The sequence below is a fragment of the Actinotignum sp. usb-actsch-213 genome (genome assembly GCF_059085665.1).
In genome coordinates this window covers 1-57,671 of sequence record NZ_JBHNSQ010000019.1, presented here as the reverse complement: position 1 = coordinate 57,671, position 57,671 = coordinate 1, and the positions used below count along the sequence as shown (strand labels likewise).

50 protein-coding genes, 1 tRNA gene, 1 pseudogene and 1 riboswitch (1 of these 53 running past the window's edge) are annotated in these 57,671 nt (G+C 62.1%); of the genes and pseudogenes, 22 read left to right on the top strand and 30 right to left on the bottom strand.

All coding sequences use genetic code 11. The features are described 5' to 3' along the window. On the bottom strand, positions 1 to 1,554 hold the 5' portion of the coding sequence (clpB, locus tag AC5RK6_RS01470; RefSeq protein ID WP_320758049.1) for an ATP-dependent chaperone ClpB. Its footprint begins 1,074 nt before the window's first position; 1,554 of the gene's 2,628 nt are visible here — the first part of the coding sequence; its start codon is at positions 1,552 to 1,554; the stop codon falls past the left edge of the window. Positions 1,555 to 1,753: 199 nt separating this feature from the next. Here clpB and AC5RK6_RS01465 point away from each other — a divergent pair, with 199 nt between their 5' ends. Next, positions 1,754 to 2,773 (top strand): Fpg/Nei family DNA glycosylase, encoded by a 1,020-nt coding sequence (locus AC5RK6_RS01465; RefSeq protein ID WP_435730991.1) that lies wholly within the window; start codon positions 1,754 to 1,756, stop codon positions 2,771 to 2,773. On the opposite strand, the gene AC5RK6_RS01460 is transcribed toward AC5RK6_RS01465, so the two are convergent. Next, on the bottom strand, positions 2,727 to 6,503 hold the full coding sequence (locus AC5RK6_RS01460) for an FtsK/SpoIIIE domain-containing protein (protein WP_394532497.1): 3,777 nt from the start codon (positions 6,501 to 6,503) through the stop codon (positions 2,727 to 2,729). The genes AC5RK6_RS01465 and AC5RK6_RS01460 overlap by 47 nt on opposite strands. A gap of 308 nt (positions 6,504 to 6,811) precedes the next feature. On the opposite strand from AC5RK6_RS01460, the gene AC5RK6_RS01455 reads away from it, so the two are divergent. Continuing rightward, positions 6,812 to 8,251 (top strand): hypothetical protein, encoded by a 1,440-nt coding sequence (locus tag AC5RK6_RS01455; RefSeq protein ID WP_435730990.1) that lies wholly within the window; start codon positions 6,812 to 6,814, stop codon positions 8,249 to 8,251. Then, positions 8,245 to 9,630, top strand: coding sequence for a type VII secretion protein EccB (locus AC5RK6_RS01450; protein ID WP_394532494.1), 1,386 nt, complete (start codon positions 8,245 to 8,247; stop codon positions 9,628 to 9,630). The genes AC5RK6_RS01455 and AC5RK6_RS01450 overlap by 7 nt, the downstream gene beginning before the upstream one ends. Before the next feature lie 120 nt (positions 9,631 to 9,750). On the opposite strand, the gene AC5RK6_RS01445 is transcribed toward AC5RK6_RS01450, so the two are convergent. The 4 genes from AC5RK6_RS01445 to AC5RK6_RS01430 form a co-directional block, all read right to left on the bottom strand. Further along, positions 9,751 to 12,969 (bottom strand): VaFE repeat-containing surface-anchored protein, encoded by a 3,219-nt coding sequence (locus AC5RK6_RS01445; RefSeq protein WP_435730989.1) that lies wholly within the window; start codon positions 12,967 to 12,969, stop codon positions 9,751 to 9,753. Positions 12,970 to 13,127: 158 nt separating this feature from the next. After that, on the bottom strand, positions 13,128 to 13,415 hold the full coding sequence (locus tag AC5RK6_RS01440) for a WXG100 family type VII secretion target (RefSeq protein WP_016441838.1): 288 nt from the start codon (positions 13,413 to 13,415) through the stop codon (positions 13,128 to 13,130). 45 nt (positions 13,416 to 13,460) lie between these two features. After that, positions 13,461 to 13,796 carry a WXG100 family type VII secretion target gene (locus AC5RK6_RS01435; RefSeq protein ID WP_016441839.1) on the bottom strand — a complete coding sequence of 112 codons (336 nt, stop codon included), beginning with the start codon at positions 13,794 to 13,796 and terminating at the stop codon, positions 13,461 to 13,463. A gap of 281 nt (positions 13,797 to 14,077) precedes the next feature. Next, on the bottom strand, positions 14,078 to 14,308 hold the full coding sequence (locus tag AC5RK6_RS01430; RefSeq protein ID WP_016441840.1) for a hypothetical protein: 231 nt from the start codon (positions 14,306 to 14,308) through the stop codon (positions 14,078 to 14,080). 85 nt (positions 14,309 to 14,393) lie between these two features. On the opposite strand from AC5RK6_RS01430, the gene ybaK reads away from it, so the two are divergent. Next, a complete protein-coding gene (gene ybaK / locus AC5RK6_RS01425; RefSeq protein WP_284898639.1) occupies positions 14,394 to 14,903 on the top strand; it encodes a Cys-tRNA(Pro) deacylase in 510 nt (169 codons plus the stop codon). Positions 14,904 to 14,949: 46 nt separating this feature from the next. Here the strand turns inward: ybaK and gluQRS are convergent, their stop codons facing one another. Then, on the bottom strand, positions 14,950 to 15,873 hold the full coding sequence (gluQRS, locus tag AC5RK6_RS01420) for a tRNA glutamyl-Q(34) synthetase GluQRS (protein ID WP_394532490.1): 924 nt from the start codon (positions 15,871 to 15,873) through the stop codon (positions 14,950 to 14,952). Positions 15,874 to 15,876: 3 nt separating this feature from the next. Continuing rightward, positions 15,877 to 17,187, bottom strand: coding sequence for a C1 family peptidase (locus AC5RK6_RS01415; protein ID WP_284898641.1), 1,311 nt, complete (start codon positions 17,185 to 17,187; stop codon positions 15,877 to 15,879). A 97-nt stretch (positions 17,188 to 17,284) separates the two neighbouring features. On the opposite strand from AC5RK6_RS01415, the gene AC5RK6_RS01410 reads away from it, so the two are divergent. Further along, positions 17,285 to 18,106 (top strand): HNH endonuclease family protein, encoded by an 822-nt coding sequence (locus AC5RK6_RS01410; RefSeq protein ID WP_284898643.1) that lies wholly within the window; start codon positions 17,285 to 17,287, stop codon positions 18,104 to 18,106. Between the two features lie 394 nt (positions 18,107 to 18,500). On the opposite strand, the gene AC5RK6_RS01405 is transcribed toward AC5RK6_RS01410, so the two are convergent. The 3 genes from AC5RK6_RS01405 to AC5RK6_RS01395 form a co-directional block, all read right to left on the bottom strand. Continuing rightward, the gene (locus AC5RK6_RS01405) at positions 18,501 to 21,680 is read right to left on the bottom strand and encodes an ExeM/NucH family extracellular endonuclease (RefSeq protein ID WP_493926314.1); all 3,180 of its coding nucleotides are present in this window, start codon (positions 21,678 to 21,680) and stop codon (positions 18,501 to 18,503) included. Between the two features lie 178 nt (positions 21,681 to 21,858). Beyond that, a complete protein-coding gene (locus AC5RK6_RS01400; RefSeq protein WP_284898886.1) occupies positions 21,859 to 22,548 on the bottom strand; it encodes a response regulator in 690 nt (229 codons plus the stop codon). Between the two features lie 4 nt (positions 22,549 to 22,552). Next, positions 22,553 to 23,911: a sensor histidine kinase gene (locus AC5RK6_RS01395; RefSeq protein WP_394532486.1), complete on the bottom strand. Its 1,359-nt coding sequence runs from the start codon at positions 23,909 to 23,911 to the stop codon at positions 22,553 to 22,555. A 210-nt stretch (positions 23,912 to 24,121) separates the two neighbouring features. Here AC5RK6_RS01395 and AC5RK6_RS01390 point away from each other — a divergent pair, with 210 nt between their 5' ends. From AC5RK6_RS01390 to AC5RK6_RS01365, 6 genes are all read left to right on the top strand, one after another. After that, positions 24,122 to 24,790, top strand: a complete 669-nt coding sequence (locus tag AC5RK6_RS01390) for a DUF4352 domain-containing protein (protein ID WP_284898889.1) — start codon at positions 24,122 to 24,124, stop codon at positions 24,788 to 24,790. Between the two features lie 159 nt (positions 24,791 to 24,949). Next, positions 24,950 to 26,263, top strand: a complete 1,314-nt coding sequence (locus tag AC5RK6_RS01385) for an alpha-amylase family glycosyl hydrolase (protein WP_284898891.1) — start codon at positions 24,950 to 24,952, stop codon at positions 26,261 to 26,263. Between the two features lie 3 nt (positions 26,264 to 26,266). Then, entirely contained in the window at positions 26,267 to 27,064 is a 798-nt protein-coding gene (locus tag AC5RK6_RS01380) for a YaaA family protein (RefSeq protein ID WP_284898893.1), read from the top strand. A gap of 57 nt (positions 27,065 to 27,121) precedes the next feature. Next, positions 27,122 to 28,195 carry a methyltransferase domain-containing protein gene (locus AC5RK6_RS01375; RefSeq protein WP_284898895.1) on the top strand — a complete coding sequence of 358 codons (1,074 nt, stop codon included), beginning with the start codon at positions 27,122 to 27,124 and terminating at the stop codon, positions 28,193 to 28,195. A gap of 126 nt (positions 28,196 to 28,321) precedes the next feature. Then, positions 28,322 to 28,663, top strand: a complete 342-nt coding sequence (locus AC5RK6_RS01370; protein ID WP_284898897.1) for a type II toxin-antitoxin system RelB/DinJ family antitoxin — start codon at positions 28,322 to 28,324, stop codon at positions 28,661 to 28,663. Between the two features lie 124 nt (positions 28,664 to 28,787). Further along, positions 28,788 to 29,396, top strand: coding sequence for a MerR family transcriptional regulator (locus tag AC5RK6_RS01365; protein ID WP_284898928.1), 609 nt, complete (start codon positions 28,788 to 28,790; stop codon positions 29,394 to 29,396). A 108-nt stretch (positions 29,397 to 29,504) separates the two neighbouring features. Here the strand turns inward: AC5RK6_RS01365 and AC5RK6_RS01360 are convergent, their stop codons facing one another. The 7 genes and pseudogenes from AC5RK6_RS01360 to dnaK form a co-directional block, all read right to left on the bottom strand. After that, positions 29,505 to 29,816, bottom strand: coding sequence for a DUF4143 domain-containing protein (locus AC5RK6_RS01360; RefSeq protein ID WP_493926317.1), 312 nt, complete (start codon positions 29,814 to 29,816; stop codon positions 29,505 to 29,507). A gap of 123 nt (positions 29,817 to 29,939) precedes the next feature. Next, positions 29,940 to 30,706, bottom strand: a pseudogene (locus AC5RK6_RS01355) (ATP-binding protein); the annotation flags it as partial. A 198-nt stretch (positions 30,707 to 30,904) separates the two neighbouring features. Next, the gene (locus AC5RK6_RS01350; protein ID WP_284898900.1) at positions 30,905 to 32,794 is read right to left on the bottom strand and encodes an ABC transporter ATP-binding protein; all 1,890 of its coding nucleotides are present in this window, start codon (positions 32,792 to 32,794) and stop codon (positions 30,905 to 30,907) included. 78 nt (positions 32,795 to 32,872) lie between these two features. Beyond that, the gene (locus AC5RK6_RS01345; protein WP_348967316.1) at positions 32,873 to 33,571 is read right to left on the bottom strand and encodes a heat shock protein transcriptional repressor HspR; all 699 of its coding nucleotides are present in this window, start codon (positions 33,569 to 33,571) and stop codon (positions 32,873 to 32,875) included. Between the two features lie 143 nt (positions 33,572 to 33,714). Continuing rightward, positions 33,715 to 34,731, bottom strand: a complete 1,017-nt coding sequence (locus AC5RK6_RS01340; protein WP_016441860.1) for a DnaJ C-terminal domain-containing protein — start codon at positions 34,729 to 34,731, stop codon at positions 33,715 to 33,717. 146 nt (positions 34,732 to 34,877) lie between these two features. Then, on the bottom strand, positions 34,878 to 35,546 hold the full coding sequence (locus AC5RK6_RS01335; protein WP_284898903.1) for a nucleotide exchange factor GrpE: 669 nt from the start codon (positions 35,544 to 35,546) through the stop codon (positions 34,878 to 34,880). After that, positions 35,546 to 37,423, bottom strand: a complete 1,878-nt coding sequence (gene dnaK / locus AC5RK6_RS01330) for a molecular chaperone DnaK (RefSeq protein WP_284898905.1) — start codon at positions 37,421 to 37,423, stop codon at positions 35,546 to 35,548. Before dnaK ends, AC5RK6_RS01335 begins: the two co-directional genes overlap by 1 nt. 277 nt (positions 37,424 to 37,700) lie before the next feature. On the opposite strand from dnaK, the gene AC5RK6_RS01325 reads away from it, so the two are divergent. The 4 genes from AC5RK6_RS01325 (at position 37,701) to AC5RK6_RS01310 (ending at position 41,714) form a co-directional block, all read left to right on the top strand. Then, a complete protein-coding gene (locus tag AC5RK6_RS01325) occupies positions 37,701 to 38,633 on the top strand; it encodes an ROK family glucokinase (RefSeq protein ID WP_284898907.1) in 933 nt (310 codons plus the stop codon). Between the two features lie 183 nt (positions 38,634 to 38,816). After that, positions 38,817 to 39,326, top strand: a complete 510-nt coding sequence (locus tag AC5RK6_RS01320; RefSeq protein WP_087069990.1) for a general stress protein — start codon at positions 38,817 to 38,819, stop codon at positions 39,324 to 39,326. 80 nt (positions 39,327 to 39,406) lie between these two features. After that, positions 39,407 to 40,759 carry a DUF4921 family protein gene (locus AC5RK6_RS01315; RefSeq protein ID WP_284898911.1) on the top strand — a complete coding sequence of 451 codons (1,353 nt, stop codon included), beginning with the start codon at positions 39,407 to 39,409 and terminating at the stop codon, positions 40,757 to 40,759. Between the two features lie 73 nt (positions 40,760 to 40,832). Continuing rightward, positions 40,833 to 41,714, top strand: coding sequence for a patatin-like phospholipase family protein (locus AC5RK6_RS01310; protein ID WP_284898912.1), 882 nt, complete (start codon positions 40,833 to 40,835; stop codon positions 41,712 to 41,714). Between the two features lie 22 nt (positions 41,715 to 41,736). On the opposite strand, the gene AC5RK6_RS01305 is transcribed toward AC5RK6_RS01310, so the two are convergent. The 11 genes from AC5RK6_RS01305 to dcd form a co-directional block, all read right to left on the bottom strand. Next, complete coding sequence (locus AC5RK6_RS01305) at positions 41,737 to 42,378, bottom strand: ABC transporter ATP-binding protein (protein ID WP_284898914.1); 642 nt, start codon at positions 42,376 to 42,378, stop codon at positions 41,737 to 41,739. Continuing rightward, entirely contained in the window at positions 42,362 to 44,047 is a 1,686-nt protein-coding gene (locus AC5RK6_RS01300; protein WP_284898916.1) for an ABC transporter permease, read from the bottom strand. The genes AC5RK6_RS01305 and AC5RK6_RS01300 overlap by 17 nt, the downstream gene beginning before the upstream one ends. Continuing rightward, on the bottom strand, positions 44,044 to 45,090 hold the full coding sequence (locus AC5RK6_RS01295; RefSeq protein ID WP_284898917.1) for a thiamine ABC transporter substrate-binding protein: 1,047 nt from the start codon (positions 45,088 to 45,090) through the stop codon (positions 44,044 to 44,046). Before AC5RK6_RS01295 ends, AC5RK6_RS01300 begins: the two co-directional genes overlap by 4 nt. A gap of 38 nt (positions 45,091 to 45,128) precedes the next feature. After that, positions 45,129 to 45,239, bottom strand: a riboswitch (TPP riboswitch). 118 nt (positions 45,240 to 45,357) lie between these two features. After that, entirely contained in the window at positions 45,358 to 45,627 is a 270-nt protein-coding gene (locus tag AC5RK6_RS01290) for a DUF4235 domain-containing protein (RefSeq protein WP_284890085.1), read from the bottom strand. A 70-nt stretch (positions 45,628 to 45,697) separates the two neighbouring features. Beyond that, positions 45,698 to 46,102: a monovalent cation/H(+) antiporter subunit G gene (gene mnhG, locus AC5RK6_RS01285; protein ID WP_284898918.1), complete on the bottom strand. Its 405-nt coding sequence runs from the start codon at positions 46,100 to 46,102 to the stop codon at positions 45,698 to 45,700. Continuing rightward, positions 46,099 to 46,482, bottom strand: a complete 384-nt coding sequence (locus AC5RK6_RS01280) for an MrpF/PhaF family protein (protein ID WP_016441872.1) — start codon at positions 46,480 to 46,482, stop codon at positions 46,099 to 46,101. The genes mnhG and AC5RK6_RS01280 overlap by 4 nt, the downstream gene beginning before the upstream one ends. Next, positions 46,479 to 47,114 (bottom strand): Na+/H+ antiporter subunit E, encoded by a 636-nt coding sequence (locus tag AC5RK6_RS01275; protein ID WP_087069996.1) that lies wholly within the window; start codon positions 47,112 to 47,114, stop codon positions 46,479 to 46,481. The genes AC5RK6_RS01280 and AC5RK6_RS01275 overlap by 4 nt, the downstream gene beginning before the upstream one ends. Beyond that, entirely contained in the window at positions 47,111 to 48,874 is a 1,764-nt protein-coding gene (locus AC5RK6_RS01270) for a Na+/H+ antiporter subunit D (RefSeq protein WP_320758027.1), read from the bottom strand. Before AC5RK6_RS01270 ends, AC5RK6_RS01275 begins: the two co-directional genes overlap by 4 nt. Continuing rightward, complete coding sequence (locus tag AC5RK6_RS01265; protein WP_320758028.1) at positions 48,871 to 49,500, bottom strand: Na(+)/H(+) antiporter subunit C; 630 nt, start codon at positions 49,498 to 49,500, stop codon at positions 48,871 to 48,873. The genes AC5RK6_RS01270 and AC5RK6_RS01265 overlap by 4 nt, the downstream gene beginning before the upstream one ends. After that, the gene (locus AC5RK6_RS01260; RefSeq protein ID WP_320758029.1) at positions 49,497 to 52,622 is read right to left on the bottom strand and encodes a Na+/H+ antiporter subunit A; all 3,126 of its coding nucleotides are present in this window, start codon (positions 52,620 to 52,622) and stop codon (positions 49,497 to 49,499) included. Before AC5RK6_RS01260 ends, AC5RK6_RS01265 begins: the two co-directional genes overlap by 4 nt. A gap of 252 nt (positions 52,623 to 52,874) precedes the next feature. Then, positions 52,875 to 53,474 carry a dCTP deaminase gene (gene dcd / locus AC5RK6_RS01255; protein WP_320758030.1) on the bottom strand — a complete coding sequence of 200 codons (600 nt, stop codon included), beginning with the start codon at positions 53,472 to 53,474 and terminating at the stop codon, positions 52,875 to 52,877. Between the two features lie 251 nt (positions 53,475 to 53,725). Between dcd and AC5RK6_RS01250 the strand changes: the two genes are divergently transcribed. The 5 genes from AC5RK6_RS01250 to AC5RK6_RS01230 all read left to right on the top strand — a co-directional run bounded on the left by AC5RK6_RS01250 (position 53,726) and on the right by AC5RK6_RS01230 (position 55,674). Then, positions 53,726 to 53,799, top strand: a tRNA-Gly gene (locus tag AC5RK6_RS01250). A gap of 92 nt (positions 53,800 to 53,891) precedes the next feature. After that, entirely contained in the window at positions 53,892 to 54,152 is a 261-nt protein-coding gene (locus AC5RK6_RS01245; RefSeq protein WP_394532471.1) for an AbrB/MazE/SpoVT family DNA-binding domain-containing protein, read from the top strand. A 106-nt stretch (positions 54,153 to 54,258) separates the two neighbouring features. Continuing rightward, the gene (locus AC5RK6_RS01240; protein ID WP_016441879.1) at positions 54,259 to 54,501 is read left to right on the top strand and encodes a type II toxin-antitoxin system Phd/YefM family antitoxin; all 243 of its coding nucleotides are present in this window, start codon (positions 54,259 to 54,261) and stop codon (positions 54,499 to 54,501) included. Further along, positions 54,498 to 54,875 carry a type II toxin-antitoxin system death-on-curing family toxin gene (locus AC5RK6_RS01235; protein WP_320758032.1) on the top strand — a complete coding sequence of 126 codons (378 nt, stop codon included), beginning with the start codon at positions 54,498 to 54,500 and terminating at the stop codon, positions 54,873 to 54,875. The genes AC5RK6_RS01240 and AC5RK6_RS01235 overlap by 4 nt, the downstream gene beginning before the upstream one ends. 199 nt (positions 54,876 to 55,074) lie before the next feature. Beyond that, positions 55,075 to 55,674: a hypothetical protein gene (locus AC5RK6_RS01230; RefSeq protein WP_320758033.1), complete on the top strand. Its 600-nt coding sequence runs from the start codon at positions 55,075 to 55,077 to the stop codon at positions 55,672 to 55,674. Between the two features lie 47 nt (positions 55,675 to 55,721). Here AC5RK6_RS01230 and AC5RK6_RS01225 read toward each other — a convergent pair whose 3' ends face one another. Beyond that, positions 55,722 to 56,087: a hypothetical protein gene (locus AC5RK6_RS01225; protein ID WP_320758034.1), complete on the bottom strand. Its 366-nt coding sequence runs from the start codon at positions 56,085 to 56,087 to the stop codon at positions 55,722 to 55,724. 227 nt (positions 56,088 to 56,314) lie between these two features. On the opposite strand from AC5RK6_RS01225, the gene AC5RK6_RS01220 reads away from it, so the two are divergent. Both AC5RK6_RS01220 and AC5RK6_RS01215 read left to right on the top strand, forming a co-directional pair. Continuing rightward, on the top strand, positions 56,315 to 56,668 hold the full coding sequence (locus tag AC5RK6_RS01220) for a transcriptional regulator (protein WP_320758035.1): 354 nt from the start codon (positions 56,315 to 56,317) through the stop codon (positions 56,666 to 56,668). Between the two features lie 289 nt (positions 56,669 to 56,957). Next, on the top strand, positions 56,958 to 57,671 hold a 714-nt coding region (locus AC5RK6_RS01215; RefSeq protein ID WP_493926303.1), incomplete at its 3' end, for a hypothetical protein.

Here is a 57,671-nt window from a genome sequence, read left to right as displayed (position 1 = left end):
TTCCGCCGCCGCGATCTGGCGCTCCACATCCGGAATATCGCCATTTTGGAGCCGCCCAGCATCCTCGTACCGGCCCTCGCGGACCGCTAACTCAAATTCGGTGCGCAGCTCATCAAGCTTGACACGCAAATCACCCACCCGGTTACGCCCGGCCTTCTCATTTTCCCACCGAGCGGTCAGGGCAGCTAACTCTTCTTTGCGATCCGCCAATTCCCCGCGGATGGTTTCTAGGCGGTCGGCGGTAGCTGCGTCGTCGTCCTGAGTTTCAGAAAGATAGGACTCCTCCATGGTGAGGCGATCCACCTGGCGCTGCAAAACATCGATTTCCTCCGGGGAAGAATCCAATTCCATGCGCAGGCGGGAAGCTGCTTCGTCAATAAGATCAATGGCCTTATCGGGAAGCTGACGGCCGGTAATATAGCGATTCGAGAGCTGCGCCGCGGCAACAAGAGCACCGTCCGTAATTGTTACTTTATGGTGCGCTTCGTATTTCGGGGCGATGCCACGCAAAATTGTGATGGTATCTTCCACCGAGGGCTCGCCCACGAAAATCTGCTGGAAACGGCGCTCCAAAGCAGGATCCTTCTCAATATTTTCGCGGTACTCATCCAGGGTGGTAGCACCAATGAGCCGCAATTCCCCGCGCGCAAGCATCGGCTTGAGCATATTTCCGGCATCCATAGCACCTTCGGAACCGCCACCGGCCCCCACGATAGTGTGGATCTCATCAATGAAGGTGACGATTTCACCCGCGGCCTCCCGAATCTCATTTAGGACAGCCTTGAAGCGTTCCTCGAATTCACCGCGGTATTTTGCACCGGCAACCATGGAGGCAACATCCAGCTGAATGAGCCGCTTGCCGCGCAAAGATTCCGGCACATCGCCATTGACCATGCGCTGCGCCAACCCCTCCACAACAGCGGTTTTCCCAACGCCCGGTTCCCCGATAAGCACCGGATTATTCTTGGTACGCCGAGAAAGAACCTGGATCACGCGGCGAATTTCGCTATCGCGGCCGATCACCGGATCCATTTTCCCTTCCCGGGCCATCGCGGTGAGATCCTGACCGTATTTCTCCAACGCCTGGAAAGTACCTTCCGGATCCGCGCTATCCACCTTCGAGGTGCGTACGCGCGGCAGGGTAGCCCGCAGCGCCTCATGCGAGGCGCCGGCATTCCGGAGGATCTCCCCCGCCTGGGACTGCGAAGCCGCAATCGCCATGAGGAGATGCTCGGTAGAAATATAGGCATCGCCCAGGCTGGTTGCTTCCTTACCGGCTTCCGAAATCACCCGCGAGAGCGGGCGCGACGCCCCGGGATTTTGCACCGAATCCCCCGCCGAACGCGGCAGCGAAGCCAACGCCCCGGATACCCGCTCCGCGATCTCCACGCGATTAGCCCCCACCGCTTCGAGCAGAGCAAGGGCAATTCCACCTTCCTGGGCGAGCAAAGCGCTCAAGAGATCCACCGGCTCTACCTGGGGATTACCCGCATCCGTCGCCGTGCGGATGGCCTGCGCCAAAGCTTCCTGCGACTTCGTTGTTAGTTTATCCATGACAACTCCTTACATCGGCGGCGGCTACCTGTTCACCACTTCGCCGATCCACCCGTATCAACGCAAGCTTTCTTGAGTCTATTCCACTCAAGTTAGAAGATGTGCTAATTGCGTTGTTCTCCTTACCCCTGCAAGCGACGCGCCCGAACCCGCCCGCCTATACTGGATGAATTGCATACCGAATGGAGGAGGAGGAGCGGTGCCGGAAGGTCACGCTATTCATCGTCACGGACGTATTCTCACGGCGCTTTTTGGTGGGGACACCGTGGCGGCCAGTTCCCCGCAGGGGCGTTTCGCTGAAGGCGCGGCGCTGCTGAACGGATTGCGCGCCGGGCGGGCCCACGCCTGGGGCAAGCACCTTTTCTGGCCTTTTCTTTCCGCTTCCGAACAGGCCGCCGTGGCGGGTGACATTCCTGGGGTGGACCTTGGTGACCCGCAGGCCACCTGGCTCCATATTCATTTGGGCCTTTACGGAAAATGGGCTTTTGCGGGGCCGGGGGTGGCCGGTTTGCACGGCGCCGGGATTCGGGTGAGCCCCACCGAAGATTCGGGGATGCGCAAAACCATTGATGGCGGGCAAGATGGCACCACGCGCCTGGTAGAGGTGCCGACGGGTGGTCGCGATGGTCTACCGGAGGACAATATCCAAGTCCTGGGAGAATTGGCGACGACGCCGACAACTCGCTTGCGCCTCGCCGGGCCGGAGGCGGTTGCCCAGCTCACCGGCCCTGCCCGCTGTGAGATTCTCAGCGGGGAGGAAGTCCTGGGGGTGATTGCGCGGCTCGGCCCCGATCCTATTCGCAATGAGCCAGGTGACCGGCAGCGATTCGTGGCCGGGGCGCGCCGCCGGAAAATCCCGGCCGGCCAGGTGGTGATGGACCAGGCTGTTGTGGCGGGCCCGGGCAATATTTATCGGGCTGATTGTTTGTGGCGCACCGGGATTTCCCCGCTGCGGCCGGCTAATAAGGTTTCCGAATCCCGGTATCGCGAGCTGTGGGATGACCTGGTGCTGTGCATGGGCCGCGATGTGGATTCCGGGATTATTGTGACGATCCCGCCCGAATTCCAGCCCGACCCGATTCCCGAAGGGGATCCGGAGCTCTCACGTTTCGCGGTGTATCACCGCACCGGCCGCCCGTGCGTGCGCTGCGGCGCAATTATCCGGGAGGAACTCATGGCGGGGCGGCGCCTCTTCTGGTGCCCGGGCTGCCAACGTTAGCCCGCGGGTTTTTCGGTGCAGGCGGGGTCCACGCAATCTGTACGGTATCTACTGCCGAGCCGATCACGAGCTGGGCTCGGCCCGGAATATCACGGCGGGAACTCACACCGCGATAACGAAAATCTCCGGAAAGCAGGAAGACCGCCGGGGAGGTGGCCAGTAGCCGCCGCCACAGCGGGAGATGGCTGAGGTGCGCCGGTTCCGCGGTGACCAAGATAAGGTGCCACCCGAGTTCCGCAGCATCCACGAATACCTCGGCGAGGGGTGCGAGCGGAAAACTTTGCGGATCGAGAAGCTCGGCATCATCCACCATGACAATAATCGGCACGGGTGACGAAACTGGTGGCGATGCGGACTCGATGCGGCCCGCTGTGCCTGGAGTGTGGGGCCGATCCGCCATGCTGTGCGCTTGGGTGCGACGAGCGGCGAGCACCTGGGCGAGGGCTTCCATATCCGCCCGGGCCTGCGCGGCACTGCGGTAACTTCCCGCGATGAGTTCAGGCGGGAGGCACGTGCGCAAGTGGCCATGCGGGTCGATAAGGAAAAGCCGCGGGAGCGGGGATACGTGCGCGAATTGCCGGGCGAGGAGGCGCAGCACCGCGGTTTTTCCCGAACCTGCCTCACCAATAATAAGAGCGTGCCCGGTAGCGGCAAGATCGAGGAGGGCCGGCCCGCGATGCCGGGCGCTCAATCCCAGCTGCAGCGACTGTAGCGAAGGCTTGTGGCGAGAACCTCCCGCGAGTAATTCCTGGTAGGTGAAGTTGGCGGGTAGTTCCCACAATTGGGGTGCGGGCGGCCCGGACCAAGCCGCGCGGATCTCGGCGAGGAGATCGCCCCTGCCGAGGCCGGGTGAGTCCGGGGGCGGCTGGGTGGTGGCGAGCAAAAAATGTTCCCCGGCGGGAGTTATCCCCCGGCCCGGGCAGCCCACCGGCACCGTGGCGGCCCGCCGGTGCGGGGCATGGGAGTCATAGGGATCAGCCAGGCGCAGCTCCAGCCGGGTAGTGAAGAAATCGCGCAGGTGCGCGGGGATCTCGGTGGGGCGAGCTGCCGTGGTAATAATGTGGATGCGGCTGGCCGGACCGCGCTCGATGAGTTCGGTTAAGGCCTCGTCCACCTCAGGGCGTGCCCGTAGCGCCGACCAACCGCGCAGGAAAATAAATATTTCTCCGAAAGGATCAGAGCTGGGCGCTTCCCCGCTGCGCGCGGCTTCGCGAGCGCGAAGTACGTTCCTCAGCTCGACCAATCCGGCGCGCATTCGCTCCGGCTCGGAATGATCTACCCGGAAACATATATGCGGCACATTAATAAGCGCGGTAAGTTCCGACCCCGAAGCATCGCACAGGGCGTAGTGCGCTTCGGCCGGGGTAAATCCCAGCGCGATGGCCCCGGCAATGGTCCGCAGCGCTTCATCACATCCTGCTCCCGGTGCACCGAGCACCAAAAGATGAGAATCCGCGAGATCAATATGGAGCGCTTCGCGGCGTTGGAGCAGCGGAAGATCGCGTTCGCCGAGCGTGAGCCGGAGCGGGGTGGCGCGCTGGCTCGGCGCATATATCCCAAACCGGGCTGAGGTACGCACCGCGATGAGCTCGGTGAGGTGACGCGGGCGAGTCAGCGGCTCCAACCAAATCGGGTGGGCCCGCGGCCCGATCCCCCGCAGGGGTTCGAGTGCCGCGGCGAGTGCGGATGGTCCGTTCTGAACAGCGCCCAGTCCGGGAACGGCATTAATGGGAGGAGTGGCTGGCGGCCCGGAGCTGCGTCGTCGTACCGCGGGAACCTGAGCCGGGCGGGCCGCGAGCGGCGCAGAAACATAAAACCCGGTGAAGCGTTGCGGCGCGCCGCCGCAGGCAAGGAAACCGCAACCGGGCTGGGGCGGGAGGTGGGCGGCATCCGGGGTGCCGATCACCGCGCGGGATTCGTACTCGGAAAAAGTGCGCAGCGCGATCCGGTAGGACAGGTGCGAATCCAGGCCGCGCAACCGGCCTTCGTCCAGGCGCTGGGTGGCGAGCAGCAGGTGGATGCCGAGCGAGCGGCCCAGGCGCCCAATAGCCACGATGGTGTCGATGAGGTCGGGGTGGTCGCTGAGGAGCTCGGCGAATTCGTCAATAATAATAAGGAGTGGCGCAAGAAGCGGGCCGCTGTGGGCACCGCGAGCGCGCGCCGCCTCGTATTCTCCCAGGTGGGAGTGCTGGCCATGCTCAGCAAGCAGGTGTTGGCGGCGATTCATTTCCCCGCGCAGAGTTTCCTCCATGCGCTCGCTCAGGGAGCTATCGCGTTCCAGGTTGGTGACCAGGGCCGCGGTGTGGGGCAGCTCGGCAAAAGGATGGAAACTCGCCCCGCCCTTGTAATCGATGAGGACCAGGTTGAGCTGTTCGGGTGAATGGGTGAGGCAGAGCCCGAGGAGGAGCGTACGCAACAACTCCGACTTCCCGGAGCCGGTTGCGCCCACGAGCAGACCGTGCGGGCCCATCCCACCGGCCGCGGCCTCGTTGAGATCGAGCCACACCGGGGCGCCCTGCGGGTCGAGCCCGAGCGGCACGCGCAGCGGGGAGTCCGTGCGGTGAGTTGGCGAAGGCGGCGTGAGGGATGACAATCCGAGCAGCTTCGCAAAACCCTGCGCGCTAGTGGAATCCTGCGAAGCCGAGCCGCGAGCCCGGTAGAGCCCCCGGGCACAGTAGGCAGCTCCGTCCAGGTCGAGCAGATCGGGAATGCCCCGGCGCACCCCGGCGCTATCGGCGAGGCTGAGATGTGCTGGCTCGGCGCCGGCCGGATAATCCACAAGCACAACGAGACTGCCGGGTTCGGGGAGCGTACCCGGCTCGCGCTGCACCGGCCAATCGCGTGCGAGCGCGCGGGGTTGATCAGGCAGACCAGCTTCTTCCGGATGCGATTTTTCGCGCTCGGATTTTTCCCGGAAATGCAAAGTGAAGTGGGAAGAGGAACCTGGGCAATCAGGCTCCCCGAAAGACCCCTTAATAATAAGGTATATGACCTTTCCGAGCCCCGGCTCCGAGACGGCGTACGGGGGCAGCCAACTGAGCCAACCCGCCTCGGCCGCGGGCACGTGCTCCCCCGGGGTAATAGCGAGATCACCAGGCGTAATGCTCGCCGCGAGCTGGCAGAGGAGGGCCCGCGCCCAGGCCCAGGCCGCATCCCCCTCCACCGTCACGGTGGAATACGAGGGCAGGTCGAGGAGTGCGGGGCCGGGGATCGGGCGCTGCACCTCCGTGGCACAGCGGTCCCGCGCCCTGCGGGCGGCGTCGTCGCGCTCCCCGGGTGGATCCTCCGCAAGCTTGACGGTATACGGCGGTGCGAGCAACGCCTGCCCCACCCGGATCGGTCCCGGTGGCGCTGGCTTGCTGCGGCCCAGGCGCAGTGGGAGCACAGGCGGGGCAGGATAGCGTTGCGTTTCCTCGCGAACACAAGCCTCCAGTATGCGCTCGGCTTCGGCTTCGCACCTGGCCAGGGCGGCGAGGTAATCGCGCCGCGCTCCGTCGCGTTCCCCGGCGGTGCGCCGCAGCCCCAGGCCCACGTTGAGCAGCGCGAGCGCGAGCATGAGGAACCCCAACGTGACCATGAAGAGAAGCAGGTGGGGAGAGCGCCGGGTAGTGGACGTGAGAATCACGAGCATCACCACGGATAGCAGCGCGGGGAGGAACATGACGGCATTCATTTTCTGCCCACTGCCGTGATAACACGCGGGTGGCGCGGGAATACACAGGGCCTCCATGGATTCCTCCTTTCGCGAGCGCGCTCTCCTTCCGGCACACCCTAGCGGGGCTATGGATTCTTGGCGAGGCGCTATCCACAGCTTCGGTACGACGACGCATTTCTCTCGCAACGGGCCAGCTGGGCTTGTGGATAACTCTCTGGCCTGTGGATGAGCTCTGGTCAGATTGCGGCCTTCTTGATACCGTGCCCTCACCCCGCGCACCTGCGGCCGTCCGAGCAGGCTTCCGGGTGCCGAGGGCGAGGGTGCGAGGTGGCGAGAACGCAGGCGAATAACCGGGATCAGTAACAGCGCAGAAAGGAGAGCATATGGCCGGAGAGCTCGAAGAAATACGCGGCGCGCGACCGGTGGATACCGCGATTCCCGTCTGCGCGCATTGCGCGGGCCGGCGCGGCGAATTCGAGCTGGCCAGTTCGCTCTCATTAACCGCGCTCATTCCCGAGGTGCTGCGCCTCCTCGCCCCGGATTTCGCGGCTCCCAGCTGGACGGTTCGTACCGCCACCGGGAGACGCCTGGATCCGAGCCTGCCGGCGGCCGACCAGCTCTCCCCCGGAATCTGCCTTTTTATTGACGGACCCGCGCCGCCCACGCCCCCGCGCAGCGACCCGGTTCTCAGCTGTATCCGCCATTCCACCCTGACCGAGCGCGGCGAACTTGCTCCGGCTACGATCCGTATCTGCGCTACCGGAACAGCTGCGGTAGCAGGACTGGGCCTGGCCGGATATAGCGCCCTGGCTCCGCTTCCCCACGCGCTCGCACTTCCCGTCCTAGCCAGCCTTGCGCTCGTTTTTCTCGGTCTTGCCCGCATGAATTGGGCGCATGCTCGCCGGCGAGAAGGCCCGAGCGCGAGCGCACGGGCACAGCTGGTGGTGGTAGCACCGCTCGCAGCCAGTGGCTGGGCGGGAGCCGCCTGTGGGTGGCGTGCCGCCCCGCTGGTAGTACCAGAGGCGGGAACTGGCGTGGGACTACGCGGGATAGCAGCTGGAATTGTTCTTCTCCTCATCGCGCTGCTCGCCCGGGTGGTAGTCCCCGTGCCGGGTAGCCGCAGTATGCTGCTGCCCTGGGCACTTGCTTTGCTGGGTTGGGGTGGCAGCGCCCTGCTCGACGCCCGGCTTGCCGAACCGGCCGCCCTCGTGATCGTGGTGGCCCTGGTCTGCACGGCCCGCCTGATTGCGCCGCTTGTCTTGCGGTTGAGCGCGCCCCCGCCGGAAATACCCGCCACCGGTATAGCGGAATCACCCGCGGAGCACAGTACGGAAAACTGGGCCCGCATCCTCGCCCTGCGCGCCCTGGGCTGCGAAGCCGGCGCCGTCTTCGTGATCGCCGCGCTGCTACCGCTGGCCTACCGCCCGGATATTCTCAGCGCGGCCATATGTTGCACGGGAGTAACTGTGCTCGGGCTGCGTGCCATAACTATGCGCGCCGACGCCGCGTTTGTACTTCGGCTTGCTTTCTTCCTTTTTCTTTTTATGGAGCTCTGCGTGTTGGCCATGCGGAATCCGGCAACGTACGCAGCACCGGGTCTTCTTGCGAGCCTGGTAGCTCCAGCGCTGGTGAGTATTCCCGCTCTTTTCCTCGAGTATGGGAGCCACCGGGAAGCCTCGGAGACCCTGGAAGCTACCGAGGATCGGGGCCGCGGCGAGCGTTCCGAGGCTCAGCTTCTTCTCACCCGGCGAGTGGAGATCGCTGAGCAGGCTCTCACCGCGCTGCTCGGAGTCGGGATAGTTATTGCGGTCAGCCCATGGTAAACGCGCGCACTATTGTGAGCTCCCGCCGTTTCCGGCGCCGCGGCATCGCGGGCGCGTTATGGTGGGGGCTGCCGGCTCATGAGGAAGCTCCCCGCCCCGGATTAGCTGGCCTAGCCGGAGCTCTTGGGCTTGCCCTCGTAACCGCGGCTGGTACCGGTGCAGCGCGGGTGCTCTCCCCGCAGCTTCCTGACGGTTGGGAAGATGGCGCGATTGTGATCGCCACGGATAGCGGGGCACGTTATCTCAGTTCCGGTGGAATTCTCCATCCCCTCACCACCCTGGCTGCCGCTTACCTTTTGTACCCCGAAGGGCTGGAAACCCATGCGCTCCCAGCTTCCCGGCTCGCAGATGTACCGCGCGGGGTGCCCGTGGGAATTCCGGGCGCCCCCGATTCTTTACCGAGCGCAGCCGAGCTGCGTGACCCGTGGCTGGTGGCTTGCCCCGCAACTGTTACAGCTTCACGGGAGGACGACAAAGAAAATATGCAGGGCACGGCCACGCCGTTATCCCTGGCGGCCTCAGCTCCGCTCCCGGAATATCGGGGCGCGGTGCTGGTACGAACACCGGGAAGTTTGTGGCTCATTGCTACTGGCCAGCGCTACCGGGTGGACATTCCAGAAGCGGCTTTCCGTAGTGAATTTCCGGGCTTACCTGTGTTTGAGGCGCCGCCTGCGTGGGTGGAACTCTGGGCGGAAGGGCCGCCTCTCACGCCGCTCCAGGTACCCGCCGTTGGTGAGCCGGCCGGGTATCTTCCCGGTATCGGGGAGGCGCGGGTCGGTGACCTGGTTGCTTTTGCTGACAGTGCCGGCACCCGCACCTGGTTCCAGATCAGTTCGGGCGGCGTGCTCGAACCGCTCTCCCCCACCGCGTTCCACCTGTATCGACTCTCCGAGCAAAGTGCCCGGGCGCGAGTGTATGCCCTCGATCCGGCAGCTCGTGCCCATCTCAACTTCCGCGAAACCGGCCCCGGAGCCGGCTGGCCCGCTGATCTCACCGCGCTCACCGACCCGGCTGCCGGCGCGGCTACCGAAACCGCGGATCCCGGCTCCGCCCGGGTATGCGCGGCTTTCCACGCGGGACACTCGTTCTTGGTGCACGTACCTGAATCCCCGCTATCGCACGCTGGTGCTGCGCTCGTGGCCAGCACGGATGCGGGGAGTGCCACCCTGCTACAGGGAAGCACCCCGGTAGCCATCACCGATCTTGACCGGCTGCGCCGAGCCGCGAACTGGGAAAACATCACTCCGCTTGAGCTCCCGCCCGCCTGGCGCATCCTCCTTCCCAATCCGGCCACTCTTCTCTCCGTGGATGCGCTCTGCACCGATCCACAGGGCACTACCCGAACCGATATTGCTGCCTGCACCCGACATCGCCCATGACCCGCCGCATGCTCATTATTCGCGCATGCACAAGCCCGGGCCGGGGAGAAGATTCTTCCTCCCCGGCCCGGACTGTGAGTGACATACGTTGGGAATAGTTGGTAGCTGGTTACCCCGCCTTTAGCGGGTAGCGCTGGAGCGGGAATTGGCCCGGTAGCGCAAGGTCAAGCCTCCGGCGAGCGCGGTGAGCCCAGCCAGGAGCCAGCCCGCGAGCGCGGCACCGGTGCGTTGCAGCTCCGGAGGCGCGGGGGGCGTGGCCGGCGGAGTGGTGGGCGGGGTGGCCGGTGGCGTAGCGGGCGGTGTCGTCGGAGGTACCGGCGGTTCTTCGAAACGAACCGTTTGTTCACTATCGAGCGGATCGGTGTGCTCGGAAATGAGCCGGTCGCCCAGGTACACCCATTCGAATAGAACCACCTCGCGGCCAGCTAAGCCGCTCGCATCAAAGCCGAGCTTAATGCGGGCGCATTCGCTAGGCGAACCGGGAATGAAATCGCTGACTGTGCGTGCCGGGGCACCGTCCTTCCCGAGCACCGGCGTGCCATCGGGGAACATGGCAGCCGTTTCAATCCGGTAGGCCTCCCCGGGGATAAGCGCTCCGCTGAGTTCACATACCTCATCGATAATCACCGCATCCGCGGTGGCGCTCAGAGTCTGATCGCCGCCGGCATGATCAGCAGCACTCGCAGCGCCATCCCGGGCACGGGTGGCCAAGCGTGTGAAGGTCACCGTCTGGTTGGTATCGTTCAGGTCAGCATGGATCGCAATATCCCGGCCGTCCTGGCGCAGAGTTTCCGTGGCCACCACCTTGGTGCCGGCCAGAGTTGCGGCGTCGACCTCAAAAACCACCTCCACGCTACCGTTGGGGTGCTCGGGCACGAAACGGCTGGTGCCGGTGAGCGCGCTCCCGCTGGCATCGCGCAGCGGCTGACCGCTGGTCGGATCCAGGAGTGCCCCGTGGACCTCGTATTCCTTTCCGGGAATCAGGTGCTGGTAGGACACGGTATCCACCAGGGTGACGGTACCGGTATTGGGCGCAATATGGGTGTCTTCATGGTGCATGGTGGTGTGAAGGGACGGTTCGCGGGTCACCGTGAACTGCTCGGTCACATCGGTCACGCTGGTGGCCAGCGGAGCCGCCCGATCATCCCCCGCGAAATCGGAAACCACCACGTAAGTACCCGGCAGGTTCTCCCCGGCCGCATCCTGCTCCATGATCCAGGACGGATCGCCCACACTCGGGTAGAAACCGTTGCGGGCGGGAAGTACCACCGGTTGCCCAATCTGGCGGGCGGCCGCGCGGTTCTCATCGGTTACGGCCTGGCCTTCCGGGAAGAAGAGCAGGGTGTGGGTTAACGTCTGAGTATCAGCCCCAAATCCGACTCCGCCGGTGAAATCGGGATGGTTGGCGGGCAGGCCGCTCACCCAGACGTCATCAACCAGGTAAGTTCCGGACTTCGTTTGGCGAATCGAGAGAGCCGAATCAATCTTCCCGGGATAGCGCACCGATGTTGTTTCATCGGCCAGCCCGAAAGTATCCGACCAGCCGCTCTCAATCCAGGGTGCGAACTCGGCTGGTTGGTCCTCCTCGAGGACTTCCCACACCCAGGTGTACATTCCAGGCTTGCTCACTGGTTCGCTCAATTCTGCGCGGATCGGGCCCGGGCCTTCGGCCACCACTGTCACGGAGCCAATTTTTTCTGAGCTAGCCGGGACCACACCCGGCTCGGGAATGGCCGTGGGAGACACATACCACGCGGTGGCCCGGTACGTAACCGGAATAAAGGGACCGTCTTCAAAAGAACCATTGGTTCCCGGGCGGCGGCTCCACTCCCCATCTCGGAAATTCTCATCCGCGCGGGCCACGAAAGTATCGCTGAGGACCGTGCCGGTATCTACCACTTTCGCATCGGCCACGTGGGATATCCCGAGAGGCCGGAAGGGGAATTCTTCCCGGGAGGTTTCTTCCGGAAGGGCGTAACTATCAGCCCAGTCCGCGTGAATATAGCGGGAGTTCTCCCCCTGCTCGTTTTTACGCACCTCCCACACCCAGGTGACGAAACCGCGTTTGGGGGTGGAAAGTTCCGCGGTGAGCGTCTCCCCCGGGCCCTTAGCTTGGACCGTGACCGATCCCAGAACCTCGGCTCCTTCAGGGACGGTATCGCTGCGTTGCGGGGAGGTGCGCCCTGCCCAATAGGCGGTGGCCCGGTAGGTGACGGGCACATTTTTCCCCTTCACCTGGGTCCATTTTCCGTCCCCGTAATCCTCCTTGACGGCGGTGGTGAGAGTATCGCGAATAACGCCATCGGTATTAATAGGGCGGGTGCTTACCTTCGAGGTTCCCAGCGGCTGGAAATCATAAATAACTTCCCAGGTGCGCCCCGGAACATTGCGGGTGAGGGGATCGCTGACCGGGCGGTGGCCGTAGGTGATGGTGTCTTGAACGGTGCCATCGGCCCCGAAAATAGTCAGGGTGGTGCGAACCGGGGTATCGAAAACAGCCGTATAGCTCACCTGGCCATTCCCGGTGGCCGACCACGCCAGCTCCAGCGGCTTGCTATCGGTCACCCCGCTCCAGGTTGCGCTACCGCTCGCGTCAAAAACTGCCGGGCCGCTGAGGGTAATAGCCACGGGGATCCCGGGCAGCCACGCCTCGGAATTATCCGGGTGCACGCCGATGCCGCGGATCGCACCGCTGCGCTCCCCTTCGCCTTCCACGATTCCGCTCACGTAGCCGACGGCGGCGCTGGCGCGCGCTTCCCGCACGTAGCTTTGGGCCCGCTCCTCAATATCGGGACGCTGGGTACGCACCGCCTGCACCAGCTCGTTCACGGTCTCTTGAGCGCGCCCCGGACGCCCCGGGTATTCCTTTTCGAAATTAACGTGGATGAGGTAGCTCAGCGCAGCTAGGTTGAGGTCGTCCGTGGTATTTCCTTCATAGCGGTTGAGCAGCCAGGCCATTTGCGCGGTGCTCAGCTGCAACTCTCCCGGGCCGAGCGCTCGGGATTCGGTAAGGGTCGTAATATCGATCATCTCCCCGGGACCGGGATCAGCATATTTCGCTTGGATACACCAAATGGGATAACCCTCCACCGCCACCCCGTTAATTGATTGTGTTTCCGCGTAATGCGGCCCGAGGCGAAGATGGCCAACAATATTCACCCCTTTAATTTCGATGCCGCGGCCAACAGAATGATCCCAATCGGCACGCGCTCCGGCACCGCCGAAAAGACCGGCGCCCGCCAAAGCGAACACCATGAGAAAAGCAAGACATACCCGAATCACATATGGGGTCGGTTTCGGGCCCGTGGTTATTGCCATGGTGGATACGAGTCCTTTCACAATATTATTTTTATGCATGCTGAAAGAGAGTCATGCGAATCTGCATACACGGCGAATGTGCATGCGTAACGAACGTGGAGCATGCGGAAAACGCGGGCAGAAAATTACCACCGGCGCACAGCCGCTAGCCGTAGCTAACCGCAACTAACCGCCGCCCCCTATCCGAAGAGGCGCGCCACCGCCCGGTCAGCTGCGCGATAGTTCTGCGAGGCGCATTCCACCTGCTGGCCGATACGCGCGTAAATGTCATTCAGGGAGCGGGCCGCGGCATGCCACCGCATTTGTGCGGCTTCGTAAGCTGCCTGAGATTGCCCGTCCCAATCCGCCATCGCGGCGCGGATACGGGCATCTAGCTGCGCGAGTACCGCCTCGATGCGGGAAGCGTGGGCAGCCATATCAGCTGCCCCCGCGGAAAGTTCCCCAAAATGTGCACGAAGTTCGCTCATGACAATCCTTTCCATAAGTGCGTGGGAACACCGGCGCGGGCGCTGTTACGCCGCCGGCAGATCCCCAACTAGTGCGGCCATACGGGAAAAATCCGCGCGGGTGGCCGTGTCTGTTTCGGTAACGGTGGCATCCGCGCGGCCTAGGCGCACTGCGTAATCAGCCAGGAGCGCGAGCAACTTTTCACTTGCCGCGCGGTATTCTTCCAGCGCGGCGGCGAAGGCCACCGGAGCAGCACCGCGCCAACCGGCATGCCAGCCAGCGATGCGATCCATGGTGGAATGGAGGTGGGCGCGCAGATCCTCCTGGGCCTGGGTGACGAGCGCGCGAACGGTGAGAATGGAATCATTACTGACCCGCAATTGTGCGGTGGATACAGCCATACATCCCCCTGAAATACGTAGGTGGTGGCGCGCGGGTGGTGAGAGTTCCGCGCTTCGGACGCCGGCCGGTGAGGACCGGTGTTCCCATAGTGGCTGATAAAAGTGGTGCTTGTCGAGAGAGAAAAAATGTTATCCACAGGCATCTGCCCGGCCGGCGTGTCCCCCACAGGCAGACCGGCTTTAACCGACCTAGGGCGCCCGTGCCCGGCGGCGCCGTCGTACCTCACTACCCTGTTTCAGGACGACGACGCCGCGCCGCTTCCGCGGCGCCCTATCCGGCGTTACAGGAAATAGGCCACGAGAGCGACCATTGAAATAACAAAAGCGATGCCGATAATGGTGGCACGCTGCCAGAAGAGCCGGCGGCGTGGGTAGTAGCTCTGGCCCGGCTGGTAGCCGCCGAAATCATATCCGCCGCTCAGTTCTTCTTCGGATTCGATAGTGGGATCTTCCCCGGTGGCACTGCCGCGCTGCTGGTCATCATGCCGGCGGCCGAATTGGCGTTTCCTCACGGTTTCCTCCGTCTCCGGGTGGCTGGCTCCCGGTAGGAATATGGTAGTGCATCCATATGAACATGAGGGCTACTATCCTGGACGTATGTCGTCAAAGAAAAACAAGCCGGCCGGAACCCCGGCCCTCCTCGCCCTGGAGAAAACCGGCGTGGAGTTCACGATTCTTGAGTACGAACAAAGTTTGCATCACGAACACGGATTCGCCCTCGATTCCGCCGCGGAGCTGGGGATGGATCCCCGCGTTATTTTCAAAACCCTGCTGGCGCGCGTGGATGGCAAGTCGGTGTGCGCGGTGGTGCCAGCTGCCGCCATGCTCAATCTCAAGTCCCTGGCGAAGGCGGCCGGCGGTAAAAAGGCCGCGATGATGGATCCGCACGATGCCGAGAAACTCACCGGCTACGTGACCGGGGGTATTTCGCCGCTGGGTCAAAAACACCGCAGCCCGATTTTTATTGATTCTTCCGCACGCGAGCTCGAAACGATGGTGGTCTCGGGTGGGAAACGCGGGCTCTCGGTGCGCCTAGCACCGGCTGATTTAGCGGCCGCGGCCCGCGCGGAATTCGCGCCGGTGGCTGATTTTAGCCGGCACACCTAGGCCGGCCCGGCGGCTCGGTACCGCCCGCGCTCTTATACCGGCCCGCTTATTCAGCCGGCCCCGATTCCAGCGCCGCTACGTCCACGTACCACGGCCCGCAGCGGCGCAATGCCCGCATATCCAACTGCTCGGCGAAATCCGCGGCTGTGCGCACCTCCAACCCCAGCGAACGCCCGATGAGCGCCAGCACATCGGCCGGACTCCAGCCGTATTCAGCGAGCGCCCGCATCGTCACGGCCCCGTCGCGTTTGGCCAGCCGCGTGCCCTCCCGGTTGAGAACCATGGGCACATGCCAGTACTCCGGAGTGGGGGCCCCGAGCAAGCGCTGCAAATACACCTGCCGGGGCGTGGACGGCGCCAAATCCGCACCGCGCGTCACCTGGGTAATACGCTCGAGCGCATCATCCACCACGGAGGCAAAATTGTAGGCGTAACGACCATCGCCGCGCCGAATCACAAAATCGTCGACGACGCCGCTCACTTCCCCGCACACCTCATCGTGGATGGTCAATTCTTTCACCTCGGTGCGCAGCCGCAAGGCCGGCTGGCGGCCCACCGCCGCGAGTTTGGCGCGGCCGGCCCGCCGGCCGGCCGCACTCAAATCCCGGCAGGTCCCCGGGTATATCCCGGGCGCCCCGTGGGGCGCCCGGGCGGCGTCGGCTAAATCACGCCGGGTGCAATAACACTCGTAGAGCAGTCCGCGTTCCCACAGGGACGCGAAGGCGGCGTCGTACCCCGCGATGCGGTGGGATTGGACCTGGACCGGGCCGTCCCAGGTGAGCCCCAAGGCCCGCAGGTCCGCGAGCTGGCGCTCTTGGAACTGCGGGCGGGACCGTTCGTCCATATCTTCCACGCGCATGAGGAAGCCGCGCCCGCTGCGCCGGGCTAAAGCCCAGGCGAGGAGCGCGGTGCGGAGATTCCCGAGGTGTAGGTCCCCGCTCGGCGAGGGTGCGTACCGGCCGTACTCCACGGTTTAGGCCAGCGAACCCATCGGATCCCAGGCGGGCAGCACTTCCGGTTCGGTGTCCAGAGCGGCCAGCAGCTCGGCGGAGAGGCGATCCTTGGTGACCGCAACTTCGAAAACGTGCTGGTCGAACCAGGAATCGTTCATGGTCCAGAAGCCCTTATCGGCGTGCTCATCGCCCCAGGAGTTTTCAATGCGCCAGCGGCGCGGGCTGCCGTCTTCACGCAGGTCAACGCCGGTGAATACCATGGCGTGCGTCATCATCGCTTCGCCGTAGTAGAGCTCATCAGCCTTGGACATGGCCAGGTCAATCCCGTAGGTACCTTCGTAATCGTAAAGCTGGCCGTCCCAAATACCGCGTTCGCGATCCGACTGCTTGCCGGTATCGCACCCCATCCACACGGGCTGACCATCCTTCAGGGTGGCGATGGTCGCTTCGCGGATAACCTCGATGGGCACATTCAGGTAGGTGACCGGCTTGGCGCCCACCACATTGCCGAGGCGATCCACGGTGTAGAGCTTGCCGTACTCATTACGCGGATCATTGACGATACACACGTACTGATCCAGATCCGGCAGGTACTTCTGCGCGAATTCCACCGGGGTCATCTTCCCTTCGCGGTGGAAGTTCCCCTCCTCGTCTTCGTACTGCCATACAAAGCTTTCCGGCGGGGTGCCCAGGTGGATAGCCAGCACCCGGTAGACCTGCTCCATGAACTTTTCGCGTACGGCTTCACGCTGACCGGCTTCCGCCTCGCGAATATCGTGGGCGGCGCGGCGCAGCAGCATTTCCAGGGTGCGGTTCATGAGCTGAGTATTGGAGGAAGATTCCGTTTCCGGCATCGCGAACTTCGGGCAGGCCCCGTACTTGTCCACCAGGGCCACGAACATATTCCACTGCCCGCCGTCCCCGATGGGATCGGAAAGCAGGTAGTGCACGGTGCGGTCATCAACCGGGCGGTCCGCCAGCTCAATCATGGAGGTGAGGAAATAATTGGCCTTTTCCAGCTTGTCGTAGAAATGCTGGAAGGACTGGGAGAACTCGAAGTTCTTCAGGCCGGTGGCGCGATTGACGAGCATCTTCAGCGAGCTAAGCCCGGAGAAAAGCCAGCAGCGCCCGGATTTCTTCTGGTTATTCACCTTCCAGGTGTCCACCTTCACCGACATGGACGGATCAATCGCGTTAATAACATCGCGATCCTGGGCGACCTTCGTAATCGAGGTCTGGGTGACGGCGTTCTGGACGATGCGGGCGGTGCGATCCGCCGCGAAATCCGCCGCAAACTTCTTCACCATATCGGTCTCAAGTGCCTGGGCCATTCATAACTCCTTCATTGTCGTAACTGTGCCAAGGTCCCTCACTATGCTACCTTGCAGGCGCAGGCCCGCCACGGGCATGTGTCCCGAAAGGTTATGTATGCGTTTTTCGATTGGTCGTCCCGGCGCTTCTCATCGTTCCGGTGCTTCTGGGAACCGCGGCCGCGCCTCCGGTGCTTCCGAGCGCGCCTCCGGCGCAGCTGCTCCTTCGCCGCACCGGCGCATGTGGAACGTGATCGCCGCGCTGCTGGTGGTCCTCGCGGTGGCGCTGATCCAGTTGTGGCGTGCTGATTCGGATTCCGCGCCGCAGTCGGGCGGGACCGGCAGCGCGAGCCGCGGCAAACTCACCGCTTCCGAGGCGCTTTCTGCCCTGAGCGAGCTCCCCGGGGGCCGCCCTGATTCCGGGCGTGGTTATTCGCGCGCCGAGTTCGGCCTGGGAGATGGCTGGCCCGATACCGATGGGGACGGATGCACGGTGCGTAACGAGGTGCTGCGCCGCGATCTCGCGGGAGTCACCTTCTGGGTGGGGAAGTCTACGCCGCCAGGCTGCGTCGTCGCCACTGGAACCCTCCGCGACCCGTATAGCGGAACGGAGATTTCCTTTGACCGTGCCCACGCGCCCGAAGCGGTGACTATTGATCACGTTGTCGCGCTTTACGATGCGTGGCGGGCCGGGGCGCAGGACTGGGACGCGGATACGCGCGCGCAATTCGCCACCGACCCGCTCAATTTGCTCGCGGTTTCCGGGACGGCGAATAAGGAGAAGGGGCACGCCACCGCCGCGCAGTGGTTGCCGGATAACCCGGCTTTTGTGTGCGAATACGCCGCGCGGCAGGTGGCGGTCAAGCGTGCCTACGGGCTTCGGGTCGACGACGACGAACGTCACGCCCTGCACGAGGTGCTATCCGATTGCGTCCGGTAAGCCGAGGGTGCGGGTGGGTCTAGCTCTGGCTTACTCTGGCAGCGCCTGCTCGAGCCGGGCACAAAACGTGCGTTTTGGACCGTTAATCTCGTGAAATGTACGTCCCTGACATAAATCCGGGCTAAATATGTCACTGGCGTACATTTTGCGGGCGGGCCACAGTCGGGAGGTGGCCACCGGTGGGGTGAGGCTACCGGCATGCCGGCGCTGAGGACGCGTTTGCCCGTTGTAGTGGTACTGGAGAACATCGGGCCTGACAGAGTGGTACTACACGACAGAAAATCGGGGGTTGGTTGTAGCTCCAGTACCACTTTGCGATCCGGCCCGATGAGAGACGGGTGGGTGCTGGAACTCGCGGTCCCGGCACCCACCTGTGTTGGTAGAAATATGGATGTTAGCGGCGCACCGTTGGGGTGTCAGTACCGTTGCCGTCCCAGTCCCCGATGAAGAGATCATCGCTTACCCGCCCATACGGGAGGGCGTAATCAGCGTTTCCGCTCACCAGGGAGTTATTGACGTGGATGGTATTGCCACGGCGAATCGAGAGGGTATCCCGGCCATCGCCGTCGAAATCTCCCGCGAGGGTGGCATCGCCGGCCCGGCCGTAGGAGAAGGAGGTATCTGCTGCGCCGCTGACCAGGGAATTCTTCACATAGAAGACATTCCCACGCCGCACCGCAAACGTATCAACACCATCACCATCCCAATCACCGACCAGGACCTCATCACCAACCCGACCATAAGAGAACACGCTATCCGCTTCGCCACTGGCCAGGGAATTCTTCACATAGAAGACATTCCCACGCCGCACCGCAAACGTATCAACACCATCACCATCCCAATCACCGACCAGGACCTCATCGTCGGCCCGGCCGTAGCTGAAGACGAGGTCGGCCACGGTGGCTTGCCAGGTATTGGATAGGTAGAACATATTGCCGGTTGTCGGCGCAGGCTCCGTCGGTTCCGGCTTCGTGGGCGTCGGCTCTGGCGCAGGAGCCGGGTCTTCCTGCTCCGGAATCACCTTAAGCCCGACTTTGAAGGGGTCGTGATCCGAGGAGCGGAAAGCGCTCTCATCCCACAGGTCCTTGACGTTGTAGTTGTAGCGGGAGTACTCCAAGGCCACCGACTCGGGGGAATTGATATTCCACACCTGCCCGCCGGTGGCGAGCTTCGCGGCGGCGGGATTTGCCAGCACGTGATCGAGCGAGCCCACCAGCCCGGAGAATTGGTAGGTGTAGGAATCAGGCTGGAAATGCCGGTGCAGATTGGTGTAGCCGGCCTTCTCAAAGACCCTGATCGGGTCCTCCTTCGAATAGGAGTTAAGATCCCCCACCACAAACACCGGCTTATCGGCGAACTCCGCCGCGATCCAATCGCGCAGCGTCTCCGCCTGCTTGGTGCGCAAGAGGTTGTTATTGCCCTGGTACACATCCTCGTCATTAGCGATCCTCTTGGATAGCGAACCCTTGGACTTGAAGTGGTTGGTAATCACCACGAACTCCGGGCCCACGCCTTCACCATCCACAACCGCCTGGAAGCTTTGCGCCAACGGCTGGCGCGCGGTCCCGGTATACCACTCGCTATTGAGAATCTGCGAGGGGCCCACCGCCCGGACCTTATCTTTCTGGTAGATAAAGGCAAGGCGAATATAGTCCTCGTTCTCCCCGACCTTCGCCGGAGACGGAACATAAGCCCAGCGCTCCGCCTGCGCGTCCGCATTGAGGGCCGCCACCAGGGCCCGCACCGCAGTATCGCGGTCCCCACCGGATACCCGGGCTGTATTCTCAATTTCCTGCAGCCCCAGCACGCTGGCATCCAGCTCGTTAATAGCCCGCACAATCTTGGTTTGCTGGCGCGCGAAAGACTCGGGGCTATAGGCCCCGCGCACCTTGCACCGATTCGCCGCGATGGGATTACCTTCGCGGTCGGTATAAGCCCGGCAGCCCTTCTCATTTTCGCCGAGGCTGCTGAAGTAGTTGAGCACATTGAAGGAGGCGAGGGAAATATCCCCGCCCAGATTCCCGGGGGCTGCCGCGCGGGTATTCTCAAAAGTGACCACCTCGGTGGAGCGATCCGTGCCATCTTCCAGCGTCACCGGGAACCGCGGTTGCAGCTTCCAGGAATTATTGCGGAAATCCATAATGAGCCCGCCGTGGAGAGTAGCGGCAGCCCCCACGCGCACCGGCGCCGCCTGAGCAGCGGCCCCGGCAGCATTATCCGCGAAAAGGTAGGGCACCGGTACATTCGTTTGGGCATTGCGCCCGAAGTAGGCCCGCGAGCGCCCGTCATCCAACACCAGTACATTCGCCGCGTTATAGGCATCCAGGGCCTGCACTTGCTCGGGATTCTCACTCGGGTTGAAGCGTTCGCTGGGTTGCCACAGCGGCTGGGTGCCGCAGGCCAGGCCCACCTCCCCGTACTGGTTGGTGGCATAGTTATTCGTCACCGTGAGCGGCCCGGTCACGCGCACGAGCATGCCCTCCACCGCTTCGCGCTGCGCCGCCGTGGCATTGCAGGCAATCTCAACCGGCTCAATTGCCGCCGGCTTTTCCTCCAGTGCCGTAATAGCAGCAGCATTAATTTCGGTCAGCCCGTGAAATTCGGTGACCGTGCCGCGCACTTCCACATACGCGCCGGCCGCCAGCTGTGCGGCCGCTGCCCCGTAAACGAAAATACCGTTGGATGCATCGGTATGTTCCACCCCGGGCGTTTGGATATAGGCCCCGTTGAGTCCGCCTTCCGGGTAGGTGGCGGTAACGACGCCGCGCGTGGTTACCTCCTGCCCGGCGAGCGGACTTGCCTGCCCACTCCCCTGGATCTGCGCGATAGTCACGGGCGCGGCCGGATCGCTTGTGCTTCCCGTGCCCGGCTCCGTTGTTGGATCAGTGCCGGGGTCGGTGCTCGGCCCGGGTTGCGGTTGGGTGCCGGGATCCGGGTGGCCCGGGGTTGCGCCGTCGTTCGCACGTCCCGGCGTAGCCGAAACAACACTAAAATCGGCCGCATTATTATTCGTATCCGTGCCGTTAGGAATGCGGGAGGCGGAGTTCGCGGCCATCTGGGAATTGGAGCCCACCCGCGCCGCCTCACCTTCCGCCACGCTCGCGTTCCCGTATCCGACCAGGTCAATCGCGGTGGCGGGATCGGCCAGCGCCGCGTCAATACGGGACGACGGCGCCAGCACCACAATCCCACCCTTGGCCCCAAGGTTCATCGGGGACGTGACCCCCTCCGGGAGCTGGACACCGTTCGAACCATTCGATCCGGCGCTCACCACCAGATAGGCACCTGCCTCCAGGCTGCCGCTCAGGGCCACCTTGGAAGAAATGCTCTTCCCGTGGCTCGCTGAATAGCCCAGCGTCAGATCGCTTAAGTCAATGGCCGCAGAGCTCGGGTTATACAGCTCCACGTATTTATGAGTGTAGGTGGCCCCGGAGGACCCGCCCCGGGTATAAATTTCGTTAATAATAATTCCGGAACCGTCCGGCGCGGCGAACGCCGGGAGGAGGCAGACGCCGGGAACCATCAAAGCCGTGGCCGATAGTACCGCGACGCCCCCGAGGGCACGTTTTTTCACGTTGCGACCTTTCTGTGTGGTCCGCGCGTGGCGGCGCGGAGGGTGCTTCACGCCTCCTCCACGCTAGCCGGGCCGCATCGCCAACTCTTAAACACCGGGTAAACAGGCGGTGACTCAAGGCTCGCGGCCGTGCCAACAGCCGCGCCGGTGCCCCCGCCGAGCTAACGGGCTAGCTGGGCTAGACAGGTTCGTCGTCGAGCAATCCGGCGCGCGTCATATCCACCGCGACCCCGATGCGCCCTTCTACACCCATTTTCGCCACAATAGCGGCCAGGTGTGTTTTCACCGTGGATTCGGACAGGTGCAGTTTCTCCCCGATATCGCGATTCGAGAGCCCCAGGGAAACCTGCCGGGCCACCTCGAGTTCGCGGGCGGTGAGCCGCGCGATTTTTTCCTGGGCGCGCCGGCGCGCACTCACGGTACGGGTCGCTGCCAGATATTCGTACACCTGCTTGGCGGCCCGCGGAGAGAGCGCACCATCCCCGGCCGCCACATTACGGATCGCCTGGAGGAGAACCTGGGGGTCTTCCGATTTGAGAATAAAACCGGAGGCGCCGGCTTCCGCGGCGCGCACCGCTTCATCATCGGCATCCAGGGTGGTCACCACAATAACCTGGGGCGGATGCGGGAAACTCCGCAGCTGGCGCGTGGCTTCGATGCCGTCCGTCCCTCCGGGCATCGCCACGTCCATGAGCACGACGTCGACCTTCATCGCGGTGAGAGTTTCCAAAGCTTCGCGGGCCGTGCCCGCCTGCGCCACCACCTCACTATCCCGCTCCGGACTCAGGTTAATAATTTGTACCAGGAGACGGCGAACCATCGGATCGTCATCCACGACCATAACGCGAATAGGTGAGGAAATCGGCACCGCGCTATTTTACCATTCCAGGATTGCCACCCCGGGCACTCCCGTCCCAGGGAAGGTGCACATCAACTGCGAAAACACCGCCCGCGGTGCTGAAGCTGGCGCGTCCCCCCAGGGCCTGGGCCCGCGCCTGCACCCCGCGTAATCCCGAACCTGCACCGTGGGAGCTTTCGCCCGGCTCACTTTCATGCGCGGCAGGCATGGCATTGCGCACCGCAATATCGAGGCCCTGGTCCGGCCCGCCGCTCACCCGCACCCGGGTGGTTTCCTCCGGTGCATATTTCACCGCGTTAGTGAGCAATTCTTGAACGATGCGGTAGCAGGCCGTGGTGAGCGCGGCCGGGGCACGTTCCGCATCCGTAATAAAAACATTGGCGACGACGGGGTGCCCGGCCGCCAGCACCTTATCAATATGATCGGCTAATTCGGTCAGCGAACGCGGCGGGCGGTAGGCCGACGAACTCGGATCGCGCATGACCCGGACCAGAGAACGCAAATCATCAGTGGCCTGCCGAGAGGACTCCCGCAGCGACCGAGCCGCCTCTTCTAAATCGGCATCCCCGCGCGCGAGCAATTCCAAGGAGCCGGCCTGCAGGCTCATAATGGCCAGCTGGGATCCGATGGAATCGTGAATTTCCCGAGCCAAGGCATCACGTTCCTCTTTGCGGGTGAGCTGGGTTTCTAGCTCTTCGGAGGCAGCGGTCGAAGCTTCGAGTTCCTCGCTGGTGGATTCCAGTCGATCATGGGTTTCTTGGAGTTCCGCGGCGGCACTGCGCCACAGCCCCCAGCCGATAGGGAGAAGCACAGCCACCGCGTAGAGCACCAGGAGCGGCACGATATTATTCGGGAAATCATCGAGTGGATTCTGGTGGTTGAGGAAACCCATCACCCAGGATGAGTTGTAATCTTTCCCGGTCAGTTCGCGGGCGAATTGCCAGGCGGTAATGAGGGCGTACATGGCGCAAACGCCCAGGGCGCGGCGTCGTCGTCCCTGGGCACGGGCCCCCGCAAGATAGCGCGGCAGCAAAAACCCGACCACCGGTCCGATAGCGCCCAACGTGGAACACACGGCCGCAACCGCGAGCGCGCGGCGCGGATAACGTTCCCGGCGGGCCACCCACACGCCCGCCATAATGCAGCAGCACATGGATACGAAGATCCCGACTTCGTCGAGGGTGCCGAGCCAGCCGGGCAGCGCGCGAATCTTTGCGCGTTCAATCTGGTAGCCGACGCCCACCGCCATGACGATATATACGGCGGCCGTTTTGAGGTAGAAGGGAATGGCGGCGAGCCCGCGCCGGCGCGCCGGATTCTGGCCCGCACGCGCCGCCGCACCGCTGCGATTCTTCGGCGCGTGATCTGTCATGCCTGTGATTGTACGGCGCATCCGCACGCTCCAGAACCGCCGTTCGGCCCGCGGATGCCACCCGAAGGGATGAGGAGGGTCTGCCCAGGTGGAGGATGTGCCCGCCATGCGGCCCTTCTACCCTGGAGACGATACGTGAGCGACTCCGGCCGCGGTCTTATTGCTGGGCCGGAGCGGCGCCCACCGCTATAGATACAGAAAGGTTCTCGCATGTCAGCATCCACGCCGCCGGTGTACGGCGCAGTACCCGCTCCGGAACAGAAGAAGAATTGGTTCGCGCGCCATAAGCTTCTCACCGCGCTCCTCGTTATTGTGGTGCTCGCGATTGTCGGCACCGCGATGTCCAAGCAATCCGATGGGAAGCCCGCCACGTCCAGCTCCCAGGCTGCCGATAGCGCGGCATCCGGGAACGCTGCGGAAAGCGTGGATAAGGCGGGTGCCGAGGCTGAGGGCGATAAGGGCGATAAGAAAGATAAGAACGACGACGCAACCGTGGGCATCGGCACCCCGGTCATTCTCGGTGATTTTGAAGTGACCGTGACGAATGTGGAAAAGGGCGTGAGCCATATCGGCAATGATGTGCTGGGCAAGGATGCCACGGGTCAGTACGTCATCGTGGATGTGACCGTGAAGAATACCGGGAAGGAAGCGGCCGGCTTCGCGGAATCGGAGCAGAAGCTCGTGGATACCGAGGGGCGCCAGCATTCGGTTTCCGGGGACTCCTTGTACCTGGGCGATGCGTCGATGATTTACGAGAAGGTCAATCCGGGGAATACCGTGACGGGTAAGCTGCTCTACGATGTGCCGGCCGATGCGGTTCCGGCCAAGCTGGAACTGGCGACCGGGTGGACACATAAGGCCACCATCACCTTGCAGTAAACGCTGCTTACTTCGCTTGGCGTTTATCTTCGCGGCCCTTCGCTCTAGAATCGAGCGAGGGGCCGCGGCGCATTCACCCAGCTGAGTGGGCTCCGCGGCGGCGCTCGTAGCGGCGAACAAGCGAACAAGCAACCAAGCGAAGGAAGGCGGCTCTCAGCTATGGCACAGCTCGACACTATCTGGTGGCAGGTTTTTGCCTTAGGAGCCTGCGGGGCGCCCATTCGCGAGGGACACACACCCCTGACCGCGTCCGGGGAGCTTTCCGCAGCCAATCCACGTGAACACCGCTTACGGGCTTTGGATCCGTGGCTGGATTATCTTATTGAGCTCGGCGCTAATGGCCTGCTCCTCACCCCGATTTTCGCTTCTGTTTCCCACGGCTATGACACCCTCGATCATTTCCGCCTCGATCCGCGCCTGGGCGATAACGCGGATATCACCCACCTTATTGAGGAAGCACACCGCCGCGGCATCCGGGTGCTTTTCGACGGCGTCTTCAACCATATTTCCCGCTCCCATCCGCAGCTCGAAGAGCTTGGCCTACGCACCGAGAGCGGTGATTTCCACACCTGGGAAGGCCACGGGGATCTCATTACCCTCGATCATTCTTCGCCGCGGGTGCGTGAGCTGGTCCGCGAGGTCATGGAATTCTGGCTGGAGCGCGGTATTGACGGCTGGCGCCTGGACGTAGCCTACGCGGTCCCAACCGATTTTTGGGCCGAGGTCCTCGGGAAAGTCCGCGAGCGCTTCCCCGAAGCGCTGTTCCTAGGCGAAGTTATCCACGGCGATTACCCCGATTTTGTGGCGCGGTCCAGCGTGGATACCCTCACCCAGTACGAGCTCTGGGCCTCGATCCGCCAGTCGATTGCCGCGCGTAATTTCTGGGAGTTGGACTGGAATCTGGGGCGGCACGCGCAATTCTGCGAACATTTCATCCCCAATACATTCATCGGCAATCACGACGTGGAACGCATCGCCACGGCGGTGGGCCCGGCCGGGGCGGTGCTGGCCGCCGCGGTGCTTTTCACGGTTCCCGGGATGCCTTCGATTTATTACGGGGATGAACAGGGCTTCACCGGAACCAAACTCGAGGGCTTTTCTGCCGACGACCAATTGCGCCCGCCCCTACCCGAACGCCCCGAACAGCTCTCCAACCTCGGTTCCGGGATGTACGACGCCTACCGCGCCCTCATCGCGCTGCGCCGCACCCACCCGTGGCTCACCCGCGCCCGCCTCGAGGTCACGGGCAAGGATAATACCTGGATCGAGTACCGCGTCTGGGAGCGTGAGCACGACGACGCAGTCCCGGCCAGCGCGGACTCTGCCGCGCAAGGGGACTCTGGCAAGCCCGCTGAGCTGCGGGTGCGCCTCGAACTCGAGCCGCACCCGAGCGCTCGTGTCATTGGCGTTGATCCTACCGGAGGCGACGTTGAACTCTTTTCCTGGCACGCGGGCGCAGAAAGCGGGGAGTAAACAGTGCTTATCCTCCTACCTCCTTCGGAAGGGAAAACCGCGCCGGCCAGCGGCCCCGCACTTGACCTGAGCGCCCTGAGCATCCCGGAATTCACGGCCTTGCGCACCGAGCTGGTGGCGGAGCTGGAAGACGTATCCCGCCACCCGGATGCCCTCGATATCCTCGGGGTGGGTCCGAGTATTGCCGATGAGGTCGCCACGCAGATCACGCTGCGCGAGCAACCCTGTGCTCCGGCCTGGCAGGTGTATACCGGGGTGCTCTACCAGGCCCTCGATATGGGAAGCTTCTCGGCCGCTCAGCTCACCCGCGCCGGGGAGCACACTCTGATTTTCTCGGGACTTTTCGGGGCCACCTCGCCACTTGACCTCATCCCTTCCTACCGATTGGGAATGAACGTGGAGCTGGGTGGCGCGAAAATTTCGGCCCGCTGGGCACCCCTGTGGCCGGTTCTCAATAGCCGGGCCTCCGGATTGGTCATTGACGCGAGATCCGGTGCCTACGCGGGGTGGAAGGTGCCGGCTAGCTGCGACGTCGTAAAAACAACCGCGACCCGCATCACGGGCGCAACCTCCCGCACGATCTCACACGCCGCGAAATATTTCCGCGGGCGGGTGGCGCGCCTGGCGCTCCTGGCCGCTACCCCGCCGCACGAAGCCGAAGAATTAGCGGAATTGTGCCAGCAATTGGTGGGCGAGGAAACCGCGGCCGGGGTGATCACCGGGGTGGAATTAGGGCCGGCGCGGCGCGGAGTGCGCGAGCTCGCGGTGGTGGAGACCGTAGATACGGGGCGCGCCCACTAAGCTGGGACCGTGCGCTGTTCGTATTTTGAGGCGGGGACCTGCCGTTCGTGTACCCGGATGGGTGAGGCCTACCCCGCTCAGGTGGCGGACAAGGAAGAACGCCTCGCCGAATTACTGGCGCCTTTCGCGCCGGCGTGGCTGCCGCCTGTACTCTCCCCGGAATCGCATTTTCGTAATAAAGCAAAGCTCGCCGTGGGTGGAAGCACGCAGGCGCCGACGCTGGGAATTTTAGATCGGGACATGCGCGGGGTGGACCTGCGCGCATGCGGACTCTACGAAAAGCCCATTACCGCGGCGCTCCCGGTTCTAACCGAGTTCATCGGGCGGGCACGGCTCACGCCTTTCGACGTGCCAAGCGGGCGCGGGGAACTCAAAAATATTCTCATCACCGCGGCGCCGAGCGGTGAGCTGCTGCTACGTTTTGTGCTGCGCTCGACCGAGTCGGTGGTACGGATTCGCAAGCATGTGGCCTGGCTGCGCGCGCAGCTCCCGAACGCTCGGGTTATTTCTGTTAATTTGCTGCCGCAGCGTGCCGCCCTCGTGGAGGGTGAGGAGGAGATGGTGCTGACCGGGGAGGATACGCTGCCTTTCCCGCTCGGCGCGGTGACGCTTTACCTCACCCCGCGTTCCTTCTTCCAGACAAATACTACGATTGCCCGGGCGATGTACGCACAGGCGCGCGCGTGGGCCGCCGGTTTGGACGGGGTGCGCACGGTATGGGACTTGTATTGCGGGGTGGGTGGTTTCGCACTGCATGTGGCCGGCCCGGGGCGGCGCGTGACCGGCGTGGAGATTTCCGAGGCCGCGGTGGATTCCGCGCGCCGCGCTGCCGCAAACGCCGGCAGTTCCGCGCAGTTTTTTGCCGGCGACGCCGCACGTGCCGCCGGCAAGCTCGGCGGCACGCCCGATCTGCTCATCGTCAATCCACCGCGACGCGGCCTGACAGATCTCACCGAGTGGATTGCGGCGAATCCCCCGCGCTGGCTCATCTATTCATCGTGCAATCCCACCACGCTGGCCAAGGACTTGCAGCTACTGGATGGCTTTGCCGTGCACGAAGCACGCCTCATGGACATGTTCCCGCAAACTGCGCACATGGAATGCATGGTGCTGGCCGAGCGGGTGGATTAGGCGGCGGCTGCGGCATTTCGGAAGCGGCATGCCACCATATTTATTCTGGGCCTTTCGCGAGGGATAAGTGCTTGCGCATGCCACTACATTGGCGCAGACTGTTCAACAGGAGGCAAGGAGGCACCCGTGGCAAAGACAGCGAATGTATACGTCCGCATCGATCCGGAACTCAAGGAACGGGCAGAACGCATTTTGAGCTTATTAGGCGTCTCCCCATCAACTCTTATCACCCTGCTTTATAAGCAAGTGATCTTGCACCGCGGCATCCCCTTTGAAGTGAAGCTCCCTCATTCCAGGCCGGTTGATATTAGCTCGCTGACCAAAGATGAGTTAATTGCCGAATTGGACAAAGGCCTCCGGTCCATCGAATCAGGCGACACCAAACCCACAGAAGAAGTATTTAAATCACTGAGTTTAGAGTTCGGCGAATGGGATTCCGCGATAGGCACCGATGCCCAGCCGCTTTGATTCATTTAGAGCTCTTGTGACTCTGCGACCGTCTACGTTTGACTGTGGGCGGGCATGATTTCTTCCACTTGACCCTGACGTTACGTCACACTCTACCGTTGTTAACACGGAAGGAGGATGAGTGATGAAAACCGTCAATGAGGTCAGCAAAATAGCCGGCATTAGCGTTCGCACATTGCAGTACTACGACCGAATCGGGCTTCTCAAGCCCACCGATTACTCGGATGCTGGATACAGGCTGTACAGCGACGCGGGCGTGAAACAGCTGCAATATATTTTGCTTTTTCGGGAGTTGGAATTCCCGCTCAAAGAAATCAAATCTTCAGGAGGTACCTATATGGATTTCACAGTTTTTGACACCGGAAAAATCGATGATTACGCCCGCCAGGCCCGAGAGCGCTGGGGCGCAACCTCGGAATATCAGGAGTATGAATCCAAGCAAGCAGGACGGAGCGCTACGGAAAACCAGGCCATCACCCAGAGTCTCATGTTAATTTTCGGGGAATTTGGAAAGATCAAAACTGGTGCTCCCGATTCTCCCGAGGCCCATGCGCTGGTAGAAAAGCTGCAAGGCTTCATCACGGATAATTTCTATACGTGCACGGATGAGATCCTGGCCGGCCTCGGGGAAATGTATGCCGATGGTGGAGAATTCACTCGCAATATTGACGATTTTGCGGGCGAAGGAACCGCGGTATTCGTTCACGAAGCCATCAAGCACTACTGCGTATAGTCCATACCCATCCACTTCCTTATAACTGTGCCCGGTGCCACCTCCCCGACTACGTCATCCGTAGTCGAAGAGTGGCACCGGGCACAATACGGACCGCACCTACGGAGGTTAAGCACCCGGGACAGGTTGCGGATAGGTAGCGAGCAAGTGCGCGGCCGACTGGACTGCAAAGTTCTTCCCTTGGTACGATTCCTCTCCCTGGTAGATAACCGCGCGATTTTCGGCCGGGATTCCCAGGAAGTCACCGATCTGGGAAAGCTGATGACCGAATTTATCGCACATCGTCATCGATGATTTAATCTCGAAAATGCGCGGGTTACTGCGCACAGTGAGATCAAGGAGATCAACCTCGCGCTTGGAGTCATCACGATAAAAATAGAGCTCCGGTTCCGTTCCCGTGTAGAGATATTGTTTCCGCATCTCCGCGATCACAAAATTCTCGAATACCGCCCCGCGTTTCGGATGGGTGAGAAGTTCAGCAGCACTTCGGATCCCCAGAAGATGGCACAGCAAACCCGAATCGTAAAAGTACAGCTTCGGAGCCTTCGTCACTCGTTTCGCACCGCTGGACATATACGGCTGCAGCGTGAACGTGATGTAAGAGGAGTTGAGAATCGATGCCCACTCTTTGACGGTCCGATAGGTGGAGCTGATATCGCGCGCCAAGCCACTGTAGTTAATGAGGCTTCCGCTCGACTCTGCACACAATCGCAGGAAAGCACGGAATGCGTCAATATTTCGGACACCGAGATAATCCGCGACATCTCTTTCAAGGTAAGTCCGCACGTAATTAGGCATAAAAACGTGGGCCGGAATACCAGCGCCATAAATACGCGGATATCCTCCGGCAACTTGCGCTTCACTGAGTGTGGGCACAGGATCAAGTGCTTGAAGTTCTTGCCAGCTCAAGGGGAGCAGCTGAAGCATTCCAACCCTGCCGGCCAAGGATTGGCGAATGCTCCGCAGCAGCGAAAAGTTTTGTGAACCGGTCAAAATGTACTGCCCCGCCTCACCACGCTCGTCTGATCGCACCTGAATGGTAGAAAAAGATCCGGAGCATATTGCGCCTCATCAACGATAAGCGGCGCGGGGTGCGCGGCAAGAAAACCAACTGGATCCTGGGTAGCTGCCGCACGGAGATTCGGATTTTCGAGGTTGACGTATTCATACGTGGGAAAAGCCGTCCGAACCAGGGTTGATTTCCCGCTCTGGCGCGGGCCAGTAACGAAAACCACCGGAAACCATTGCGCCAATTGTGCAATATAACCACTCGCGCTGCGAGGAATCACCGTGCCACCCTCTCCCCTCATTGCGATAGTAGAGCCACCGCATATCTGCACCAGACCTCACCAGATCATTGCAGTAGGACCGACCAGATCATTGCAGTAGAATCGTCCAAATCATTGCAGTAGGAACTCGCAAATCGGCACGATAGCAACGGAAAACCCCAACCGCGCCACTATCGGAGACCGGCGCGGTTACACATGGCTCACCCCCGGCTTACCCCCCTACCGCAAGCCGTAGCGCTTGAGGTGACGCTGGGCGCGCGCGGAGTTGTCATTCTGCAAAGCGAGCAGCTCGGCGTAGATACCGCCGGACTCGGCAAGCTCGGCCGGGCTACCTACCTCATCAATACGCCCGGCTCTCAGAGTAATAATGCGGTCCACGCTGGCGATGGTTGAGAGCCGGTGCGCGATAATAATCGAGGTGCGATCTTTCATGAGTTCTTCCAGCCCAGCCTGCACCCACCGCTCGGAGCGAGTATCCAGCGCGGAAGTAGCTTCGTCCAGCACCAAAACCGGGGCAGCTTTGAGCATCGCGCGAGCCACCGCGATGCGCTGGCGTTGCCCACCGGAAAGCTTGAGTCCGCGCTCCCCGATGACGGTGTCATACCCCTGGGCAAAACGGCGAATAAAACGATCCGCGTGGGCGCGGGTCGCGGCATCGAGGATTTCTTCCTCAGTAGCATCCGGGCGCCCATAAGCAATATTTTCCCGAATTGTTCCGGAGAAAAGCGCTGGATCCTGGAAAACTACCCCGATGGCGGCCCGAACCTGCTGAAGTGGCAAATCCGCGATTTCGTTGCCGAAAAGCTCAATATGCCCGGCTCGTGGTTCGTATAGCCCCAGGAGAAGCGAGGTCAGCGTGGTTTTCCCACCCCCGGATTCAGAGACGAAAGCGACCCGTTCCCCCGGCTCGATAGCGAAACTAACATCGCGCAAAACATCCGGATCTGTTCCGTATCCAAAAGTAACGTTCTCGAAACGAATCGCCGGTACATCAGGCTCAATCTCCACCACGCTCTGGTGGGGCGCGCGGGCCGTAAGTGGGCGGGCCGGTGCGGCGTCGTCGTTAGGAGTAACGGCAGTGCCACCGGGAAGAGTCGTGCCGCCGGTCAATACGGGGCGCTGGCCGCGTTCGGTTTCGGTGAGTTCCATGACCTCGAAGTAATCGCGCGAGCCGGCGATGGCGTGCTGGGTGGTGTCCACGATCCAGCTCATGGACATGACCGGACGGCGTGCCATCCCCACGAGCTGCACCAGGATAACCATGTCGCCCACGGAGAATTGGCCGCGGGCGGTGCGCAGGAAAATAATGGCGTAAATCGCGAAGAAAATAATGGCCATAACCATGCGGCGCAGGAAGTCCATGGTGTGCCAGTGGCGGGATTGGTTGGCGGTGAGGTGCTCGGCGTGCTCGTAGTGGCGGGCAAAATGCGCGAGTTCGCCGCGTTCGCGGGTGAAGGATTTGACCACGCGGATCTGGCCGATTACTTCGTTGAAACGCCCGCCGGCCACGTCGATATCTTCGTTTTTCTGCACTTCCAGACCTTGCCAGCGCCGCGAGGTGAGAGCGGTCAGCCACATGTAGATCGGGAAAATAATAAGCAGGAGGAGGCAGAGCAGCGGGGAATAAATAAAGGAAATAATCAGGACGGCAATAATCGTGAGCAGCGTGGTGAAGAAGGAGTTTGCGAAGTTCTTGACGAAATTCGTGACCTCCATAATGGAGCGGTTGAGGCGTGAGGTGATGGTGCCGGTGAGTTCGCGGTCGAAATAATCTTGCGGGAGGGTGAGGAGTTTATCGAAGTAGCGCACGGAGAGGATGGAGCGCATTTTTTGGCTCATGAGGTCGCCGGCGTATCCGCCCAGCGAGTCGATGGTGGTGGAGAAAAAATCGATGGCGAGGAAGGCGCCGGCCAGTAGGATGACCCGCCGCACTGCCACATCAACGTCGAGACTGCCGCTCACGGCTGCGACCGCGGTATCGGTGGCGGTGCCGAGCACAAAGGGAACAATAATGGTTCCGGCGGTCACGAGGATGGATGCGAGGGCCACCGCCACGTAGTAGCGGGACAGCGCGGAGGTGAAACGAAAAATTCTTAGCAGTGCGTGCACATAGTGACCCTAGCAGTACTGCGCGCTGTTCCCGGGCTGTTCGCGTGCCGCGCCGCGCTGGAAGTCATAGTCGCGTTCCTAGGCGCGGTCAAGCTCGCGGTCACGTGCGTGGTTGCGGTTGCTACTGCGTTCGTGGTTGAGGGAGCGGTTGTGCTCGCGATTGCGGTCCCAATCCATCTGCACCGCGAGCGCGGCGAGGAGTAGATCCAGGGTGTGGGGTTGGTAGCGCGTCAGTTCGGAGCCGGGGTGGCGCGCGGCACCGGCTGCGGCGCCTGTTGCGGCACTTGCCGCCGAACTTCCTGCACCACCCGCGCGGGAAGGCCCGGCACCTTCTTGGGCGCGTAATTGCGCGAGGCGCTGCGCGGCCTGGTGGCGCAGATATTCGCGTAGGTCTTTATGACCGCGGGTAAGAACGACGTCGCCATCCGCTCCGGCAGCAAAAATCCGGCGAGCATGGGCGCGCCGTTCGTTGGCGCGTTCCCGTTCTGCCGCGAGTTCTTGTTCGGCGTGCTGGAGGGAGCGGGTGAGCTGGTCAATGCGCTCTTGCATCTGGAGGATGCGGGCGATGCCGGCCAGGTTGATGCCGTCCTCCTGGGACATGCGTTGAATTTCTTGGAGGCGTTCCACATCCTCCAGGGAATAGCGCCGCCCGCCTCCGCGGGTGCGCCGGGCGGACACCAGCCCCAGGCGGTCATATTGGCGCAGCGTCTGGGCGTGCATGCCCGCTAGTTCGGCCGCTACTGACACCGTGAGTAACGGTGCGCGTCGATTCGCCATACCTCCTCAACCTCCTTTGTTGGGGTTCCGGGCCCGGCCCCGCGCAGGGCCGGGCTAACCGGGTTTTTCGTTCCTCGTGCCACTTCGTTAGCGCTTCGCGCTAGCTTGGTTTTCCGTTCACATGAGCTTCGCTAGCAGCTCGCCTAGACCTTCGCCATGCGGATGAAATCCGCCCGCGGATCGGCATCATCCGTGGCTTTGGCGAACAGTTCCACGGTTTTACGGGCATCATCCGAGAGCCGGGTAGGAACCACGACCTTGAGACGCACGTACATATCCCCGGCTGATCCCTTGACCGTGAGGCCTTTGCCGCGTACCCGCAGAATTTTATCCGTGGAGGAACCGGCCGGAATTTTCACCCGAACGGTCTTACCTGCCAGCGTTGGTACTTCTACGGTAGCCCCGAGAGCTGCTTCCGGGAAAGATATCGGGACATTGACGTACACGTCCTTGCCCTGCATCTCGAAAACCGGGTGGGGTTCCACGTGGACGGTGACAATAATATCGCCGGCCGGCCCGCCGTTGAGGCCCGGATGGCCTTTCCCGGCGATCCGAATTTTCTGGCCGTCGCCCACCCCGGCCGGGACTTTCGCGGTCACGGACTTGCCGGAGGCGGTCTGGATTTTCACGGTAGCACCGTCCACAGCCTGCCGAAGCGGGAGCGAGACCGTGGCGGTCATATCCGCACCCTTCTGGGGCCGACGCTGGGAGCCGAAGCCGGAAAAGCCGCCGCCTCCCTGGCCGCCCCCGAAAAGTCCGCCTAGGACATCCTCGAAATTACCACCGAAGCTACCCCCGCGGGCACCGCCCGTGGAGGATGAGGCGTGGTAGGTTCCGCCGCGGCCGCCGGAGAACATCGAGAAGATGTCCTCAAAACCGCCGCTGCCTTGCCCGCCGGCCCGGAAGCGGGGCCCGCCGGCCCCGAGCGCCCGGATCGCATCGTATTGTTTACGATCCTCGGGGTTAGAGAGAACCTGGTAGGCCTCCCCCACTCTCTTGAACTTTTCTTCGGCGTCCTTCGAACCGCCATTCCGATCGGGGTGGTAACGGCGGGATAGCTTCCGGTAAGCCTTTTTAATATCCTCCTGGGTGGCGTCTTTTTTCACGCCGAGTTCCTGGTAGAAATCCTTATCGAGCCAATCTTGGCTTGCCCCTGCCATATGCTCACCTCCCCTTTCTTATCGTGCTGAGTATGCTCGGTGAAATTAGTGTGTACTCCGTACTTGCCTTGTTGATTCCTAAGCGCGGGTAGGTGCCGCGCGGGCCGGCCGCATATGCGGAGCCGACCCGCGCCAACCAACCCGTGTTATTCCGGCGAGACCACTCCTACCCGGGCCGGGCGGAGCACCTTATCCGCCACGGTGTATCCGGGTTGGATAAGCGTCTCGATAGTTTGCGAGGTAGCGTCAGCCGAGGAGCGATTCATGAGTGCCTCGTGGTACTCCGGATCGAATTCATCACCAACCGCCCCGAAGCGGGCCACCTTGAAAGTGGAGAAGAGGATCTGCTCCACTTTCTCCGCGATGAGGCCGGTGGGCCCTTCCAGGTCCCCGTGCTGGCGTGCCAGCTCCACATCATCAAGAACCGGAAGCAAGGCCTCAATCACCTTGAGAGTGCCCGAATCACGGTGCGCTCCAGCTTCCTGCTTGGAGCGGCGCACGTAATTCGTGTACTCCGTCTCGGTGTTGTAGAGCGAGGCTTGGGCTCGTTTGAGCTGATCCTCCAAGGTGCTGATAGTAGACATTGCTTCACTGAGCGGATCAGCCGCGACTGCCTCGGCATCGCCCGCGCCCGCCTCGGATTCCTGAGCCGTGCCCGCGCCAGCTTCACCCGCGTTGCCCGGTGAGGCCGCGGCCGCAGCTGCGTCGTCGTTCCCGGAAACAGCACCCGCACCGTTACCGGCACCTGCACTTTCCCCGACGCCAGGCTCCCCCGCGTTTTCCGGACCGTTGCGATTCAGATCGTCCTCACTCATTACTTATTCTCCTCATCGTCCACGACTTCGGCGTCGACGATATTGTCCTCAGAAGAACCGGCCGCGCCGGAACCACCTGCGGCACCGGAAGCATTCGCGCCGCCATTCTGTTCAGCGGCCTGGGCCTGCGCGTAAATTTCCTGCCCGATCTTCTGCGATTTCTCGTTGAGTTCGGCCAGGGCGCTCTTGACGTCCTCCACATTGCCGGTGCCTTTGAGGGTTTCGCGTACCTTGGCGATAGCCTCCTCCACTTCGGTGACGGTGGCATCGGTGAGCTTGTCCTTATTGTCCTTGATCAAACGCTCAATGGAGTACGCGGTCTGCTCAGCCTGGTTGCGGGTATCGGTTTCTTCCTTGGCCTTGGCGTCTTCCGCGGCGTGTTCCTCAGCTTCCTTGACCATGCGGTTGATTTCCTCTTCGGAAAGGGCTGAACCGCCGGTAATGGTCATGGACTGTTCCTTGCCGGTGGACTTATCGCGCGCGGACACGTGCACGATGCCGTTGGCGTCGATATCGAAAGTGACCTCAATCTGCGGCACCCCGGACGGAGCCGGCGCGATCCCGGTCAGATCGAAGGTTCCCAGCGGCTTGTTATCGCGCGTGAACTCACGTTCACCCTGGAACACCTGAATGGATACCGAAGGCTGGTTATCTTCCGCGGTGGAGAAGGTTTCCGAGTGCTTGGTGGGGATAGCGGTATTGCGCTGGATGAGCTTGGTCATCACGCCGCCCTTGGTTTCAATACCGAGGGAGAGCGGGGTGACGTCGATAAGCAAAACATCCTTGCGGTCCCCGGTAATCACACCGGATTGCAGCGCCGCGCCCACGGCCACAACCTCATCAGGGTTGACGCCCTTATTGGGTTCACGCCCGTTGGTGAGCTCCTTGACCACTTCGGTCACGGCCGGCATACGGGTGGATCCGCCCACCAGCACCACGTGATCAATATCGGAAATCTGGATGCCCGCATCGCGAATCACGTTCATGAACGGGGTCTTGGTGCGATCCAGCAGATCCTTGGTCATATCCTCAAACTTGGCGCGGCTGAGGGTTTCATCCACGTGGATCGGCCCGGATTCACTCATCGAGATGTAGGGCAGCGAAATCTGGGTGGAGGTTGCGGCAGACAGCTCAATCTTCGCCTTTTCCGCGGCTTCCTTGAGGCGCTGCAGCGCGATCTTATCCTTGGACAGATCCACACCGGAGGCGTTCTTCACCTGCTCAACCAGCCAGTTGACGATGCGCTGATCCCAATCATCCCCGCCGAGTTTGTTATCCCCGGAGGTGGCCTTCACCTGGATGAAGGAGAAATCATCCTCATCCTTACCCACTTCCAGGAGGGAGACGTCAAAGGTGCCGCCGCCCAGGTCGAAGACCAGAATCGTTTCATCTTCCTTGCCCTTTTCCAGGCCGTAGGCCAGCGCCGCGGCCGTGGGTTCGTTGACGATGCGCTGCACATTCAGGCCGGCGATAGTGCCGGCATCCTTGGTGGCCTGGCGCTGCGCGTCATTGAAGTAGGCCGGCACGGTAATAACCGCGTCCGTCACGGTATCGCCCAGGTAGGCTTCCGCATCCTTCTTCAGCTTCTGGAGGATAAACGCGGAGATCTGCTGCGCGTTGTAATCCTTACCGTCAATATCAACCTTCCAGTCATCACCCATATGGCGCTTGACGGAAGAAATCGTGCGATCAACATTGGTGACAGCCTGGCGCTTGGCCACTTCACCCACGAGCACTTCTCCGCTCTTAGAGAAGCCCACGACGGACGGGGTGGTGCGCGCACCTTCCGCATTCGCGATAACCGTGGGTTCCCCGCCTTCGAGGACGGCCACCACGGAGTTAGTTGTTCCCAAGTCAATACCTACTGCACGTGCCATGATTGCTCCTTCTGCATTCGTGCCGCAGATCCGCACGCCGGCGGTACCGGCCGCGGACCCTTCGACAAAGTTTCCTTCCAAGTCTGAACGATCCGAGAACCTATGTCCAATCGGCTCGCCCTTTCTTGAGTCCACCTAACTCAACCTTAGGGTGTCGATTTTTATTCCCGCTTGCTTTTCGCGAGCTGTGTCACGTCCGCGCACACCCCTTCTTCGGTACGACGACGCCGCTGTGCCATCCCGCAATATGGCGGTCTTTGCCGGGTAGACTTGCACCATGACTCTGAGCATCGGTGTGGATGTTGGCGGCACGAAGGTGGCCGCCGGCGTCGTCAATGAACAAGGTGAAATTTTGCAGCGGGTCCGGCGCCCCACGCCGCGCCAGGATTCCGAGGCCTTTATCGCAACCATCGCCGCCTGCGTCAATGACCTCAAATCCTCGGGGGCTACCACCGTTGGAATCGGGCAGGCCGGCTATATCGCCGCGGATCGCGATACGTTGATCTACGGCACGAATGTGCCCCTCCAGAACGGACGGCTCGGTTCACGTATCGCTGAGCTTACCGGTATGCCCGTCGTCGTTGAAAATGACGCCAACGCGGCCGCCTGGGCCGAATACCGTTTCGGCGCGGCCGCGGATGCGGAATCTGCCGTTGTAGTAACGCTCGGCACCGGGCTGGGTGGCGGCGTCATTATGAACGGGAATCTGCTGCGCGGAGCTTTCGGTTTCGGGGCTGAAATCGGGCATATCCACATGGTTCCGAACGGGCCGCTGTGCGGATGCGGCTCGCGCGGGTGCTGGGAAGTGATGGGCTCGGGTAGTGCGCTGGTACGTTTCGCCACCGAGCGGGCCGCGAATTATCCCAGCGGTGCCGCTCGCATCCTGGAACTGGGTGAGGGGCGCGTGACCGGCCCGGCCGTGACCGCGGCCGCCCAGGAAGGCGATGAGATGGCCCTCGATGTTTTCAACGAGCTCGCCCATTGGAACGCCATCGGCCTGGCGGATATGGCCACCATTTTCGATCCGGAAATCTTCGTGATCGCCGGCGGGGTGAGCGAAGCAGGTTCGCTCGTGCTCGATCCGCTGGTACGCGAATTCCCCGAAGTTCTCCCCGTGGCGAAATACCGGACGCTGCCGGAAATTCGCCTCGCGCGGCTCGGGAATGACGCCGGGATTATTGGCGCCGCGGACCTATCCACGATTGATTAACGTGGCTGGCTAGCCAGTGTGCGTGAGCTGCGCGCCCGTATGATTTGGCGCGCACTGACACCATCCAGGCTGCGCGCCGGAATACGCTTCCCGGTTTCCACCGCTAGCGAGCATTTCCGGCGCGCAGCTGATTTTTGTTTCGAGGGCGATTTTTCTGTCATAGGCCACCTTTAGGATGAGCCTATGAATGAAAACATAACTACTGGCGCGTCCGCCACCGCGCGCGCCGCTGAACAAAGTGCCGCGGATTACCGCACCATTACGGAAGTTTCTGATTATCGGCAGGCCGAACGCCTGGTAGATGCGCTCTCGGATGCCGGGTTCCCGGTGGAAAATGTGCGTATCGTCGGCGTGAATCTGGAAAGCGTGGAGCAGGTGACCGGGCGCCTGACTACCGGAAAGGCCGCGCTCTACGGCGCGGCAGGCGGGGCTTCCTGGGGTCTCTTCTTCTCCTTCTTCTTTATTCTTTTCGCGCCGGCCGTGGTGCTCTGGCAGGTGCTCCTCTTCGGGCTTGCTTGCGGGGCGGTGCTCGGTGCCATTATGGGCGCGATCTCGCACGGCTTCACCGGTGGGCGGCGTGACTTCGCTTCGGTGCGGGCCACCACCGCCAATTCTTATGAGGTGCAGGTACGCAGAGCCTTCGTCAATGAGGCTTATGCAACTTTGGCGCAGGCCGGGTATTCGGTGAGCTAAGAATTCAGCTTCACCGTGCTCGCAGCGGGGCTACCCACTACTATGGTGGGTGGCTCTGCTGCCGAACGTGAGGGAAACTTATGGTTGTACGCCACGAAATTCGCCCGCCTATTACCCGGCTTCCGGATGGGACCATCAAACAGATCAACCCGTTTTCCGGTACCGAAGTGTGGACCCAGCCGGGCCGCGCTAACCGGCCCCTCAAGGCGGAAGTTCCTATCGCGGAACCGCTGAGCGCGAATCACCCGGAAAACTTCTGTTCTTTCTGCGCGGATCGGGTGCTGGAAACACCGCCGGAAAAGGCGCGCATCGTTGGCAATCCCGCCACGGGTGAAGCTCGGATCACCTATGATGCCCCGGTGGATTCCCTGGCGGACCCGTGGGATTTCCGGCGGGTTCCCAATCTTTTTGAGATTGTTCCTTTCCAGTACTGGACCACCAACTACCAGTACGAACTCACCACCCGCCGCCAGGATGCTTTTGAGCGCTACACCTCGGATGCGGCCGGGCGGGCCCACGTGCTTTCCGTGGCGCATAACAAGGCCATTGCCTCGGGCATGGATGAGGATGCCTGGAATGCACTTCCGGAGCGGGAGCGCCTCTTGAGCGCGCTACCGTTCTACGGGGGCGGGCATGACCTCATTATCGGGCGCCACCACTATGTGCCCGGTTCCGATTCCACCGCGAATCGGGCTGGCTCGGGTACCCTCACCCCGGCTGAGCACTACTGGTACTTCCTGCTTACCGCGGATGCCATGCGCGATCTGTACGAGCAGAACCGCTACGTCAAATACGTGCAGGTCTTCCAGAATTGGTTGCGGCCGGCCGGTGCCTCCTTCGAACACCTCCATAAGCAGCTGGTCTCGATTGATGAGCGCACCGTCAATCACCGCTACGAAGTGGACCGGGTGCGCGATAACCCCAATATCTTCAACGAGTACGGGGTGGATTACGCCGGCTACCACAATCTCGTTATTGCGGAGAATAAGTACGCGGTGGCCTACGCCGGTTTCGGGCATCGCTACCCCACCCTCGAAGTATGGTCGCGTTCGGAAGCCTCCCAACCCTTCGAGCACACCCGCCATGAATTGCGCGCCGTTTCGGATCTGGTGCATGCCATGCACGCGGCCACCGGCCCAGATATTCCCACGAATGAAGAATGGTACGCACCTTCGCGGGATATGGAAGTAGCAACCCCGTGGCGGGTGCTCCTCAAATGGCGCACCTCCACCCTCGCCGGTTTTGAAGGCGGCACCAAGATCTACGTCAATACCATTGACCCGTGGTCCTTGCGGGATCGGGTTGTTCCCCGCCTGCTGGAGCTGCGTGCCGAAGGTGCGATTGCTTCCACTATCAATATCGCCACCGAATGCAGCTGCGAAGTCAATTCGCTGCGTTACGGAATGGGCGAATCAGGAGTGCGCGGCAGGTAGTTCGGGCCGCGGCCGGAGTCAGCTTCGCTCGCGGCCGCACCCGCCCCGGCCTGGCACGTAGAAAGGAAACCCCATGTCTCGGATTGCTGAAACCGCCCTCGTTTTTGAGGGCGGCGGTATGCGCGCGAGCGCCACCGCCCCGGTGGTTATCAAGCTCATCGAGGCAGGCCTGGAATTCCCGCATGTTTCGGGAATTTCGGCGGGTTCCAGCCACGTGGCGAATTACCTCAGCCGCGACCCGCTGCGGGCCCGGCATTCTTTCGTGGAATTTGGGGCAGATCCGAATATCGGAAACTGGCGGACCTTCCTCAGCGGCAAGGGCGCCTTCAACTCGGATTATATTTACCTTCACACGTCGCGCCCGGGCCAAGCCCTTCCCTTTGATTTCGAGACTTTCCAGTCCACGCCCGGTGATTTCGATATCAGTGCTTTTCGTTTGAGCGACGGCGCCGCCGCGCACTGGCACCGCAGCGATATTAGGGTTCTTGACGACCTGTTGGTGCGGGTGCAGGCGTCCTCAACGATGCCCGGCATTATGCCTTTCGTAACGCTCGACGGTGAGCTTTACGCCGACGGCGCGCTCGGGCCATCCGGGGGTATACCTATTGATGCTGCTGAGGCTGCTGGCTTCGAGCGCGCCGTCGTTATTATGACGAAACCGCGCGATTACGTGCGCCCGGCACCTTCCCGAAAGGCAAGTGCGCTGATCCGGGCGGCGTTCCGCAAATATCCTCACCTCATTACCGCACTGGAGGAACGTGCCGCGAAGTACAACGCCACCCGGGCTCATCTTTTCAATCTGGAAGCGCGGGGGCGAGCCTACCTCTACTTCCCGCGCCACCAGCTGACTTCGAATAGGGAAACCAATGTGGCAAAGCTGGAAGCCTCTTTCGCGGCCGGCACCGCGCAGATCAACGAGGACTTCCCCGCAATCCTGCGCTTCCTCGGGCTCTAGCTGCACTGTTCAGGAAGATTAGTTAACCTGCGGCAACCAGCCGCCCGCTATCCATGTGCACTACCCGGTCGGCAACGGTCGCCGCTTCGGCATCATTGTGGGTCACGTAGACCGCCGTCGTGCCGGCCTTTTGCAGCACCCGGCGCAGGAATACCGCCAGGTCCTCCCGCAGGCGGGTATCGAGGGCGGAAAGCGGTTCGTCCAGGAGCAGCACCCGCGGGCGCGCCGCCAGGGAACGGGCCAGAGCCACCCGCTGGGCTTGCCCACCCGAAAGAGTCGTGACCGCCCGCTTGGCATAACCGCTCAGTTCCACCAGCTCCAGCCAGCGCTCAACCTCCGCCTCTACCTCGGCGCGCGGACGGCCCTTCTCAATTCCGTAGGCAATATTTCCACCCACGCTGCGATTCGGGAAAAGCTGCCCGTCCTGAAAAACCATGCCCACCCCGCGCCGATGGGTGGGAACCGCCGTCATATCAGCGCCGTCGATCAGCACCTGCCCGCGTACTGCCTCCAGCCCGGCGATCCCGCGCAGCAGCGAGGATTTCCCCGAACCGGAGGCCCCCAGCAGCGCCACGGTCGTGCCCGACTCCACGCTAAGATTCACGCCGCGCACCGCCTCGAAACCGTCCGGGTAACGCACCGACACGTCACAAAGTTCTAACACGAAGCTTTCCTTTCTGCTGCGTTAATAACGACGACGCAGCCCCGGCAGGCGCCGCCATTTCACTCAGCGCCATCAGCCCCCCGGTGACCGTACCGAGCACTACCGCCCCGGCCATCGCGGTCCCGTAATTTTCCGCCCCGGGCCTCCCCAAGAGCTGGCCGATCAGCACCGGAAGCGTGGTGGAATCACTGGTGGCCAGGAAGGATGTGGCACCGTATTCCCCTAAGGAAATGGCCAGGCCGAAACCGGCGGCCACCGCGAGCGCCCGGGCGGCCAGCGGCAGATCAATACTTCTCCAGACCCGCCCCGGCCCGGCCCCCAGGGTGGCGGCAGCCTCGCGCAGGCGCGGGTCGATGGCCCGCACCACCGGGAGAATCACCCGGGCCACGAGGGGAAGGGCCACCACCGCTTGGGCTACCGGCACGAGTAATTGCGCGGAAGGTACAAGCATCCGGATGGTGAGGAATAATCCGAAACCGACCGTCACCGCGGAAACACCCAGCGGCAGCAGGGCGATCCCTTCCGCGGCCGTGCTCACCGGCCGCGGCGGGGCCCACGGGGAGGCCAACGCGAAAGCCAACAGCGCCCCGAGGAGTAGGGCAAGTGCGGCAGCGCTCAGTCCCGTCGTCAAAGAATTCCGGAGTGCATCGGAAGCCGACACCCCCGCAAATCCAGAAGAACCGATGAGGTTTCGGTAGTTCTCCAGCGTCCAGGTGCCCGAACGCTGGAAGGATCGCGCCACCAGGGTGAGGAGCGGAGCCCCGATCAGGAAAATAACGGTAGCCGAGCTGATGAGCAGCGCCGGAATATCACTCGGGCCCACTTTCCTGCGGGCGGCCGGGCGCAGGCGCAGCGCCGCTGAGGTGCGCCGGGTGGCCCGGGCCGCCACCGCGGTGGCAATCCCAACGATCACCACTTGCAGCAGCGAAAGCACCGCCGCGGCCCGTAAATCAAGGAAGGTGGTGGTCTGCACCCAGATTTCAGTTTCGAGGGTACCGTAGCCGGGTGCGCCTAAGGTTTGGACGATTCCGAACGACGTCGAACAAAATAAAAAGACAATAGCCGCGCCGGAGGTAATAGCCGGGGCCAGTTCCAGAAGGGTGACGGTACGGAAAGCCCGCCACGGGGAGGCACCGAGGGTGCGAGCGGCCTCCGCGTGCGGGGGCAGCGCCGCCCACAGGGGCCCTACCGTCCGGGAAATCACCGCGGTATTGAAGAAAACCATGGCCGCGACCACCGCCCACGGGCTGGAATCCCAGCCTAGGAAACCGTAGGGGCCGTCGGCGCGCAGCAGCGCCCGGAACGCGGTACCCACCACGATGGTGGGGAGCACGAAAGGCACCACCACGAAGGCCCGCACCACCCGCACCCCGGGCAGTCGCAGGCGGTAGAGCACATAGGCGAGGGGAAGCCCCAGCACGACCGAGCAGGCGGTGCTGGCCGCCGCCATCCACAGGGTTTGCCCGGCGACTTTCCAGGTGCGCGGGCGGGTGAGCTCGGCGGCGAAACCCGCGGTATCCACCCCGGCCGGGGTGACGAGCCCGCGCGCGAGCATCGCCACCACCGGCCACAGGAAAAATACCGCGAGGAAAAATAGCGGGACCGCGAGCGCGAGGGCAACCACCAGGGAAGCTCCGCGCGGGCGCGGGATACGGAATGCGTTACTCACATTCCCGCGGTGTCACGCCAGGCGCGGATCCATTCGGCGCGCTGGGCCCCCACTTCTTTGGCGTCCAGCACGATGGGGTCCTTGACACGCGGGGCGTGCTGCTGCCAGCTCGCGGGCAGCTCCACATCGGCCACCGGGTACACGTACATCGACTCCGGGATAGCTTTCTGCACATCCTCGGAAAGCAGGAAGTCGATAAAAGCCTGCGCGCCTTCCGGGTTCTCTGCCCCGCGCAGCACCCCGGAGTATTCCACCTGGCGTACGCAGGTCGATTCAATCACGCCGGTGCGCCCGTTTTCAGCAGCAGGGGAGGAAGAATAGGAAACCACCAGCGGGTAGTTTCCCTTGCCTTCCGAACCGGAAAAATCAGTGTAGTAAGCATCCGTCCACGAGCCAGAAATGCGGGTTCCGGCCCCCAGTAGCTGACCCCACAGCTGGGAGAGCCCCTCCGTTCCCCCGGCAACGTGCGCGGTAGCAGCCAGGAAAGCCAGGCCGGGAGAGGAAAGAGCTGGGTTTTCCACCGCGAGCAGCCCGGCGTATTCGGGGCGGGAAAGATCCGCGAAACTCAGGGGCGGAATCATATTTTTCTGGGTGAACCACTCGCGATCGTAATTCACGCAGACTTCGCCCTGATCGATGGGATTGAGTTTCCCTTCGAGGGCGGTCACCCCCGCGGGAAGCTTCGGGGAAGAATAATCGGCGATGGTGTTACCGTCCAGCGCCTGGTAGGCGGTGTAGGTATCCACCCCGAACACCATATCCGCGCCGGGTTTGCCATCCGCCAGCACCAATTGGTTTACAACCTGGCCGGTATCCCCGGGTGCCGATTTCACGATGGTGTACCCGGATTCTTTCTCGAAGCGGGCAATGAGTTCATCGGGTAGGTTGAATGATTCGTGGCTGACCACGCGAACTGTGGTGGGATGATCGCTCGCTGCCGGAGAGGCGGCGTCGTCGTTCTTTGAGCAGCCGGCCAGGGCCAGTGCCGCAACCATCGCGGCGGCCGTAAGTGCGCGGGCGCCGTGCCTATTTTTCTGGACCATGCATCCTCCTCAGGATATAAGGAGGGTCTCCGCGGTGCGGAGGAGAGATCTCGACTCCCTTCGCCGGTACTAACCGGAGCAGGTTCGAGGGTCTGCGTGCCGCGTGCCGGCCGCACTCTCAGCGCTGCTGCGCTCCCCTGTCGTGCCGTCCAGTCTAGTACGGAGGTCCCAGATTTTCACACCTGCGGTCCCGAGCCGAAACCGGATCGGCGCCGGGTCGGAACCGGATCGGCGCCGGGTCGGAACCGGATCGGCGCCGCGCGAACCTTAGGCCCGGGCGCGCGCCTGCGAATCGATCACTTCGCCCTTGCCGTACCATTTCGCGGCCTGGCGCTGGGTGAGCTGGGAAACTGCCGCCGCCACCCCGGCGGAAACCACGGCGAAAATCATCGCGTCCACGAGCGGCGCGTTCGGGTCCTCCGAATCGGGAATCTCCCGCCCGGAAATACCCTTCCACACCACGTCCACGATTTTATTGGCGACGATCCCCGAGAGCACCCCAACGCCCGCGCTCACAACTTTCCACCCGATATCCATAGCGTCCCTTTCTTCGCGCGGCGCGGCCCCGGCCAGATGCGGCCAGGAAGCCCGGCACCGCCCTCAATATTTATTGCGTAGAGGTGCTCCCCCGCGCTGAATTCTTGTCCTGTCCAGAACTATTATGACTCAGCCCACGCCCGAAGCGCAGGTCCTCGCGCAATTCGTCCACGACCATGGCATCCGAATCGATACGGCCGGTACGGTATCCGGCGCGGGACAGCATATGCGCGGAGATGGGCGAGGTGATGAGCTGGCAGCCGATCACGAGCAGCAGCGTCCACGTCATTGAGGGGTCACGCACCAGGCAGGCCGCGCCCAGGCAACCCATGATCAGGGAGAGGACCTGCGGTTTGGTGGCCACGTGCAGGCGCGTCATAAGGTCCGGGTAGCGGAACATGCCGATGGCGGCCACGAAGGTGAGTGCGGCGCTGGCCAGCATGAGCGCGGCGCCGATAATATCCCAGGGGCTCACGGCCGGACTCCTTCCTGCTCGGTATCGCGGTCCGGATCGTGGGCGGGGCTTTCGTCTTCTTCTTCGTCGGTTGTTTCGTGTTCGTTCGCCTTTTCGAGGCGCCGCATCTCCTTCGGGTCGTTTTGGTCCACGGGCCGGATGAAGCGCGCCACGGCCACGGATCCGAGGAAACCAACAATGGCGACGACGACGAAAACCGCCAGCAAATCCGCTCGCCGGGTCACCGCTGCGAGCAGGCAGAGCGCACCCACCATAATCGAAGTGATGACATCGAGTGCCCCTACCCGGTCGAGAACCGTGGGGCCTTTGACGATGCGGACCGTGACCAGCAGCGCGGAGATGGTCAAGAGCACCCCGCAGATCACCATCACGATAATCATCGTTCACCTCCGGAACTATCGGGAGCGAAGGGAACCGGCAGACGCCCGGCCTTCGGGCTGGACCCGGGCACGAAGCCAGCCTGCACCAGCTCACTGCGGGAGGCGAAAGCGCGCAGCACCCGCTCTTCCAAATCGAGCACCGATTGGTGCGCGGCGCTCACTCCCCCCGCCATGCCCACGTCAAATACGTGCACGTAGAGGGTGCCCGTGGCGGCGTCGGTATCGATCACGAGCGAGCCGGGCACCAGGGTGGACATCCCGGCGGTTATCGCGAGGTAGGCATCGGAGTGGGAACGCAGCCGCACGCGGATCACCGCGCCGCGCGGGGTGGCGCGCCGCAGGATAAACCAGGCTTGCTGCCAGGAGGCGTGCACAAGGTCACGCACGAAAATCGCAACCAGGCGGATCACACCCCAGATCCGGAAACGCCCGTCGAAGGACGCGGTGGGGAAAGGTGCCACTTCGGTTACGAGGAGGGCGAGGGCGAAACCTGCCACAATATTGGCGGCGCTGACCTGCCCCCACAGCAGCACCCACACGATGGTCAGCCACACCAGCACCCCCAGGGAGGCGCTCGGGAAACGGCCCTCGCGCCGGGTGACCAGGCGGATTGCTTCACTATCGCGACTCATTGCTCACCTCCGGAAGCTGCGGGAACGGGCGCGGGACCTTGCCCGGGAACCGCTGTGGGCGCGGGCGTGTGGAACGACGGCGCACCACTCGGCACCGGTGCACCGGTCGGCACCAGTGTGGCCGCGGGCGTGGGGCTCGGGGAGCGCAGCAAACGCGGGCTTTCTTTCGGTTCGGGCGTTTGGGTAAAGGCGCCGGTATCCGGGGTGGAATCCTCGTGGGGTACCACGGTTTCTTCATCCACCTCCGGGGAAATCCCGGTACCGCGGTCCCAATCGGGAAGCACCGCGCTGATATAGGGGGTGCGGGCTTCCAGCTCGGCAGCGGCGCCGTCGGTAAAAGAACGCAGCGGCGCGGCCGCGAAGGTAATACCGAGCATGACCGCGATGAGCCCGGAGGCGGAAATCACCATCCCGCTCGGGTAGGTGGTGGATGGCAGTTCCGCCGGGGCTTCCTGCCAGAAGGCCATATTCCAAGCGCGGATCACAGCGTAGAGGGTAAGCAAGGAAGTAACCAGGCCGGCCGCTATCAACACCCAGTCAATCGCGGTGCCGCGCGCGGCACTTGCTTCCAGCAGCCCCACTTTGCCGAGGAATCCGGATAGCGGCGGAATACCACCCAGGGAAAGCGCGGGAAGAAAATACAAAACCGCAACCATGGGGGCCGCTCGCATAATGGAACCGAGCCGCACGAGCGACGTCGTTCCTGCCACCCACCCGATCAGGCCCACCACCAAAAACAGCGCGGTCTGCACCACGATGTGGTGCACGGCGTAGAAAATCGTGGAGGAGAGCCCGGCTTCGGTGGAAATGGCGATACCCCAGATGAGGTAGCCGATATGGCTGACCAGGGTGAAGGACAGCAAACGCTTAATATTTTCCTGCGCGATCGCGCCGAGGATACCAATCAGCATGGTGGCGACCGCGAAACCGGCGAGGATATCGTCTAGGCGCCCGCCCGGGAAAAGCAGCACCTGGGTGCGGATAATCGCGTATACGCCCACTTTGGTGAGCAGGCCGGCGAATACAGCCGTGACCGGGCCGGAGGCGGTGGGATAGGAGTCGGGCAGCCAGGCGGCCAGCGGGAAAATCGCGGCTTTCAACCCGAAGGCCACGAGGAAGAGGATCTGGAGGACCATGCGCATTCCCGGATCCACCTGCGGGAGTTTGACGGCCAGGTCGGCCAGGTTCACGCTACCCACCGCGGCGTAGGTGAGGCCGAGCGCGGTGAGGAAGATGAGGGAGGAGACCATGGAGACGATCACGTAGACCGAGCCGGAGCGCATCCGTTCGGCCGTGCCACCCATGGTCAGGAGCACGAAGGAGGCGGCCAGGAGAATCTCAAAGCCCACGTACATATTGAAAAGATCGCCGGTGAGGAACGCATCGGACACCCCGGCGGAAAGAATCATAAAGGCCGGGTAGTACACCGAGGTGGGTGCGCCGCGTTCACCGTCCGCCACGCCCTGGAATACCGAGTACACCAGCACGATCAGGGTCACCGTGACCGAGGTGGTGAGCATAATGGTGGAGAGCCTGTCAGCCACCAGGGAAATACCCACGGGCGCCGCCCAGTTCCCCACGTCTAGGGTGATGGGGCCGCGCGCGGAAACGAAAAGCAGAATGACCGCCACCACGAGGACGATGGACAGCATTCCCACCGCGGTCCAGGCTTGCACGCGGCGCCGGCGCGGAACCGCCAGGAGCACCCCGGCGGCCAGCAGGGGAAGCACGATGGGAACGGGGAGTAGCCAGGAAATCATCGCCGTGCGCCTCCCGCGTTGCCGCCGCGCCCCGTGTTGCCGTTGCGCCCACCATTCCGCGGCTTTCCGCCGTTCGTGAGCGAACCGTCCACACCGTGGGTGGCATTCGGGTTAGCCACGTAGCGGTGCCGGCGGCGCTTGGGATGCCGGCGGTTCCAGCGGCCCAGACGCCCGAAACGCGGGGCCGGAGTATCGGTTTCGTCGCGGAATTCCGCGGAGGTTTCCTGCAAGTCTGTTCCCACTTCGGATCGCTGGCTGCTTTCTTCCAGTTGTTGGCGAACGGCGACGGCGCGATCCTCCACGTCGTCGCGTACTTCGTCATCATCGCGCAGCTGCCAGGTGCGATAGGCCATGGCCAGCAGGAAGCCGGTGGTGGCCAAAGTAATAACAATGGCGGTGAGCATCATGGCCATGACCAGCGGGTCCGCCCACAGGTCCGGCGAGCCGTTGCCGATAAAGGGCGGGTTGCCGGTGCGGCCACCCGCAATAAGGAAAAGAATATTGACGCCGTTGGAGAGGCAGCCCAGCCCGAGGATGACCCGCGAGAGGGAACGCTCCAAAATAAGATAGACGCCTACGGCAACGAAAACCCCGCACATGAGGATGAGGGCGAGAGATACGCTCATTCTTGCTCTCCTTCCGTTGCCGCATCGCGTTGTTCGGCGGCCAGGGCCAGGCGCTCGGCTTCCTGTTTCGGGGAGGTGCGCTCGCTGAGCTCGGCCTGGGATTCCATTTCTTCACGCAGGTTCTGACGGGCGTCGTGGGAAGGTTCGATGCGAATATCAGCATCCCAGACGCCTTCTTCCATTTCCCCGTGCCGGTCAATTTCCCCGCCGAGGGACCGCAGAATTTCGGCTACCAGGCCAACAACCGCGATATAGACGCCGGTGTCAAAGATGAGCGCCGTCGTAAAATGAACTTCCCCAAAGATCGGAAGCACCATATCGATTTTCGCGGTTTGCAGCGGGTTACCGCCCAACATGATCGGGGCGAGCGAGGAAAGAGTGGCCAGGCCCAGGCCGGTTCCCAGCAGGTGCGCGGGGAGGATGGGGAGGGTGGCGCCCAGTTCGAAACGCCCGCCGGCAAGATAACGCAAGGTCAATGCGATGCCGGCCAGCAGCCCGCCGGCGAAACCTCCGCCCGGCATATTGTGCCCGGAGAAAAGGAAGAAGAGCGAAATAATGAGAACGGTATGGAAGACCAGGCGGGTGCCGATTTGCAACATGATCGGGCGGGAGGCCACCCCGGGGCGGTTCGCGGAGGCGAGCCAGGCTCGGTTGCGCCCCGAACGCTTCGCTTCTTCTTCGGCGCGCAGCGAATTGCGCACATAGGCCACCGGGTCATCACCGAGGCGGTGCAAGCGTTGCGCCCGTTCACTTTTCGCGCCGAGGATATTGCGTAGCCGATCCGTGCCGCCGAAACGGTCGCGTACAAAGAGGAGGGAGGCAATGCCGACGGCGCAGACCACCAGCACGGAGGTCTCCCCCATCGTGTCCCAAGCCCGGATATCCACGAGGGTAACGTTGACGATATTGCGCCCGTACCCGAAACGGAAACCTTCATCGGCGAAGAGTTCCGAAATTGGCGCGTGGGTGCGCACCCCGGCTGCCAGATACGCCAGCCCCGCGAAAAGCACCCCCATGATGGCCGCGAAAACGATGCGGAACCGCTGGGTGCCTTTGGTGCGCCGGGAAGAAAAATAGGAAGGCAGGCGCCGCAACACCAGCACGAAGACCACGAGGGTGAGAGTTTCGGAAAGCACCTGGGTGAGAGCCAAGTCAGGAGCCCCGTACATCTCGTAGGTGAGGGCAACGGCGTAGCCACCGATTCCCATGAGGATCACGGCTTTGAGACGGTGGCGAGAGGCCGCGGCAAGCAGCACTCCCAGGCAGCCAACAACGGCCACCGCGGCCTGCGCCCAACTATCGAAGAGCCGGGGCACCACCAGGGTACCCACCGGGTTGGTGAGCAGCGCGATTCCCACGGTGATGAGCAGGAACCAGAAAATGGTGAGGAGGTAGGTGGGAAGCGAACCGGATTGGGTGCGGGCGGTGACGGTCATGGAGAAACGCTCGGTGCCCGAAACAATGCGCTGGTAGGCTTCCTCGGCGCTGAGGCGCAGGGCGTGGCGCTGGGTGAAGGCGGAGATGCGGTGGCGCTGCCAGAAGAGGCAGCAACCGGCCGCGAGGATGGCGAGGGTCACCAGGAAGGGCCCGTTGAAGCCGGACCACAGGTGCAGGTGGCCCTGGTAGGGGGCCAGCACGGGGTATTGGGCCAGGTATTGCTCTAGGAAGGTACTGATGGGCGCGGTTGCGAGCCCGGCCACCAGGCCCGCCGTCGCCAATATTCCTACCGGCCAGATCATCACCGCGGAAACGTCACGCACCTCGGTATCCTCTACGCGCGGCTTGCGCATGAAGGCGCCCCACCAGAACCGCAGGCCGTAGGCCACCGTGAGCGCCGAACCCACCGCGATGAGCACGAGCACCGCGATATCGGTGGCGCTACCACCCCACAGGGCGCCGAGCGCACCTTCTTTCGCTACAAAAGCGGCGAAGGGCGGGAAACCCATCATGGAGGCATCCGCCATTCCGGCGAAGGTGGCAACCGCGGGCATATTGCGGCCCACATTGGATAGTTCGCGCAGGTCACGGGTGCCGGTACACACGTCCACGATACCCACGGAGAGGAAGAGTGCGGATTTGAAGAGGGAGTGAGCCAGCAGCAGCATGAGCCCGGCCAGCAGCATCGCCGAATCTCCGTAGCCGACGAAAAGAATAATGAGTCCGAGCTGGGAGACCGTGCCGAAAGCGGTAACCAGCTTAATATCGGTTTGTTTGAGGGCCCGGTAACCACCCAGCAGCACCGTGTACGAGGCGAGGATGATTACCATCCAGCGCCAAGCTGGATTATGCGCGAAACCGGGGGCCAGGCGCGCCACCAGGTACACCCCGGCTTTAACCATCGCCGCGGCGTGCAGGTAGGCGGAGACAGGCGTGGGTGCGGCCATGGCGGCCGGCAGCCAGAAATGGAAAGGTACCAGGGCGGATTTGGAGAAAGCCCCGATAAGTACAAGTACGACGGCGCTCGTCAGCAGCGCGGAATTCCCCGGTGACAGCGTGGCTTCGTGGGAAGCCACCACGAGCTCGCGCAATGAGAAAGATCCCCCGGGCATGACCCCGAGCATGGTGATCCCGCCCAGCATGGCCAGCCCACCCGCCGTGGTCACAATAATGGCCTGGAAAGCCGCGCGCCGCGAGGATTGCCGGTCGGAATAGTGGCCGATGAGGAGGAAGGAAAAAACGGTGGTGAGTTCCCAGTAAATATAGAGGGCGACGGTGTTATCCGTGGTGACCAAACCGAGCATAGCCCCGGCGAAAGCCACGAAAATCGCGCCGAACCGGCCCAGGTAGGAGGCATCACGTTTGAAATACCGCGCCGAGTAGAAGAGCACGGCCGCGCCCACCCCGGTGGCGATGAGGGCGAGGAGCAGGCCGAGAGCGTCAATGCGGATATCCAGGTCCATGCCCAATTGGGGCACCCAGGTGAGGGATTGCTGGTAGATATCACCGCGAAGGATGCGGGGGATGAGGCTGAGGAGCCACAGGAAAGTACCGGCCGGGAGGAGAGCGAGGATTGCGAAGCCGAAACGCCCGCGCTGCATCACGAGCGGTGCACACAGCGCCCCCACCGCAAATAGCAGGAGCACATATGCCACGGCAGCCTCCGTCCCTTCGACCTTTGCCATGCACGCCGGGTGCGCTACGTGCTCTACGTGCGCAGCGTGCCAAACATACGCCACTGAGCCCCTCCGCGGATGACCTGGCGCGATACAGCTAGTAGGTGCGGGCGCCGGTTTCTTAGGCGGTGGAGCTCATTGTTAACGCATGGAACATCATTACAGTAGCGAAAATATGCGGGAGTGTCCCGTGTTTCCGCTCTCGATGAGACCGCGCGGCCAGGCTTGCTTTGGAAGCGCGAGGCTTGCTAAGGCCGGAGTTTAGTTATCGGCTTCCGGGTAGTGGGTCACGTCGATACGGTGGAAATTAAGGTGGGAGCGGGAGGCCGTGGGGCCGCGCTGACCCTGGTAGCGCGAACCGCTTGCGCCAGCTCCGTAGGGGTTAGTGGCCGCCGAGGAGAGTTGGAAGAAGCAGAATTGGCCCACTTTCATGCCCGGGTAGAGCTTGATCGGCATCGTTGCCGTATTGGACAGCTCGAGGGTGACATGCCCGGAGAAGCCCGGGTCGATGAACCCGGCGGTGGAATGGGTGAGGAGTCCCAGGCGCCCGAGGGAGGATTTCCCTTCCAGGCGAGCTGCGACGTCGTTCCCCAAAGTGACCTGCTCAAAAGTGGAGCCGAGCACGAACTCTCCCGGGTGTAAAACGAATTCGCCGTCGGCGGGAACTTCTACCAGGCGCGTGAGGTCGGACTGGTCCGCGGCCGGGTCGATGACCGGGTATTTGTGGTTATCGAAGAGTCGGAAGAAGCGGTCGAGGTGAATATCGATGGAGGAGGGCTGCACCATCGCCGGATCCCAGGGGTGCAGGGCGATGCGGCCCTCGCTCACGGAGCGCAAAATATCAACATCGGAAAGTAACACGCCTAGATTCTGACACGCCCGCGCGGGTGGGCGCTACCTGCGGGGCGGTATGTGGAGGAATTGAAGCAATTCGGGCGCGCTTCCGCGCCGTGAGTGCTGGGTCGCGCAAGCCGCGGGAACTGAGCAACACATGCCGCAAGCACTAAGCCGCGGGCGCGCTTTGCGCTGGCGGGGATGGCACGCTAGGATAATCACCTAGTGATTCTTTCGCGCCTGCGGTTCGGCCGCTCGCGTGAGGCTTCACCGCTCTCGCGGGCGTAGTTCATCGGTAGAATGGCAGCTTCCCAAGCTGCAGAGGCGGGTTCGATTCCCGTCGCCCGCTCCAGTTTTCAGGCAGCGAGTCCGGCCCCACATCAATATCTCACCCACTAAAATCGCAAGCATCAGCACTACACCCACATCCAAGGAGGGATGACGGTGACTAAAAAATTTGCAGAATCCGCCAAAGTGAAGGCGAAGGGACGGGTAACCATCCCGAAGGCGGTGCGCGAGCGGCTGGGCATCAACAAAGGAGACCGCATTGCCTTCGTCGTAGACGGCAGCGATGTGCGCGTGATCAACTCCGCCCGCTATGCATTGTCAGTGCTCCAAACTGGGTTAGCGGGCGAAGCAGAACGTTTGGGACTTGAATCCGAAGAAGCCGTGAACGATCTGGTAGCGAGTATTAGAAACAGTTAGTCAGGCGGGCTAACTCTCGCCAAAACCGACACCCATACCCCCTTCAAATTAGGCTATATTCAACCTAGGATATGTTGTATATTCTTCTTGGAAGGGGAGGTAAGCCATGAATGTCAATACGAATACCTTGGTACCAATTTCGGAAGCGAATCAGAATTTCTCGAAGGTGGCGCGATTGGTAGACGAGTATGGCTCAGCCGTTATTTTGAAAAATAATCGCCCTCGTTACATCATCACAGAATTCGCTAAGGCGGATGAAATCACAGAGCCGGACGATGCCGAGCTCGCGAAGGTCTCAGCCGCACTCATAAGAAAAAATGCGCGCGTATATGAGGAACTGGCGAAGTGAAGTACCTAAGCAAGCGGCAGATCCTCCTGATTCACCAGGAACTACTTGAAACATCAGGTGGGACATCGGGGCTCCGAGACGAAGGCCTCTTAGATTCAGCCCTCATGACTCCATTACAGAGTTTTGGTGGGCAGGATCTGTACCCCAGTCTTATTGATAAAGCTGTTCGCCTTGCGTTTGGGCTTATCAAGAATCATCCGTTTATCGACGGAAACAAGCGTATTGGCACGCACGCGATGTTAGTCTTCCTCGCGCTCAACGGTGTGGAACTGAGCTATACGGACGATGAGATGATCGCGATTATTTTAAGCGTGGCTGCGGGACAGGTAGATGAATCAGGCCTACGCGCATGGATTGACGAACACCTCCCATAGTTACACTGCGCTCCGTCGTCGCTATCGATTCAACATCGCCAGTTGAAGAACCCCACATGTTTCCCCCTCTTGAAAACGCTAAAATTCATCGGTGGCCGCACACCGCGGGCCCACACTACGGGCCCGCGCTGCACGGCGCCGGCGTCAGTCACGCCAAGCGCGGCTACGATTCGAAAACGGGCAGAAAAGGGATAACCGCATGGATGAGGAGAAGGCCATCGGCACTGAACAGCCGCGCGGGAAGCGACGCGGCTGGCTGCCGCTATCCGAAACGCTCTCGCTTATTTCGGTGGTTATCGCGGTGGCCGTGCTCGGCTTGAATATTTACGACCGCCACGAGGCGATCAAAGCCGAGCAGTTTTCCCAGGCCAACCAGGCCTTCACCCAAAATAAGATCACCGCGGAGGAACACCGCACCGACACCGGGAAAATCGGCCGGCAGATCACCTCGAGTTTCCACAACGCCTCCCCCAACCCGGTTTTCGACCTCACGCTCGCAATGCCCGCCCCGCCCAACGGCCTCACCGTCTCCGCCGACCACTATCACGAATTCCGGCAAACCGCCGCCGGCTACGAAATCACATTCCCCACGCTCCCGCCGAAAGAAAAAGCCGAGTACGTGGACACCTACGGCGACGCCCTTTTTGGCGACCGACCCCCGCGCACCGTCATCAACGAAAACTTCCGTTTCTGCTTTACTGACGTTAACGGCCAGCGTTGGCTCGCCGACCATCGCGGCGCCCAGCGTATTTCGTCAACAACGCAGTGCATTCCCGATAAGAACGACGACGCCGCCTAGCCCGCCGCCAGCACACATGCCTGTGGGAGGCTGGCCCACGCGGCCGGCTATGCAGCCACTCCGGATGAGTCCTCTATCTTGAGCGTGTACATCGTCGAAAAAACGGTGAGCGACAGCACCAGCAGCACGATCAGGCACACCCCGGCCACCGGCAGCAGAATCATGCGGTTCACGGATTTCACCACAAAGGGCAGGGCCGCCACCGCGCCGAAGAGCACAATGAGGCCAATAATGGCTCCCTTCTTGAGGCGATAGCTGAGATAGATATCGCTCCCCGCCGTCGCAGAGAAAGATACGGGATTACTCTTGAGGGGAACCAGCGTTCGCACCTGAGCAACGCAGGCGCCGTCGCCCACCTCAAAAACATTATCGCGTTCGGGAAGCAGTACCTCCGGGCGTTTCTTTCCGTTCACGCTCAAATAGTGGCGGCTCCTGTCATCAAAGAAGGACCACCGCCTTCTCACATGTAGCCGTGCCATAACCCGCACCTCCTTGTGCCTACGTAACCGTGCACCCACATAACACCGTTACGCATAATTCTATCGCATTTATTCTGCGCGGTATTCAATTTAATTGTTCCCACTATGGCCGGCGGTGCCCTTCCCCTCTAGGATGGGGGAAGAACCGGGAAGGAGGCCGCATGCGTGATATTGCACCCTATTCACAACGCAAGCATTACGAACTACCTTCTTCCCTAGATGCGCTTCGCGGCCCTGGCATGGGTGGCACTCTCTACCTCGACCACTCGATCATCTGGGCACCAAATTCTCAGACGATCCATCTTGAAAGCAACGGCCTCATCAAGCGCGGTTACACAGCTTTGATCAACGAAGGAACCACAGAGCAGCAGGAGCGCTGGCTCAATCGGGAACTCCTCATGCGGGCCTGGCCAACACTTAGCTTGCCGTGGCGCGTCTACGCGATGTGGGAATCAAAATTTCCGGAACTGCCAGAGAATCGGATCTTCCATAGAAAATCTCGAATTTCAGCGTAAACTCACCCGCCTTCTTCTTTCAGGGATTGAAGAGTACGGCATCTCCGAAGAAGAATTCCACGCCGTCCAAGAACGCTACGCCCAGTGGCATACAAGCCTGAACAGGTAAGGCAGCACCCACCCCCTCCCTGCTACCCGCACATTCGCCAACAAGAAAAGACCTGGTCATACGTCACAGGAAATCGGTTTTCAACCCTCTGACCTGCGGATTAGAATAATGATACGAATTCTCTATTCAAATCAATGTTGCATTCATTGTTCAACGATTGGGAAATAAGGAAGGGATCTCGTGACCTCTTTTCGTAAGATAGCGGGTGCCACCCTGGCGGCCACCCTTATATTCTTCGGCGGCACACCCGCGCTCGCCGATCCAGCTTCCCCCACGGGAGCTTCCAGCGCCGAACAAGCCAATTCCGCAAAGTTCGGCGGCGCCATCGCAAAGAACTTCTTCTTAGTCGACGGACTGACCGAGGCTGAGGTGATTGCCTCCGTCAAGGATCAGCTCACCAAGAACAACCTGAACCCCGATGAGTATGAGTTCACGGTAAAGAACCTCAGTGAGGCCAACGCCAATTCGTACGGCCCGAAGCGTAAAGATCGCGTTAAGGATGTACCGGTTATCGTGGCCAAGAAGGGAACTCCGGACACCTTCGACACCTACAACGTCAAGGTTTTTTACTACGCTCCGCCGTTCGCGTTCCGGGAGGAGAACCCGGATCCCCAAAAGGGCGCCCCTCAAAATCAAAGCACCCATAACGCGGGCAAAGTAACTGTTGCTGACCCAAATAGTTACACTCTGTCCGCGGATCAGCAGGCAAAGATCGTTGACGCTTTCCTCAAGAACAACCCAGCTCTCGGCCTCACCCGTGATCAGGTCACCGTGGATGATCAAGGAAAGCTCACTATTACGAACAAAGCCGGTGAAGACGGGTTTAGCGTCGTCGTTCCCAGCAGCGAATCCGTGAGCGTTATCGGGAAGGTTCCCAATATTCTGGTCTTTTTG

What these genes read in the sequence shown, in the direction of transcription:
- AC5RK6_RS01335 (WP_284898903.1), bottom strand. Translation starts at nt 35,546, where the DNA reads ATGAGTGAGGACGATCTGAATCGCAACGGTCCGGAAAACGCGGGGGAG.
- AC5RK6_RS01310 (WP_284898912.1), top strand. Translation starts at nt 40,833, where the DNA reads ATGTCTCGGATTGCTGAAACCGCCCTCGTTTTTGAGGGCGGCGGTATG.
- ybaK (WP_284898639.1), top strand. Translation starts at nt 14,394, where the DNA reads ATGTCGTCAAAGAAAAACAAGCCGGCCGGAACCCCGGCCCTCCTCGCC.
- AC5RK6_RS01265 (WP_320758028.1), bottom strand. Translation starts at nt 49,500, where the DNA reads ATGAGCGTATCTCTCGCCCTCATCCTCATGTGCGGGGTTTTCGTTGCC.
- AC5RK6_RS01325 (WP_284898907.1), top strand. Translation starts at nt 37,701, where the DNA reads ATGACTCTGAGCATCGGTGTGGATGTTGGCGGCACGAAGGTGGCCGCC.
- AC5RK6_RS01440 (WP_016441838.1), bottom strand. Translation starts at nt 13,415, where the DNA reads ATGAGCGAACTTCGTGCACATTTTGGGGAACTTTCCGCGGGGGCAGCT.
- AC5RK6_RS01415 (WP_284898641.1), bottom strand. Translation starts at nt 17,187, where the DNA reads ATGGCCCAGGCACTTGAGACCGATATGGTGAAGAAGTTTGCGGCGGAT.
- AC5RK6_RS01450 (WP_394532494.1), top strand. Translation starts at nt 8,245, where the DNA reads ATGGTAAACGCGCGCACTATTGTGAGCTCCCGCCGTTTCCGGCGCCGC.
- AC5RK6_RS01360 (WP_493926317.1), bottom strand. Translation starts at nt 29,816, where the DNA reads ATGCGGAAACAATATCTCTACACGGGAACGGAACCGGAGCTCTATTTT.
- AC5RK6_RS01280 (WP_016441872.1), bottom strand. Translation starts at nt 46,482, where the DNA reads ATGATTATCGTGATGGTGATCTGCGGGGTGCTCTTGACCATCTCCGCG.
- AC5RK6_RS01385 (WP_284898891.1), top strand. Translation starts at nt 24,950, where the DNA reads ATGGCACAGCTCGACACTATCTGGTGGCAGGTTTTTGCCTTAGGAGCC.
- AC5RK6_RS01220 (WP_320758035.1), top strand. Translation starts at nt 56,315, where the DNA reads ATGCGTGATATTGCACCCTATTCACAACGCAAGCATTACGAACTACCT.
- AC5RK6_RS01395 (WP_394532486.1), bottom strand. Translation starts at nt 23,911, where the DNA reads ATGACAGATCACGCGCCGAAGAATCGCAGCGGTGCGGCGGCGCGTGCG.
- AC5RK6_RS01295 (WP_284898917.1), bottom strand. Translation starts at nt 45,090, where the DNA reads ATGGTCCAGAAAAATAGGCACGGCGCCCGCGCACTTACGGCCGCCGCG.
- AC5RK6_RS01270 (WP_320758027.1), bottom strand. Translation starts at nt 48,874, where the DNA reads ATGATTTCCTGGCTACTCCCCGTTCCCATCGTGCTTCCCCTGCTGGCC.
- AC5RK6_RS01410 (WP_284898643.1), top strand. Translation starts at nt 17,285, where the DNA reads ATGCGTTTTTCGATTGGTCGTCCCGGCGCTTCTCATCGTTCCGGTGCT.
- AC5RK6_RS01230 (WP_320758033.1), top strand. Translation starts at nt 55,075, where the DNA reads ATGGATGAGGAGAAGGCCATCGGCACTGAACAGCCGCGCGGGAAGCGA.
- AC5RK6_RS01260 (WP_320758029.1), bottom strand. Translation starts at nt 52,622, where the DNA reads ATGGCAAAGGTCGAAGGGACGGAGGCTGCCGTGGCATATGTGCTCCTG.
- dnaK (WP_284898905.1), bottom strand. Translation starts at nt 37,423, where the DNA reads ATGGCACGTGCAGTAGGTATTGACTTGGGAACAACTAACTCCGTGGTG.
- AC5RK6_RS01240 (WP_016441879.1), top strand. Translation starts at nt 54,259, where the DNA reads ATGAATGTCAATACGAATACCTTGGTACCAATTTCGGAAGCGAATCAG.
- AC5RK6_RS01375 (WP_284898895.1), top strand. Translation starts at nt 27,122, where the DNA reads ATGGGTGAGGCCTACCCCGCTCAGGTGGCGGACAAGGAAGAACGCCTC.
- AC5RK6_RS01340 (WP_016441860.1), bottom strand. Translation starts at nt 34,731, where the DNA reads ATGGCAGGGGCAAGCCAAGATTGGCTCGATAAGGATTTCTACCAGGAA.
- AC5RK6_RS01345 (WP_348967316.1), bottom strand. Translation starts at nt 33,571, where the DNA reads ATGGCGAATCGACGCGCACCGTTACTCACGGTGTCAGTAGCGGCCGAA.
- AC5RK6_RS01435 (WP_016441839.1), bottom strand. Translation starts at nt 13,796, where the DNA reads ATGGCTGTATCCACCGCACAATTGCGGGTCAGTAATGATTCCATTCTC.
- AC5RK6_RS01460 (WP_394532497.1), bottom strand. Translation starts at nt 6,503, where the DNA reads ATGGAGGCCCTGTGTATTCCCGCGCCACCCGCGTGTTATCACGGCAGT.
- AC5RK6_RS01290 (WP_284890085.1), bottom strand. Translation starts at nt 45,627, where the DNA reads ATGGATATCGGGTGGAAAGTTGTGAGCGCGGGCGTTGGGGTGCTCTCG.
- AC5RK6_RS01390 (WP_284898889.1), top strand. Translation starts at nt 24,122, where the DNA reads ATGTCAGCATCCACGCCGCCGGTGTACGGCGCAGTACCCGCTCCGGAA.
- AC5RK6_RS01275 (WP_087069996.1), bottom strand. Translation starts at nt 47,114, where the DNA reads ATGAGTCGCGATAGTGAAGCAATCCGCCTGGTCACCCGGCGCGAGGGC.
- AC5RK6_RS01455 (WP_435730990.1), top strand. Translation starts at nt 6,812, where the DNA reads ATGGCCGGAGAGCTCGAAGAAATACGCGGCGCGCGACCGGTGGATACC.
- AC5RK6_RS01365 (WP_284898928.1), top strand. Translation starts at nt 28,788, where the DNA reads ATGAAAACCGTCAATGAGGTCAGCAAAATAGCCGGCATTAGCGTTCGC.
- AC5RK6_RS01320 (WP_087069990.1), top strand. Translation starts at nt 38,817, where the DNA reads ATGAATGAAAACATAACTACTGGCGCGTCCGCCACCGCGCGCGCCGCT.
- AC5RK6_RS01315 (WP_284898911.1), top strand. Translation starts at nt 39,407, where the DNA reads ATGGTTGTACGCCACGAAATTCGCCCGCCTATTACCCGGCTTCCGGAT.